This window comes from Microcoleus sp. MON2_D5, assembly GCF_036701905.1.
Classification (GTDB): domain Bacteria; phylum Cyanobacteriota; class Cyanobacteriia; order Cyanobacteriales; family Microcoleaceae; genus Microcoleus.
On record NZ_JAUBRM010000024.1, the window covers coordinates 1 to 57,671 of the forward strand.

Sequence of the window (57,671 nt, forward strand, 5' to 3'; positions counted from 1 at the left end):
AGAGGTACTGGAATAATAATGAATCCTCCTGTATTTATTGTTTTAAGCACTGCCTAGCCCTTAACTGAACCGTATTGCAGCAGTAACAGCACGAGTAGCAGTAGCGACTACAGCAGTAGCAGTAGCGACTACAGCAGTAGCGACTACAGCAGTAGCAGTAGCGACTACAGCATTAGTGGGGGTGGCGGTGGGGATTGGTAATTCGGGGATGGAGCCAGAAAGCGAGTTTTTTTAACAGGAATTAGTCCCCCTCTGCGGGGACTTCGTTTGTGGAGTTGCGGTTTCAACCGCCCCACTCGCCAGGGGGTAGCTAACTAAAATACTCTTCAACAATTTTCAAAATCCGCGAGGATGCCAAACCGTCACCAAAGGGATTAATTGCCATTGCCATTGCGTTGTATGCTTCGGAATTGCTGAGCAATTCTGCCGCTGCTGTGAAAATTGTATCAGAATTAGTACCCACAAGTTTAGCAGTACCTGCGGAAATTGCCTCGGGTCTTTCTGTGGTTTCTCGTAATACTAAAACTGGTTTACCCAAACTAGGTGCTTCCTCTTGCAAGCCGCCGGAATCTGTGAGAATTAAATGACATCTCTGAATCGCTCCTACTAATTCTGCGTAATCTAAAGGTTCAGTTAAAAATACTCGTGAGTGGTCGCCCAAAAGAGCTTGCAAAGGTTCTCTGACTGTGGGATTTCGGTGTAGAGGTAAGAGCAAGGCTGTATCGGGAAATTTATCTAAGATTTGAAGAAATGCGTGAGCAATTCCTTGTAAGGGTTCGCCCCAATTTTCGCGGCGGTGAACTGTTGCTAAGATAGTGCGATATTTGCTCCAATCTAAGTTAGGAATGTTGCATTCTGGTTCGCGTTGGGCGACAGAAAGCAAAGCATCGATTACTGTGTTGCCTGTACGGTGAATTTCTCCCAAAACGCCCGATCGCCCTAAATTCTCTTGGGCCAGCGCTGTAGGGGCAAAATGCAGCCGTGTGAGCTGGGATATCAACCGTCGGTTAGCCTCTTCGGGGTAAGGATTGAACACGTCGTCTGTCCGCAACCCGGCTTCTACGTGACCTACGGGTATTTTCTGGTAAAATGCAGCCAACGTAGCGGCAAACGCTGTCGTTGTATCGCCCTGAACTAAGACGATTTCGGGCTGCAATTCTTTAAACAAGGCTTCCAAACCCTGCAAACTCCGGGATGTAATATCTGTCAAGGTTTGCTGGTGCTGCATAATTGCTAAATCCCGATCGGCTTTTAGATCGAACATTCGCATCACTTGCTCGACCATTTCTCGGTGCTGGCCGGTTAAAATTACTTGGGTGTCAAAGGTTGGCGAACTTTTGAACAGTTGAATTACTGGCGCTAGTTTAATCGCTTCTGGGCGAGTTCCTAAGACGATGCAAACGCGGTGAGTAGCTTCGGGCATGGTAAAATTAGGTGTAAGTTTATTCATATTGCCGTTAGGTAGGGACGATTTTCCAGATTGTCGGTTTTAGGCAATTCTTGTTGGTGGAACCCGCCCCTTACAGGATTATTGACATTAGTGCAGGAAGTTAGTTTATACTGACATCTTGCACCATTCTCGCTTAACAGGCTTTCGGGCCTGTTCCACAACACATGAATTTTCTTGTGGGGAATAGGGGTTGTCTCCTAGCCCGCCCAGAAATAATTATTGAGAATGGTGCAAAATATGAGTTTATACCAACTTACTTAATATTAAAACCAGCCCGTACATTTTTAATTGTTAATTGCTCATGCCCTATCGTTACATTCTATTTTATAAACCCTACGACGTTTTAACTCAATTCACTGACAACTCCAGCGAAACTAAACGCAGCACTCTCAAAGACTATATTCCTATTCCCAACATTTATGCCGTAGGAAGGCTCGATCGCGATAGTGAAGGTTTGTTACTGTTAACCGATGACGGACAAATGCAACACCGCCTCAGTGACCCGAAATTCGCTCATCCCCGCACTTACTGGGTGCAAGTTGAACGAATTCCCGATGCAAGTGCGATCTCCGCTTTGCAGACAGGTGTCACAATTCAAGATTATCGGACTCGATCGGCAAAAGTGCAATTATTGTTAGAAGAACCCCCTTTGCCTCCCCGGGAACCGCCGATTAGATTTCGCAAAAACGTGCCCACAGCTTGGCTGGAAATGACTCTCACAGAAGGCCGCAACCGCCAAGTGCGCCGGATGACCGCAGCAGTAGGGTTTCCGACGCTGCGGCTAGTCAGGTGTGCGATCGGGCCTTTGCGTCTGGAAGGTCTCAAACCCGGTGAATGGCGGGAACTAACTCAAGCTGATTTTAGATTTTAGATTTTAGATTTTAGATTGGAGAATTACAGTCAACAGTCAACCGTCAACAGTTAACCGTCAACAATCAACAGTTAACTACTTTCGAGGCGGCAAAATAAAACTCTCGTTTCCATCCTTATCTTTTTGCACCTGAGCTCCCAACTTGACAAGAGCTTGTTTCGCCCTTTGACGCACCAACTTATCAGTTGTTTGAGCATAAACCGTACTCCAAGTAGTAAACCGCACCGGCACGCTATCGGGATCTCGGCGCAAATACTCAGCAGTTGCTCGAAACAGCGGTGCCAATTTCTGTCCTTCCGGGGTTTTTTCCACCCAATCAGCGGCCATTTCGTGAGAGTGAATTGACTCGGGAATATCCCCCAACAGCAGCAACTCATCAATACCTTTAGTTCGCCACACTATCCATGATTGGGAATGAATTTGCGGCGAAACGGCAAGGGCCCTAGTACCACGCTCTATAAAGTTAACAGCAGTTTCAGGCTTTCCTTGATAAAAAGAAATAGCTGTGGAAAGAAACAGGTAGATGTCAGCCCACCGCGGGTCGCGCTGCGTAACTATGTCAAAATAATCTTGGCTGAGATTGTAGCCCGTCACCTCTCGCGCTTCGTCGTCGCCAAAATACTGCAAAAATTTGAGAAATGTCCAATCTGCAATTAAATTGTCAAACCCAAAACTAGGGATAGTTTTGAGCATTCTCAGCCGCAGGGCTTCTTGCTGTGCGGCTTGCTTGAAACTGGCAGCAGACATTGCAGAGAGTGGCTTTTGCCCCTGAACGCGAACTGGGGACATTCCGCCCAACTGCCCGCTCGACTGCATGGTAACGACCCCCGCCAGCGCTGCTAGACCGATAGCTCCATTAACGAGCAGGCTCAACCACTTACGCGAAAATTGTTCGATTTTAGCTTCCACGGCACTTTTAAATCCAAGTTTTAAATTAAGTTTATTGAAAGAGAGTAATAATTGGTTGGCGATCGACTAAAAATCTCGTTAAACTGTCCAAAGGGATGGTGGAGCCTCCACACAATAGTTTAAGTAGTAGTTTGAGATTTTTTAGCAATATAAAATCTCAAATCAAAAATCTAAAATCGAATTGAGCCAAATTCAATGAATCAAGCCCGCAGACGCTTTTCTAAATTACAGGCAGCCCTGTTCAGTGGGGCGATGGCAACAACCGCTTCGATATCTTTGCTCGTTCCCGGCCTGAGTCAATCAGTCCGCGCTGAGCTTCAAGATAGCCCCAAAGCTGTCTTAGACGAAGCTTGGCAAATTGTCAACCGAGAGTATGTTGATGGCAGCTTTAACAAGACTGACTGGCAATTGACCCGCCAAGAACTGTTGAGCAAAAACTATACCTCTCGCGAAGCAGCCTACACCGCTCTCCGTAAAGCGCTAGAGAAATTAAACGACCAGTACACGCGCTTCATGGACCCGAAGCAGTACGAAGCGCTGACGAATCAAACCTCTGGGGAACTGACAGGGGTGGGGATGAGGCTGGAAGAAGACGAGAAAACGAAAGCGATTAGGGTAGTCGAGCCGATGGAAAATTCCCCGGCCCTGAAGGCAGGGATTCTAGCGGGCGATACGATTTTGGTGATTGACGGCAAAACTACCAAAGGCATGACTGTCTCGGATGCGGCTCAGGTAATTCGGGGCGACGAAGGTACGAAAGTCACGCTGCGGATTGCTCGTGAGGGCAAAAGCGAATTTGACATCACTCTGACTAGGGCGAGAATTGAGGTAGCCGCGGTTCGCTACAGCCTCAAGAATGAAGGCGGTAAGAATGTGGGTTACATCCGTTTGCAAGAGTTTAGCTCCCACGCGGGCGAACAAATGGAGGCGGCGATTAAAAAGCTCTCGGCTCAGAAAGCTGACGCTTTTGTTTTGGATTTGCGGGGGAATCCCGGCGGTTTGCTGCGAGTGAGCATTGATATCGCTCGGATGTGGATGGATACAGGGGCGATCGTCCGCACAGTCGATCGCGCGGGCGATTCTCAGGAAATGAAGGCAAATCGCACTGCGCTCACTGACAAGCCTTTGGTGGTGCTCGTGGACGATAACTCGGCTAGCGCCAGCGAGATTTTGGCCGGTGCTCTGAAGGACAACAAGCGCGCAACTGTGATGGGCGGCCAAACTTTTGGCAAAGCTTTGGTGCAGTCGGTGCATTCTTTGGCTGACGGTTCGGGATTGGCGGTGACGATCGCTCACTACTATACTCCCAACGGTACGGATATCAGCCAGAAGGGGGTGACTCCCGATGTTAAAGTCGAAGTCACCGACGAACAAAAGCTGAAATTAGCTAACAAACCGATGTTGGTTGCGACTAAGGACGATCCTTGCTACGCGCAGGCGATCGCACTTTTGAAAACTACCGCTTCCTCTGCCCGTCCCGTTGCCGCTAATGAGGCTCTTGTTCCTAAAAAGTAAGTAGTTGAAACCGTAATTTATTAACCATAAGGATGAAGATGAAGCCCGCGCCAGCGGGTTTTGTTTTTATGCTTATGGTTATGGGTTATTAAGTAAATTTAGGTGATTTAATGTAAGATGCAGATGGTTGAAAAGCTTGCTCTCTGAGCATTATTCCTTCTTCCTTCTACTTAAGTTATTGGTGAATTTATCTCCTGATTAAAGCACATTAGTGGGATGGGATTTTTTTAACCGCAGATGTCAGCAGATGAACACAGATGGACGCTGATGGGATTTCTGAGGTGTTTTAGCTCTGACTTAATTAGTCATTCATGCGCCGGATAAACTCTAAAGGCAAACCGTCTGTATCGGCAATAAAAGCTACTTCGTAAACATTTTGCCCGATCGCCTGTTGAGTCGGTTCTAATAAAACTTTCAAAGCTTGAAACTGGTTGGGTTGGTCTTTAGCAGCTTCTTCAAACCGTTCTTTCAGAGACTGCAACCAACTAGGTAAGTCAGTTGTCGCTTCAGTTAAATCGAAAGATAAATGATAATATCCAACATAATGCTCGTCTCCGAAAGCATCCGGTGCGGGTTTTGGTTCCGGGATTTGGATTAGTTCGATGCGTCCGTTGAGACCTTCCATCCAACAGGCTAGGGTGTAACCTGTGGTAAAGCGATCGCTCACAGTAAATCCCAACTGTTCGTAAAAGGCGATCGCCCGGTGTATGTTAGCAGTGCGAATCGAGGCGTGGTGCATTCGATTTTAGATTTTAGATTTTAGATTTTAGATTTTAGACGGGAAGCAGGAATTCCGGCTTGGGACTTTAGATTTTAGAGGGTAAATTCGGAATTCGGAATTAAAAACGGTCACATCTTTAGCGCGAAAGCAATAGAACCTTCTTCCCTCTTCCTGACATCCGTTACATCCGTTACATCCGTCGAGCGAATCCGTTGCCGAACTTCCCTCTTCCCTCTTCCTTCTTCCTTGACTTATTCAAACAACCGAAAATAGGGATATCTAATCGGAACTCCCGGCTCTTTTTCCAAATCAAAATTAATCACTTCCCAGCAAGGGTCCTCTTGAGGCTCGGGGCTAAAATCCACAGGCAAACCGTACAGTCTCGGCCGGGGCGATTCCGCTTGGCCACGCCAAGGCGTGCTGCGTTCCAAATAAGCGCTGATTAAGTCCCGATAGCGTTGAGCAACGATCACGCGAGTTGCTCGGTAGCCTTGAGTATAAAGTCGATCGAGCGCTTCGTGAATTTCAAACCGAATTCCGTCCGGGTGGGTGTGCTGGCGATACCATTCATTCTCCCAGCGGCGCCAGTGCCGCCCAGACTGAAGGTGTACCAGTTCCCCCGTTTTTGGATCTGCCTCAAATGCCCCGTGACGCGGACACAAATAGGTATCCGTTAGCGTTAGAGCCGGAATTGTTTGGCGACAGTGGGGACACTGAATTTCCGGGCCAAACATCGGGTATTGCAAGGCAACTTCAATCATTTATTTGCGTCCCAGCATATTTTCTCTGCAAAAGTGCCAAATACTATTTATTATATCCCGTATCAACAACCAGCTAATCTGCTAGAAGTATAACGATCGCAAATGAGCAATCTCAACGAACCTCTGCCTGCACTTCCTTCCTATTGGCCCAAGCCTGATCTGTCCCAAGCGGCTTTTGTCGCTGAAGGCGCTGTTGTCATCGGCAGGGTAGAGGTGGCTGCAGGCGCTAGTATCTGGTACGGGGCGGTGGTGCGGGCGGATATAGAGCGAATTGCGATCGGCTCAAGTACCAATATCCAAGATGGAGCAATTCTGCACGGCGATCCCGGGAAACCGACTGTTTTGGAAGATTTCGTGACCGTCGGACACCGAGCCGTGATTCACTCAGCTTACATTGAACGGGGCTGCCTGATCGGGATTGGGGCGATCGTCCTCGATGGAGTCAGGGTAGGAACAGGCTCTATCGTCGGTGCAGGGGCTGTTGTCACCAAGGACGTTCCGCCTCACACGCTAGTTGCGGGAGTGCCTGCCAAGCGAATGCGGGATGTCTCGGAGGAAGAAGCAGCGGAGTTGGTGGAACACGCTAAGCGTTACGAAAAGTTGGCTCTGGTTCACGCGGGGAAAGGTTCTGATTTGGGATTTGGTGAGTTGATAGAATAAGATTTTCAGCAAAAAACTATTAGTTTCCAATGGCTTACACCGCGCCAAAAATCCTAACTTTTGAAACATTCCTCGATCGATATTGTGACAACTTCCGCTACGAACTCGCTGACGGAGAATTAGTTGACCTGGAACCAACAGGCCCGCACGAAACCGTCAGCGGTAAACTAGCAACTCAAATTGGCATCGCCATCGCAGCCGAAAAACTACCCTGGTTCATTCCCCGCACTTGTTTGATCCGTCCATTTTCAGATGCAGCTACTGCCCGCCGTCCTGATATTGTCGTATTAGATGAAACTGCTATTGTCAGCGAACCTCTTTGGGAAAGAGAACCTGTGATTACGCTGGGGCGATATGTTAAATTGGTGGTAGAAGTAGTCAGCACTAATTGGGAAACAGATTACGCCCGAAAAGTTGAAGAATATGCTATTTTAGGAATTCCCGAATATTGGATAGTTGATTATCGCGGATTGGGGGGCGTGGCTTTTATCGGTAAACCAAAACAACCTACTATCACCTTTTGCCAACTGATTGACCAAGATTACACCCAGCAGCAATTTCGCCTCGGTCAACCGATTATTTCTCCTCTGTTAAAAAGCTTGCAACTTCGCTTAGATGATATTCTTCCCCGTTAGGCGATCGCGGAACCGATTTGAGATTTTAGATTGGAGAATTGATGAATCCGGGAACGCTGAACCCAATTGCTTTAACTCAACAATCAACAGTCAACAATAGTCGGAAATATCGGGATTCGTTAGCGCGATAAAAGTTTAAACTTAAATAAAAAAAATTGTCAAGTCTCGATCGAGCGCTAAGATTAATCACATGAATAACGATCGCACATCCAATCCAAACATCCCCCCACACACCTGGAAACGTCCCATCGGCCTCGGTTGGGAGAATCCCTATACAGTCCGCTACGCCAGCAATCTCGACGACGGCCCCTGGCACGGAATGCCTCTGGGCGGGTTCGGTGCCGGCTGCATCGGGCGATCGCCCCGCGGCGACTTCAACCTCTGGCACATTGACGGCGGCGAACACATTTTTCGCAGTTTGCCCGCTTGTCAGTTCAGCGTTTTTGAAGAAACTCAAGGCAAGAAACAAGCTTTTGCACTGTCCACTGAACCGCCTACCGATGGCAGTTTATCTAGTTGGAAATGGTATCCTTGCGAAGGAAGAAGGAAGAAGGAAGAAGGAAGAAGGGAAGAAGAAGAAAGAACCGGGGAAGAGTCTAATTCTTCGGGGAGTTATCATGCTTTGTATCCGCGCAGTTGGTTTGTTTATGAAAATGTGTTTGAGGCTAAATTAAGCTGCGAGCAATTTTCGCCAATTTTGCCGAACAATTATCAGGAAAGCAGTTACCCAGTTGCCATGTTTGAATGGGTGGCGCACAATCCTACAGATGCGCCGATCACTCTCAGCATCATGCTGAGTTGGGAGAATATTGTCGGTTGGTTTACTAATGCCAATAAGTCGCCGGAAGTCAAGGTGCGAGATGATGGTAGTCCATTTTATGACTATCAACCCAGGTGGGGAGAAAGTGCCGGAAATTTGAATTTGTTGGTGGAAGATTTTCACCGCATCGGTTGTGTGATGACGCGGTTGACTGCTGAGGACGAACCGCAAGAGGGGGATGGACAATGGGCGATCGCAACTATTACTAATCCGGCGGTAGAAGTATTCTATCAAACTCGCTGGAACCCGGCGGGCAATGGCGAGGATATTTGGCGCAACTTTTCTGCTGAAGGTTTCTTGTTGGATGACAAAGACGAGACAGCAGCAGCAGCCGGAGAACATTTGGCTTGTGCGATCGCAGTTCGCTTTACTCTTCGACCGGGAAAAACGCGCAAAATCCCCTTTATTATAGCTTGGGATTTGCCCGTTACTGAGTTTGCATCGGGAGTTTGGTACTACCGCCGCTATACGGATTTCTTCGGCCGCAACGGCAAAAATGCTTGGCCGATTATTCGCACTGCAATGAAGCATTCCGATACTTGGCGCGAAAATATCGAAGCTTGGCAAAAACCTATTTTAGAACGGACAGATTTGTCAAATAGTTTTAAAATGGCGCTGTTTAACGAGTTATACGCCCTGACAGACGGCGGTACTCTTTGGAGTGCGGCTGACGAACGCGATCCGAAGGGTCAATTTGCGGTTTTGGAGTGCATTGATTACCGCTGGTACGAAAGTTTGGACGTGCGGCTTTACGGTTCTTTTGCTTTGTTGATGCTGTGGCCGGATTTGGAAAAGTCGGTGGTTTTAGCGTTTGCTAGGGCAATTTCTGCCGGAGACGATACGCCGAGAATTATTGGCTGGAATCAAGCTTCGGCTATTAGAAAAGCTGTCGGGGCGACGCCCCACGATTTGGGTGCTCCTAACGAACATCCTTGGGAGAAAACGAATTATACTAGCTATCAAGATTGCAATTTGTGGAAGGATTTGCCTTGCGATTTTGTGTTGCAGGTTTATCGTGACTTTTTGTTGACTGGCGGCACAGATTGCGAGTTTTTGAAAGAGTGTTGGCCGGCAATTGTTGAGGCTTTAGCTTATCTGAAAACTTTTGATGAGGATGGGGACGGAATTCCTGAGAATTCTGGAGCACCGGATCAGACGTTTGATGACTGGCAAATGCGGGGGATAAGTGCGTATTGCGGCGGTTTGTGGTTGGCGGCGCTGGAGGCTGCGATCGCGATCGGCGAAATCTTGGAAGATGCAGCACCGGAGATAATTCCTAACCCTCAAGCAAAGATTGCATTATATCACAGTTGGCTGCTACAAGCAAGACCGAGCTATCAAGAAAAACTGTGGAACGGTCAATATTACCGTTTGGACAGCGAGAGTAATTCCGAAGTAGTGATGGCTGACCAACTGTGCGGTCAATTTTACGCGAAACTGTTAGGATTGCCGGATATTGTGCCTCCAGAATGTGCAGTCAGTGCTTTAGAAACTGTGTACGATTCTTGCTTTTTGAAGTTCAACGAGGGCGAGTTCGGTGCGGCGAATGGGGTGATGCTGAACGGTTCGCCGGAAAATCCGAATGCGACTCATCCTTTGGAAGTTTGGACAGGTATTAATTTTGGGTTGGCGGCTTTTTTGGTACAGATGGGGATGGAGGATAAAGCGTTTAAATTGACGGATGCGGTGGTGAAGCAGATTTATGAAAATGGGTTGCAGTTTCGGACGCCGGAAGCGATTACGGCGGGGGGAACTTTTCGGGCGAGTCACTATTTGCGGGCGATGGCGATTTGGGCAATTTACGGGGTGTTGACGAATTTTAAATAGGGAAAAAGGTATATTAGCTGGTGCCTTCCACTAAACTTTAAAAAGTTTAATCCTTCAACCCACTTTTTAGCAAGGAAAACGGTTAATTTACCTATCAATAAAATTGACCGTAAAAATTTTTCGCGTTCGAGGAAGACATTAATGTTTCATGCTCAAACTTTAGCTATGCTAACATTTGAGCATGAAACAGCCCTGGGATGCGAGGGAGAACGAACTCGGCTATAAACGAGAGAGACAAAGGGTTTGAGGCGATTGTTGACACCAATGCAGTCCGCACCTTACCCGTATATAATTTGGAGTGATAGCCAATTTCACCCTATAATAGAAAAATGTCAAATCCTTTACTTTCCCTCAACTACGAACCCGCCATTGAATCTCTCGGTGGCGACTATTTTGATGAAGTCGCTGCGGCCGATTTTCCGCAACACATTCTCCGCTTCCGCAATGACGAATTATTGCGGAAATTGGGTTTAGATCCCGCACAAGTAACCGACCAACATTTTATCGAAGCGTTCGGCGAATTTCACTGTGTCCGTCCCTTTCTCGCACTCCGCTATCACGGCTATCAATTCAACGCATATAACCCCAATTTAGGTGACGGTAGAGGCTTCTTATACGGTCAAGTTCGCGGGACTGACGGCAGACTTTACGACTTCGGCACTAAAGGTTCCGGCCGCACTCCCTACTCGCGGGGCGGTGACGGTAGACTCACTCTCAAAGGGGGAATTCGCGAAGTTTTAGCAGCCGAAGCTTTGCACCGGTTGGGAGTGCGGACATCTCGCTGTTTTAGTTTAGTTGAAACGGGTGAGGCTTTGTGGCGGGGCGACGAACCATCTCCGACGCGATCGTCTGTAATGGTGCGTTTCAGTCATTCTCACATTCGGTTTGGAACTTTTGAAAGGTTGCACTATATCCGCCGCCCGGATTTAATTAAAAAACTTTTAGATTTTGTTATTGAATATTACTATCCTGAACTGCATTTAGAAGCAAGCAATGCTGGTTTTTCGCCACAGGAAAAGTATGCGCTATTTTATGCAGATTTAGTCCAGCGAGTAGCCGAATTAGTCGCTCAGTGGATGGCAGCAGGATTTTGCCACGCAGTGCTAAATACTGATAATATGTCGATTACCGGAGAAAGTTTCGATTACGGGCCTTTCGCTTTTATCCCCACTTATAAGCCGCAATTTACAGCAGCTTATTTTGACTATTCGGGTCTTTATTGTTACGGCAATCAACCGTTTATTTGTAGGGATAATTTAGAGAAGCTCCAGGAACCGCTAGCAGCGGCGATTCCTCAAGCTGATATGGATGCGGCTTTGGCAAAGTTTGGCGATTATTATAATGCAGCTTATCGGCAGTTGATGCTCAATAGATTGGGATTTGAGGATTTGCCCGAAGCTGAGGGAGATGAGTTGTTGAAGGTGACAATTAAAATGCTGGCGGAGTCTCAAGTTGAGTATCACGATTTCTTTTTTCAACTGCGAAGACAGTTCGATCGCACTTGGCGAGATGATGCTAGTCTAATTTTTCCTGAGGCGGAACCGGCCGACTTGATAGCACCTTGGCGACAGTTTTATTATCACGTTTTGCAAAGTTTGTCTGCGGATGATATGGACAAAATGGCGGACAGGTTGCGGAAGCACAATCCCGAACAATCCCTGTTGAGACCCACGATTGAGGCTGTTTGGGAGGCCATAGCTATTGATGATAATTGGGAACCGTTTTATGAGTTGGTGAAGAGACTTCAAAACTCTTAAAGGGAATTGGGCCTGGGGCATTGTTGACTGTTGACTGTTGACTGTTGACTGTTGACTGTTGACTGTTGACTGTTAACTGTTAACTGTTGACTGTTGACTAACAACAAACAACTAACAACTGACAACTGACAACTGACAACTGACTACTTGAGCTTTTCAATCTCAAATTGTGCATCTTTGTAACCGCCAGTAAGTCCTTGATCGAGAAACATTTTGCCGGCTTTTTCTAAATCGCTAATCGCTCCTGCTTTGTCTCCCAAGGAGCGGCGAACCATGCCTCTACCGTAGTAAGCAGCAGCATAATTTGGATTGATCCGAATAGCTTGAACGTAATCGGCGATCGCACTATTGTAATTATTTAATTCCTGATAAATCTTAGCCCGATTGGCGTAAGCTTCAGCATTGTTGGGATTGAAACCGATTGCTGCTGTAAAATCTGCGATCGCCCCCTGGGCGTCACCTCCTGCGCTGCGAGCTAAAGCACGATTGTTAAAAGCATTATGATCATTCGGGTTCACTTTCAGCGCTTGAGTGCAATCGGCAATTGCTTTGGGATAATCCTTCAAATTTAAATAAGCAATGCAGCGATTGTTGTAAGGAACCCCATCCTCATCGCTCAGCAAAATAGCCTGAGTGCAATCGTCAATTGCCGCTTGATGCGCTCCCAAATTCAACTGCGTGCTGCAACGATTAGCGTAAGCATCTGCACTCTTGGGAGCGATCGCAATTACCTGAGAATAATCCGCCATAGCTCCCTGATAATCTCCTAAGTGAAAGCGAGCTCTCCCCCGACTGTAGAAAGCATCAACATTCTGAGCATCGATTTTAATTGCTTCAGTATAATCTCCAATCGCTCCTTGCAAATCTGCGCTCCCAGCACGAGCCAACCCTCGCGAATGATAAGCTTTAACAAGGTTCGGCTGCAACCGAATTACTGCGTTAAAATCCTGAATAGCCGCCTTGTAATCTTGCAGTTCTAAATAAGCAATTCCTCTTTCATAATATGTATCAGCATCATTGGGCTGGAGATTCAAAACCTGAGTGTAATCCTCAATTGCCCCGCGCTTGTCGTTAAAATCCTTACGGGCTAGCCCGCGGTTAAAATAAGCCTGAACATATTTAGGATTGAGTGCGATCGCCTGAGAATAATCTGCAATTGCTTCTTGATACTTTTTTAAATCATAATTAAGATTACCGCGCTGGTAAAAACTCTCAGCATTTTTAGGATTCAATTGAATTGACTTATTAAAAGCCTGCAAAGCTGCTTCCGCATCTTGATTGCGAGACTTTTCTACTCCCAGTTCGTAATATTCCTTAGCTTTAATCGGATTCGGCCGACTCGCATAACTAAACAGAAATATCATAAATATCACCGCCCCGAATCCCGCCAAAATCAGCCACCAAAACCGACTTCCCCGTGACGAAAAACTATCAGAAGACATTAACAGGGGAGAAATACTTTTCTTTTGAGCCATATTTCCCTGCTCTGGGCGGTGTCTCAACTTCCTGAGAGCTGCCAACACTTCGTCCGCAGATTGATAGCGTTTGCCAAATTGGTGGCAGACCATTTTGTCAATTATATTTGCTAGTCCAACAGAACATTGAGTTCGGTTTCGCCAAACAATTTCCCCCGTGTGAGAAGGACTCGGATTTTGCAATTTTGGCAAATCCGTACCGGGCAAACCCGTGATAGCTTGCACTGCCATCATGCCGACTGCATAGAGGTCGCTGCTAAATTGGGGGTTGCCTTGAAATTGTTCGATCGGCATATAAGCCGGAGTTCCGGTAGCAATGGTGCGCGGAAATTCTGTATCGTACTCGCTGACGTGATTGGCAACTTCTTTAACCGAACCGAAGTCAATTAAAACTAATTTGCCGTCTGGTTTGCGGCGAATTAAGTTGGAGGGATTAACATCGCGGTGAATCACTCCCTGAGAGTGTACGAAGGCGAGAACTTGTAAAACTTCTTCCAAAAGATCTAGCACTCGTTCTTCCCGCCAAGGTTGACCGGCCACAATTTCCCTATTTAGCGCGTGTCCGGGCACAAACTCTTCGACGAGGTAGAATTGATTTGCTTCTTCAAAATAAGCGAGTAAAAATGGAATTTGATCGTGTTTTCCCAGCTTTTCTAATATTTCAGCTTCTTGTTTAAATAAGCGGTAAGCTGTTTTAAGAACTGTGGAAGTATTGCTGGGAGGGCGCAGTTGTTTGACTACACATTGAGGGTGGCCAGGACGGCGAGTATCGACAGCTAAATAAGTTTGTCCGAAAGCACCCGAGCTGAGAATTTGCACTACGCGATAACGCCTGTCTAAAAGTTGACCAACCATGTTCATATCGGAAATAGGGAATTGGTAACGGGGAGGTGGTAATTGGGAGTTGGTAACGGGGAGTTGGTAACGGGGAGTTGGTAACGGGGAGTTGGTAATCTGGCCTTCTTCCTTCTTCCTTCTTCCTTCTTCCTTCTTCCTTTTTTCTTCTTTTTTTAACATCTGACTAACGACTAATAGCTTATTTAGGATCGTTTATTTGTGCTTGTGCATTTTGGAAACCATCGGCTCTTCCTTGTTCTAGAAAGAGGGTTGCAGCTTTCTGAAAATCCTCGATCGCCCCAGCACGGTCTTTGAGTTGGCGGCGGACGAGGCCTCGGCTGTAAAAAGCGCTAGCATTATTGGGGTTGAGCCGCAGCGAGTGAGCGAAATCCTCAACCGCTAAAGGGTAATTTTTTAGTTCTGAGTAAATAGTACCGCGATTGCTGTAAGCTACTGCATCGCTGGGATTGAGTCGAATTGCTTGAGTAAAATCTTCCACAGCGCCCTGCTTGTCTCCCGAAGCCGATCGAGCTAATCCTCGATTGCTGTATGCTTTGGGATTGTTGGCGTTGAGTCCGATGGTCAAACTGCAATCTTCGCTCGCCTTTTGAAATTGTTTTAAATTCAGATAAGCAATGCAGCGGTTGTTGTAAGCTGCTTCATCTTTTGGAGCGAGGCGAATGCCTTCGGTGCAATCTGCAATCGCTTTGTCGTAGGTGGCCAAATTCAAGTAAGCGCTGCAGCGATTAGTATAAGCATCACCGAGATCGGGTTGCAATTCGATCGCCTTAGTATAATCTTCCATCGCTCCTTGATAATCTGCCAGATTAAACCTCGCTCGACCGCGACTGTAGTATACGCCAGCTTGTTTGGGGCTAATTTGAATCGCTTGAGTAAAATCTGCCATTGCTCCCGTTTTGTCGCCTGCAGCCGATCGAGCTAAACCCCGATTGCTGTAAGCTGTAGCATCGTTGGGACTCAGCCGAATTGCTTGAGTGTAGTCTTCAATTGCCGTGCGGTAGTCGGCCAAATCGTAGTAGGCTAAACCCCGCTTAGAGTATGCCTCACCGTCGCTGGGATTGAGTCGCACTACTTGGGTGAAATCTTCCACGGCCCCCCGCTTGTCCCCGATGTCGAGGCGGGCCATACCTCGATTGTAGAGAGCTTTGGTGTGGCTGGGATTGACTTTAATTGCTTGCGTATAATCCTGTATTGCTTGCTCGGTTGCGCCCACGTCGTAGCGAGCGTTTGCCCGCGTGTAGTAAGTTTCCGCATCGCCGGCATTCAGGGCGATGGCTTGAGTATAATCGGCGATCGCGCCTGTTGTGTCACCTTGCTGCGCCTTGGTAACGCCGCGGGCTAACAATTCTTTTGCCCTCCCCGGACTTTGACTCTGCCACAAATAAATTATCAGTGCCGTCAAGATTAAAGCTGCCGCTGTTGTAGCCAACAGCAGCAGTTTGGTTGGGCTTTGTCTTCGCGGTTGACTCATAGCGTCCGTGATGATTGTGGCTGGCGGCGGCTCAACCTCCAATTTTACGGCGATTTGTTTGAGGTCTGCTAAAACTTCGGCGGCCTCCTGATACCGTTCCTCGCAGTCAGGGCGCACCATTCGATCGATAATATCTGCTAGGGCTGCCGAACAAGTTGCCCGGTTTCGCCAGGGAATTTGGCTTTTGTTGTTTTTTAAGGCACTCAGTTCCTTGGGTGAGAGTCCCGTCACGGCAAGCTGAGCGATCGTACCTAGAGCGTAAATGTCGCTATTGTACCGGGGGTTGCCACTCAATTGCTCGATCGGCACGTATAACTCCTGGGCCGCCAAATCCTGTTTTTTTGCCTCATGGCGTTTAACAGAGTTCGGGGAAGTTTGCGACAACAAATGACAGTTAGCAAGTTCCGGGTTAATTTCTTTGTCTAAGCTAAAGTCTACCAATACAAATTTGCCGTCTGACTCGCGCCGGATCGCTCTGTCTGGTTGAATTCTGCGGTGAATGAAACCTTTCTCGTGTATGAACACCAAAATTTCTAATATTTCTGATAGCAGACCAATTACTTGGTCTTCATTCCACGGTTGACCGGGTATTAGTTCTTGACTTAAAGGTGATCCGGCAATAAATTCTTCAATTAAGTATAAACTTTGATTTTCCTCAAAATACGCCAATAATTCGGGAATTTTGTCGTGTTTTCCCAATTTTTCAATTATTTCTGCGTTTCTTTGAAATATAACTTTGACTAATTCTGGGGTTTGCGAACTTGTGCCGGGTAGCCGCATTTCTCTAACCGTGCATTGCGGATACCCGGGACGGTGAGTATCTGCTGCTAGATAAGTTTTTCCCACCTCACTTGAGTCTGTGACTTTAATGATGCGGTAACGTCTGTCTAGAAGTTGACCAATCATGCTTTGCCCTCTACCCTATTAATGTTCCATTATCGCATGAAATTAGGATAGCCAAAATATTTGGCTGAGTAATTTAAGTTCGAGCGAGTCGTGACTCCCACCCAAAAACGGATAGTTGCTTTCCCACAGGAGTCGTTAGCCTCCCAAAATTTTAGACCCGAGTTGAAGCTCCCCGATTCATCTGTGGAGTTAATCTAAAATCTAAAATCTAAAATCTAAAATCCACTGACTGAGGAAACGGGCGATGGGATTGGCTCGCCAAGTCCAGCGCTGTGGCCACGCTCTTCTAATATCTTAGAAAAAAAATGCTGAAATTGTTTATCCTCTCAATGAAAACAGTATAATTTAACAACCGGGGCGGAGGTGACTCAAATGAACGTACAACTGGTTGAATCCCTAATTCAAGTTCTCTTGTCTCTCGAAGCCGGCGAGCAATTAGCGATTGTAGGAAAAAGATTAAACAATCTCCCTTGCCCTTTGACTCAGAAACTCGTGCAGCTTGCCCAAAAGGGCGGAAATTTAAATTTTTTGAATGACGCAGCAGAATTTTATATACTCGAATACCGAGAAGCAATTGCCTGATACTCAAAAACAGGAGATTGAGAGAACTTTTAAATGTGTGAACAATAAAAATGTCTGAATCACTAACAAAAGGAGGAACGATCGCAGCGATCGCCACTGCCATAGTTCCCCAACAAGGCAGCGTCGGCATTGTGCGAGTTTCCGGTTCCGCAGCCTTAAAAATTGCCGAAACTCTGTTTTGCGCCCCAGGACGGCAAATGTGGGAGTCTCACCGCATTCTTTACGGCCACATCCGCCGCCCCAAAACTCAAGAATTAGTCGATGAAGCTTTGCTGCTAATCATGAAAGCACCGCGTTCTTTTACTCGCGAAGATGTGGTGGAATTTCACTGTCACGGCGGCATTATGGCGGTGCAGCAAGTCTTGCAGTTGTGTTTGGAAAATGGGGCGAGATTGGCGCAGCCGGGAGAGTTTTCGCTGCGGGCTTTTTTGAACGGGAGGCTGGATTTAACTCAAGCTGAAAGTGTTGCAGATTTGGTGGGAGCAAAATCGCCCGCTGCTGCACAAAGTGCTTTGGCTGGTTTGCAAGGAAAATTAGCGCAGCCAATTCGCAAATTGAGAACAACTTGTTTGGACGTGCTGGCAGAAATTGAGGCGAGAATTGATTTTGAGGAAGATTTGCCGCCTTTAGATGAAGCTAAAACTTCTTTGGAAATAAATCATGTTTTGGAGGAATTGTCAACAATTTTGGCAACCGCAGATCGTGGAGAATTGTTGAGAACTGGTTTAAAAGTAGCGATTGTTGGGCGACCGAATGTGGGAAAATCGAGTTTGTTGAATGCGTGGAGTAAGAGCGATCGGGCGATCGTCACGGATTTGCCCGGTACGACGCGGGATGTGGTAGAATCGCAGCTAGTTGTGGGCGGAATTCCGGTGCAGGTGCTCGATACTGCGGGAATTCGAGAAACCGAAGACAAGGTAGAAAAAATTGGTGTTGAGCGATCGCGCGCAGCAGCAAAACAAGCCGATTTAGTGTTGTTGACAATTGACGCGGAATCTGGTTGGACAGAGGGCGATTCGGAAATTTACGAACAAGTAAAGCACCGCCAGCTAATTATAATTATCAACAAAATCGACCTAGTAAACACCATCCCTGAACTACCTTTTTCCTCTGAAACTCACCGTATAGTTACCGCAGCCGCCGCCCTCGATCGAGGCATAGAAGACTTAGAAACAGCAATTTTAGATGCCGTCAGCGGGGGAAATTTGCAAGCAGCCAACTCAGATTTAGCAATCAACCAGCGGCAAGCAGCCGCCTTAACCAAAGCTAAAATTTCTCTAGAACAATGCACGGATACTATTAGCAACAAATTGCCTTTAGATTTCTGGACAATAGATTTGCGCGGGGCAATTCAAGCATTGGGGGAAGTTACGGGCGAAGAAGTGACAGAATCAGTGCTCGACAGAATATTTAGCAGGTTTTGCATTGGTAAATAGTCATAGAAAAAGAGTAAATTAAATAGGTAAGCTGTCTGGCATTTAAGTTGTATTTTTAGGGCGGGCGGGACGCCCACCCTACAATAATTTCACTCTTTGTGGAACAGGCATCTTGCCTGTTCTTGAGAATGGTGTAAGATGTTAATTTCATCAAACTTGACTGTAAAATTTAGATGCGCCTGGGCTTAGTGAAGCAATACTACTGACAAATAACAACTAAGTCATTCTTACGATCGAGGTCTTCCCAGACTTGTAATATAAAGCACAGCCTCACCCGCAGGAATACCGAGAACGTCATTGACGCGATCGTCAAAAAAGCCCGCGATACCGCTGACACCCAAACGCAGTTGCATAGCAGCTAAATTCAACCGCTGGCCCAAATGACCCGCGTCCATGTGCAAATAGCGGTAAACTCGATCGCCATATTTTGCTACAGCCCTGTTCAAATCCGCCGTGTGAAATAACAGCGCCCCCGCATCTCTGCCCAAGTCTTGCCCCAAGCACAAAAAATGCAACTCCCTGCGGAAATTTTTAAACCGAATTTGCCGCAATTCTTGAGCTTTCGGAGCGTAATAGTAACAGCCTTCTTCTAACCCATTCACTCCCGAAACAGCAATAAAAGTCTCGATCAAACTTAGATCGAAATAGTCTGGAGAACCGTCTAATCCTTGGTCGATATAGTGCTGGGGCTGGTAAGTAAAATCGAGCATAGCTAGCAGTTCGCCCAAGCTCAAAGAAGCACCTGTATAAGCACGGGTAGAACGCCTTTTGAGCATAGTGTTTTCTAACGTTTCCAGGTTCACTCCCCAAGGAATCGAAGGAGTGACCGTCGAAACTTTAGTACAAAAGGGAAAGTTGTATTTATCCTCTAGTACCCCTTCACTTTCATCAAGTTTCCAGCCGTCTGCTCCGGTAGGGTCTGAGTCTAAATGCGTGGCTTTGTGGAGGTATTTTAACAGTTGACCTTCGGAAATTTTCGGGTAATCTGTCGTGGTGTTTCCGGGCAAAGCGGTTTTAAATTTAGGCAAGTTTTGGTCAATATCTAGCAAGTCGGCTAAAGCAAGTACACAAATCGCTCCTTCTTGCTCCGAGTCGATGTACAGTAATTCATTGACAGCTTCGTCGGCGAATCCTCCAATCAGGTGAGGTCGGTAATCGTTGACGGCGCAAGCTAACTCGATATTGCTCAATAAATGGCCGGTGTCTAGAAAAATTCGCCGATAAGCTCGGTCTTCGTAACGCCAAGAAGAACGGAAAAAAACAGTGGTAATGGCGATCGCCAATTGGGTATTTTCTAGCGCTGGCGACTGGAAACAAGCGGCTTGCAATGATGGCCAAACTTGACTGTCCCAAAAATGAACAAGTGAATGAGTTCTGCACTGATAGTTGTAGAGTCCGGCCGGCAACTGGGCAGTGCCGCGGGAGATTAAATAAACCTCTGCTGGGTAGAGTCCACCCGCCGACGGTGCAGATCGCAAATACAGGTAGCTGTCGTCTACCGTCTGCACTTTCGCCGTCAACCCGTAGCTGCACAGCAACAAGCTAGATAACCGATGCCACCAAGCGGCATCGGGATCGGCATCGGCATCCTCCGAGGGGTCTTTTAGATAAGGCTTGAGGTCAAAATACGCTCCAATTTTATATTCTTTGAAAGGCACAGGTTGCTCTGTCCAATCGAGCTGTTTGCTTTTGGCGGCAATGGTTTCAGGGTCGTATTTTGTCCGTTCGTGGTAGTGCTGAGCTATGGAGAGAGGAAGTTCTGGCATATTTCAGTAGAGGATTCGCTTTGGTTTCTCGATCGATCTTGACATTACTAAGCGTTTACTGGTCGAGCAAGGCAGAAATTTACAAATATAAAAAAAATCTTAGAAAAAATGAGATCGTTGTTACACAAGCTTAACATAAAACAATGCCTAAGTATAAATACACAAATTAATACCCATTAATTACTGTTATGGATTGGCTGCAATAGCTGTCCTCATAAATGGATGAAAATGCAAAAGCTAAGCGCTGAGGAATTGCTCGCTCAGTATGCTGAGGGCAAGCGAAACTTTAACGCCGTTGACTTAAGTGAAGATAACTTGTTTCAAGCCGATTTGGCAGAAATAAATCTTTCTGGTAGCGTTCTGAGGCGAGCTTATTTGCCCTACGGAAATTTGACTGAAGCCAATCTTTATAAAACGGATTTGCAAGATGCTGAGTTGGGCGACATTCAACTTTATCATGCCAACTTGTCGGAAGCAAATTTATCCAGAGCAAATTTATCCAGAGCAAATTTGCGCCACGCCAATTTACAAGGTGCCAATTTGCAGAAAGCGAATTTGCAAGGTGCGGATTTGTACAATGCAGATTTGAGGAATGCGGATTTGAGATATGCGGATTTGAGCCGAGCTAATTTGGAGAAAGCAAAGTTAACCAAAGCTCAATTAGCGGGCTGCAACTTATTCCGATCGCGCTTGGTTGATTTGTCGGAAGCTGAGTGCGATCGCACTACTATCGGGCCCGAAGGATATTGAGGATTTGCAGCGCTGCGGGCGATCGGCTTAAAAGGTCGATCGCCCTTTTTTACATTTCTTAACATCTATCGACACAGCGGAAAATGTGAGTTACAGTTGTAAAAAACTTATCGCTCCGCAACATTGACAATAAATAACACACTTTGCCACCGGCAAACCGGGTAAAATTTATGAATTCTCCCGACAAAAAAGCAAGAGAACTCCGGCACAAAGAACAAGAGCTGCGGAAGCGCGAACAAGAAATTCGGCTCCGCGAACTAGAATCAGAAATCGACCGCTCAGTGCCAGAACATCGGACGAGCAAGTACGAAGAACCAGACAGCCAAGCTAAGGGCAAACTCAAACAGTGGCGCCGAAAAATTATAGCAGCCGCTCAATTTACAGGCCTTGTCATTGCTGTTGTCGTTGCAGTTCGCATAGCATCTTGGCTGGCAACTGCGCTGATAGTTGGAGGAATTGCTTTGATTGCTTACAAAATGTTTATTGAAGAAGACAAAAGTTGAAAAGCTCAAGCACAAAACTATCAGGAAACACCCATGAACCTTAAAGTAGAAACTAGCAACTTTCTCAACGATTTAGAGCGAGTAGCCGCAGTCCGCCGAGAAATTGCCGATCGCCTCAGCAACATCGCCACAGCCATTAACCAATCAGAATTAGCAGGAGGAGAAGCATCGGGAAAACTCGGTTTAGAAACAGACAACGCTGACATTGATGTCGCCAGTAAAAACTTGCGCCAAGGAGTCTTTCGCCTGCTAGTGCTAGGCGACATGAAACGCGGAAAAAGCACTTTTCTCAATGCCTTAATCGGCGAAAACTTACTGCCCAGCGATGTAAATCCCTGTACAGCTTTGCTGACGATTTTGCGGTACGGTTACGAAAAAAATGTTACCGTTTATTTCAATGACGGCAAAAGCCCCAAACAGCTCGATTTTAAAAGTTTCAAACAGAACTACACAATTGACCCCGCTGAGGCCAAACGTTTAGAAGAAGAAAAGAAACCAGCATTTCCCGATATCGACTGCGCCGTAGTAGAATATCCCTTACCTTTGCTGGAAAAAGGCATAGAAATAGTAGACAGTCCCGGACTGAACGATACAGAAGCCCGCAACGAATTATCTCTCGGTTACATCAACAACTGTCACGCTATTTTGTTTGTGCTCAGGGCAACTCAGCCTTGCACAATGGGTGAAAGACGCTATCTAGAAAATTACATCAAAAATCGCGGATTGAGCGTTTTCTTTCTGATCAATGCTTGGGATCAGGTGCGGGAAAGTTTGATTGACCCGGACGATCCTGAAGAATTGGCAGAAGCAGAAGGGAAACTGCGGCGGGTTTTTCAAGCTAATTTAGGTGAATATTGTTTAACAGAAGGACACGATATTTACGACGAGCGAGTGTTTGCAATTACCTCACTTAAAGCGCTCAGGTTGCGGCTCAAAAACCCGGAGGCGGATTTGACAGGAACTGGTTTTCCGGAGTTTATGGCGGCACTCAATACGTTTTTGACGCAGGAAAGGGCGATTTCGGAATTGCGTCCGGCGAGGACTTTGGCGCGTCAAATTTCTGCTCGCGTCCGCGAAGCTGTTGGACGCCGATTACCATTACTAGATCGCGATGTCAATGAGTTGAAGGAAAAGATTAATTCGGTTGAGCCCGAGTTTAAAAAACTGACTCAGATTCGCGATGAATTTCAACAAGAAATCATCGGCGTTAGAGATAGTAAATCGCGGGCGATCGCAGATTCTTTCCGCGCCTACGTTCTTAACTTAGAAAATACCTTTGAAACAGATTTTTTGCGGTATCAACCGGATCTGAATTTTCTGGATTTCTTCAGCCAAGGCAAGCGAGAAGCCTTTGAAGCATCGCTCAAACGAGCATTAGAGCAGTACATCAACGACAAATTAGCAGCTTGGACTCTCACAGCAGAACAAGAGATGAATTCAGCCTTTTCACAGCTATCGAAAAGTGCGGCAAATTACGGAGCCTCTTACACGAAAGTGACTGAAAAAATCACCGAAAAACTGACTGGGCAAAAAATACCAGCAGCAGTCAGCAACTCAACCGAAGATAACTCGCCCGCTTGGGCAAAATGGGCGATGGGATTGTTCTCGTTAACGACCGGAAATCTGGCGGGCGTAGCAATGGCAGGAGCGGGTTTTGATTGGAAAAATATCCTGCTTAATTTAATCACTGTGTTGAGCGTCAGTACGATTTTTGCTAGTTTGACGGGGGTTGTTTTGGGACCGCTGTCATTGGCTTTATTGGGAATCGGTGTTGGGGTTTTGCAAGCAGACGGAGCTCGCAAACAGTTGGTAAAAGCGGCGAAAAAAGAGCTGGTGAAATATCTGCCGCAGGTGGCTCAAGAGCAGTGGCAGCCGATTCACGATGCTGTGAAAGAGTGTTTTGATGTTTACGGGCGGGAAGTGGGCGATCGCATGAATGCGGATATTAATTCTCGGAAAGCTGAGTTAGATAATTTGCTGGAACAAAAGGAATCTCGCGAGATTAATTGTCAGGCTGAATCTGAGCGGTTGAAAAAGTTGGAGGCTGATGTTTCTGCCGAGTCGCAGAGTATTGAATCCCTATATCAAGGTTTCCTAGCATCCGCTAAATGAAATAAAACAGCAATATGCAACAACCCGAAATTTATCAAAACCTGACCGACTATCTCAAATCAGCACTCGGTATTCTCGAACTTGACAAAAACTCCCAACTGTATCGAGATACCACCTCAATCTGCGACTATCTGGCCAAACCAACTTTTCAAATTGCTGTCTTTGGCCCGTTTAATTACGGCAAGTCAACTTTGCTCAATGCTTTGCTGGGAAATCGTGCTTTGCCGATCGACCTAGTACCCACTACAGGTGCTGCCATTTATGTCAACTACGGCGAGGAATTGCGCGCAAAAATTACCCTGAAAGACGGCACGGAAGTTAGCGAACCGGGGACTGATGTTTTGAAACGCTACGCCATCCTTGACGACGCCAGACAAATGCGGGATGATGTGGCGGCCGTGAATGTTTACTGTCCCCATCCATTCCTGAAAACGGGTGTGGAATTGCTGGATTTGCCGGGAACCAATGACCGGGAAGAACAGGATAATTTAGTCAGGGATAAATTGCTAACGGCTGATTTAGTTGTGCAGGTTTTAGATGCTCGCAAATTGATGACTTTAGGGGAACGGGAGAACTTGAGAGATTGGTTGAGCGATCGCAACATCAACACTGTCGTCTTTGTTGCGAATTTTCTCAATCTACTCGAACCAGACGACCAAAAACAAGTTTACAATCGCTTGTTGTTTGTTGCCGAAAGTTTTCGCTCGAACTTGCCGACCAATATCAGCAATATCTACCGCGTCGATGCTTTGCCCGCTTTGAGGGCGAGGTTGAAAGGAGATGTGGCTGCCGCCCAAACTACAGGAATTGCCACGTTTGAATCGGCTTTGCAAAGTATTGTGGCAGCTCAACAGGAACAACTAGCAGTTAAGTTGCCCAGAATTGAAGCTATAGCTACTAACATTTGCCAATCTCTCCGAGCCAAAGCTGAAACTGTCGCTGCAGAAATAGCCGCAGCTCAAAAAAAGCACAAAGACAAAATTGAAATTAAACAAAAAGCTGAAAAACTGATATCAAAAGGGTTTTTAGCCAGCGTTTCTGACTTCGAGAGTTGGCTTTACCAGCCCACACTTTTGCAGCGGTATCAATCGGAAATGGCGCTGTCGCTTCAGGAAGGAAGTTTTGATGCGTGGAAGCTAAAATTTCAGCGAGAGGCGTTACATCAGCAGCAAACTATCGCAGAATGGGTAAATAAAGCTTGCGAATTCTTTGAGAAAGAACAGCCGATCGCACTTTTGATTTCCTTTCCTCCATCCCCGCAAGTCACCTTACCCGAACCGCCGCCACCTCCAGCTCAAAAGTCGAACGAGGGCGAAGTGGCTCCCGTGGCGATCGCCACTGGCTTAGGTTGGCTGTTAGGCGGGCCTGTAGGAGCCGCAGTAGTCGGCGGTGCTAGCTATATTTTGAATAAAAGAACTGGGTATGAAAAGCCGGCTGAATCGTCAGAAGCTTATCTAAATCAAGTAAAGGAAATTTGCAGTGAGGCTGCTAAAAACTATCTCGCTCGCTTCAGCAGCGATACTTTTTCCATGCTGCAACACTACAAGGAAATTGCCGGAAAAGTTATCTGTTTTCAAGACAGCCAAGAGCCGCTACAGACAAATATTCAGCAATACCAGATCCAGTTAATCAATAATTTGTTAGAAAATATCGAATCCTACCTTCAAATGACCAAATCTGTAATTAACGGCAAATGATCCGACCCGACATTGCGGCCAGTACGAATCTTTAAAACACCAATTTCTTTGCTGACTAGAAAGTGATCGATCGGAATATAAGCCAGCGGCATAAAAGTCGGCCAAGTCGGTAAAATGCCAAAGCCCGATCGCGCATTTCGCAAATTTCCGGTTTTTACCATATTTTTGTAGAACGGCGACCACATTGTGGTATTGAAATCCCCAACCACAATCAGCGGATTTTTTACTTGGGCTGCATACTCGCCGATGCCTGCTAGCTGTTTATTGCGATCGATAAAATTCTGCTGTTTTATCGGTACAGTCGGATGAACAAGAATCAGAGAAATGATTTTACCTTGAAATTTCACATCTGCAAACAAGCTTTTTCTTTGCTTTGAAAAGGCTTTAACAGAAGTATTTTCTAAAGGCAGCTTGCTGTATATTGCACTGCCAAATCTCTCAGATTCTTGCAGGTTGGAAGAGTAAGGAAAAATCTCGCTTAAGACGGCTAACTCTTTCGCCCAAACTGTGCTAACTTCTACAAAAACCGCGATATCAGGTTGTTCTGTTTTAACCAGCGATATCACCTCAGAATAGCGTCGGTTATTCGTTAAAACATTTGAATGCAAAATCCGCAAGTTTTGTCCGGGAGTCTCTCCTGCAAAGGCTGGCGCTGGGAAATACCAAGGAACAATTTCCGCCAAGTTAAGGATAATACAAAATGCGCTCACCAGCAACCATATTTTTTTTGAGCGCACGAGAGCGAAGAAGATAAAAATTGGTAACCCAGCCAACAGATATTGTAGTTTAAAATGAGAACTTAACTCAAAAAATAGGTTAAATTCTCCCAAGTAACCTGTTATTGACAAGAGTGCATTTACAATTGCTGCAAGCATAAACCATTTTAAAATTACGTGCTTCAAGCTAATAATTTGGTTATTGCTGTGCAGTAACGCCCATTTCAGCTTAATTTTAAGGTCGTTGGTAATAGGCAATTTATCAACTTCTCTTACCAGTTCTTCTGGCTGTTCCAACTCTCGCCGCTTTTGATAAAATCTCACCAGCAAGCTATCTACCACAAAATAACTAAAATAATTGGCAACAAATCCTACAAACACCAACACACCTAAACCGATTAGCATACCAAAGGAACCGCCGATTTTCCTCAAAGCCGACCAAGTGGCTGCGTCACCTGTTTTACCTGTCGCTACTCTCGCTATTAATAGCATTAAAGTAGGCAATCCGAGCGTGATTATGTTTCTGATGATAGAGTCCATTGTTTATCTTCTCTGCTAAGCTTTTTAAAATGGGGATGTGGGTCTAAATCTCATAAATTTCTAACGGTAAGTTGTCGGGATCTCTGAAAAATGTAAATCGTTTTTCGGTAATCTCGTCAAGGCGAATATTTTCTACTTCTACTTGTTGAGATTTTAAGTAAGCAACTGATGCTTCTATGTCCTCAACTGCAAAAGCTAAATGTCTCAAACCGCACGCTTCAGGACTGTTAACTCTTTCAGGAGGGTGGGGAAATGAAAAAAGCTCAATGGTGTCGCCGTTTCCGACTCCCAAATCTAGTTTGTAAGAATTCCTCTCGGTTCGGAAAGTTTCTTTGATGATGGAACATCCCAATACTTCTACATAAAATTTTTTCGAGGTTTCGTAATCCGAGCAAATAATCGCCACATGATGTATTGCTTTTATTTTCATCTGAATAAAGTTAGTTAGTTTTGTTTTTCTGAGATGTTGCACTATTTTAAATAAGCTTTTTATGAACAGGCAAGATGCCTGTTCCACAAAAAAATTTACTCTTTGTGGAACAGGCATCTTGCCTGTTCTTGAGAATCGTGCAAGATGTGAGGTTTTTTCAAATGCACAGCACGCTATTGACAATTATATTTGACGATCGCAGACTCGGCGAGACACCCTGGGAAATTCAGGGCGATCGCCCTTTATTTTCCCGCGCCCAAATCTTAATCGAAAAATTTCTGTAAAAAAAGTACCCTACTTTGATAAAATGAGAGTTTTGCAGTCAATCACCCAATTTGCATCTCAGGAGACAAGGATTATGGCCCGTATGTATTACGACACCGACGCGAACCTAGACCTCTTAGCCAACAAAACGATTGCTATCATCGGCTACGGTTCCCAAGGACACGCCCACGCCCTCAACCTCAAAGACAGTGGCATGAATGTCGTTGTCGGTTTGTATCCCGGTAGCAAATCTGCTGCCAAAGCAACCGACGCCGGTTTAACAGTGCACCCCGTAGACAAAGCAGCCGCCGCCGCTGACTTCATCATGATTTTATTGCCCGATGAAGTTCAAAAAACTATTTACACAGAACAAATTGAACCGAACCTTTCAGAAGGAAATGTTTTAGCATTTGCTCACGGTTTTAACATTCACTTCGGCCAAGTTGTTCCCCCTGCCAATGTAGACGTAGTAATGGTTGCCCCCAAAGGCCCCGGACACTTGGTGCGGCGGACTTACGAACAAGGGGAAGGCGTTCCCAGTTTGTTTGCAGTATATCAAGATGCTTCCGGTCAAGCGCGCGATCGGGCAATGGCCTATGCTAAAGGTATCGGCGGCACCAGAGCCGGCATTCTGGAAACCACTTTCCGCGAAGAAACAGAAACGGATCTTTTTGGCGAACAAGTAGTTTTGTGCGGCGGTTTGAGCGCATTAATTAAAGCTGGATTTGAAACTTTAGTTAACGCCGGATACCAACCGGAATTAGCTTATTTTGAATGTTTGCACGAAGTTAAACTTATCGTTGACTTAGTAGTAGAAGGAGGCCTCGCCAAAATGCGCGACAGCATCTCCAATACCGCAGAATACGGCGATTTAACTCGCGGCCCCCGCATCGTCACGGATCAAACCCGCGCCGAAATGCGTAAAATTCTCAGCGAAATTCAATCCGGCCAATTTGCCCGCGAATTCGTTCTCGAAAACCAAGCCGGCAAACCGGGCTTTACCTCCATGCGCCGTCAGGAAGCAGAACATCCTATTGAAGAAGTTGGTAAAGATTTGCGAGCTATGTTTAGCTGGTTGAAAAAGCAGGCCTAATCAATTTGAGATTTGAGATTTTAGATTGGAGGATCAATCTAAAACAGGAGTTACGCAGAACCTAATTATGTAGGGTGTGCACTGCACACCTTACCGTTTCGAGGAAAATCTCAAATCTCAAGTTAAATAGATTACAGATTAGAGAGTGGATAAAAAATCTCTAATCTAAAATCCAAAATCTAAAATCGTACTGTTGGGTTTCGCTTCGCTTAACCCAACCTACAAGAACATGGCTAGGTATTGTTAGATAAACCCAGTTTCTCGCTGGTAGCTCAAAACTATCGACTGGGACTAGGGGTTTTTTCCAAGTTCTCAATCTCCTTATCCCTTTGCTTGTTTGAATCTTTCGGCTTCACCCACGAAGGCCACAACCCGACGAAGAACTTTCGGCTTGCCACGCTAGTATCTCTTACAGGTTTGGGGAGAAAAGTTAAAGTGTCACCGTAAAGGGTAAACAGGGCTACAAACAGAAGCAATAGCGGGATAAGATTTTTTTTAGGCATCGCAGTTTGGGAGTAGAGTTTGTGAAAGCGCTTTGTTATATTTTGCCCTTGCACGGACAAAATATATCAGAAACAGCTTAAGAAGAAAATACAGCCGTGGGGGGTAAGGGGCTTCGCCTACAACAGGAAAGCCGGCTAGTCGCAATATGATGCCCCCTCGAACTACCACTACAAAGACCTTTATTATAGGTGTTCGAGCTGACATCAGATTATTAGCTAATAACTAATAGTGGTAAGGTTCGGACTGCGAACCCTACATAATTATTTTCTGGGTGGAGAACTCAAAAAAATACTATGGTTTTTTGGCGCTTACCTACTTAACGACTAATGACTAATCACTACTTATTCCCTTGAATAAAAGTTTGCACTACTGTATGAATTTCGGGGGAAATTTCTGTTACTAGCCGCACCGGGATTGCCGATGTAGAAGCAAATTGCGCGTATTCTGGCGTTAGAAAGACTGCATATTTGTCAGCTTCAGCAGTCAGTTGAGCAACGGTAGCCAAACTTACAGCTTTAATATAATTGCGTATGCTAACAGCTTGATCGCCGACAACTTCATCGCCGGTAATTACTGTGCTCGGTCTACGAACTTGGTGTAAAGTTGTACTGGGATCTTTGACGCTTAAGTGGGTTCCTCCTACAAAACCGACTAGCCATTTAGGAGATGGAATTTTCGGAAATCCGGCAATTTGTTCGGCTAACGCGGGAGTTGTTTTGTCTGCAGAAGATGCTACTATTAAGGTAGGAATTTGAATTGCACTTAAACCAGTTTCTCCAAATAGTAATGATGCGATCGGATTCATGGCGATCGCCCTTTTAATCCTCGCATCCCGCAATTGATACCGTTCTTCGGGCAATCCGGCCGCCGCGCACTGAATGCCTTCACCCAAGCTGAACCCAATCAAATCTCCCTGACACCGCTGTTTGAGTCCGCTCAATTGCAGTTCGGCGCCGGCCAAGGACAAGGCTGTAGCGCCGCCGAAGGAATAGCCAATTATTACGGCTTGGTCGATCGCGATTTTCCCCTGCAAATTATCATCAGTGTGGTTCAATTTTGTCAGTTCGTCGAGTACAAAACTGATGTCTTTGGGGCGATCTAAAAACTCTTGAGGGGCTAGCAAGGGACACTTACCCGCCATCGCAGCATTGGTATTCGTCTCGTTGCTGCCCGGATGTTCTAAAGCTGCTACTACATAGCCGTGAGACGCCAAATGCTCGGCTAAGTAGCGCAAATCCGTGCGGACGGAACCCAACCCGTGAGAAAAGACGATCGTCGGTTTGTCGGCTGTCGCAGCTTCCGACCAGTACACATCAACCGGAATAGGTCGATTGCGGGCGCTATCGTTCAAATCTAGCGCCCGTACCTGCACCGAGTTAGGGCCGGGCTGGGTTGGATCGAAAGGCAGGTTAAACGCGGGTTTAACCGGTGCTAACTGAGGTGCGATCGCCTCCATAAAGCGCTGAGTTTGCCAAAAACTTGCGTTCATATTTCCCAAAACTGCGAAAGCTCGATCGAGATCCACCACGACCCGCGAGCTCGGATAAGATTCAATGAAACTCAATACCGATAAGCCTTCCGGCGCGTTTGCTCCCAGCAGCAGAGCCGATCGCAGCGCTTCCACACCCCCACCGTCGCGCCTGGGTATCACTGTAGTCAAATCCGTCAGGATGCCGGTGCCGATGCCCGTATTTAGCAAGTTGCTCAGGCCGACTACATTTAGGGGAATTTTCGCTTGCAGCGCCCGAAAGATTTTACTGCGCTGTTCGTCAGACAGGAGATTGGCATAAGCTTGCAGTCTGGCGGGGACTTTTCCTGTTTCTGCGAGTTCGCGCAAATCCGCAACCGATATTGACGATTCTAAAATACCTTTGCGGACAACAACCGTTTCTGCAGCTTTTACAGGAGATGTCGTGTCGCTGAAAGGATTAATCGAAATCGAACCCAAAACACTCGCTACTGAAGAAAACCATCTGAAATTTGGTCTGATGCTCATTTTTACCTTATTGAACTAGAGAGGATAGATCACCATATTCTCAAAATTCTCCCAGATACCGAGAAATTGTCCTAGATGCCGAGAAATTGTCTCCATCGGGGCGCGATCGTCAAGGCCTCTACGCATATTTACTTGCCGATCGCACATTCCGTACCTAAGTGCACTTCTTGTGCGGGTGCTAATGATGATCAGTTGAGGGATTTTTTAATCGACCTCCCAAAAAATACAAACTTCGCGAGTGAAAAGAGCGATATAGCAATCCTAAATCATTTGTGAATTTCTTACTCCCTCCCCTTGGTAAGGGGAGGGTTGGGGTGGGGTAAAAAATTTACGACTCCTGCAAGGATTGCTATATGCTCTTAACTGTAAGGTTTTCTTTGTTGGGTAAATCCTATACTCCTGGAACTTCACAATTATCCACATTGAATAATCTTCATAATTTGAGTCTAAAAAGTGAGGGGGAATTTAAGTATGCAACATTCGTAAATATTGACCACAAATGCCAGAAGTGCTTCATTGATTAGGGGAAGTGATTGTGGAGCCAATTAAATATGGAAGTAAAAGCGAGCTGCGAGAAATTATTAAGTAAAATTGGCCACCAAAGAAAGATAGCCATTTATATCACTTCCGGTGGCACTCATATATCATAGCAACGGAGGGCACAGCAGTGCTGTGCCCCAGCCCAAAATAATCATGAGCGGTCGCGACAGATGTACCTATCGCCCGATTAATTTTTCGTAAACAGCACGGCGCGTGTCCTGACTCGGGGTAATATTAATTCTGATGCTACCCGATTTGATATTACTTAAAGCACTAAGCCAAATTGCGGTAAGTAGATAGGGTCTATCGATTAGCTATCAAAGTGTTGCCTAAAAACTATGTACAGCGATCTAGTGTATTTCCGAACCGCGCAAAGGTGCGGAAATTTTCCTCGCAATTCCGTTGGATTAGAATTAAATATATGACTTACACAATTGTCATAAATAGGGAGGTTAAATTTTAGGTATGTAGTTGCGCTTGTGCGATCTTAGCTTAGGAAAGAGCGAGTCTAGCCCAACTACATACCTTTGTTTAATTTGCCACTTGGCTTGAGTCCTAAAACATTAACCGCAGATGAATGCAGATTCATAACATCATCGGCGGTGAAAATCTTCCTCAAGATACAGGAAAATAAACAACCAGCATCGAAATATTTTGGTGAGTCCGGGCTAGCGCTTCTGGTTCTTTGAGAGTTCCCGGTTTTTCCCACAATTTCTGTTGCTGAGAAAGTGTTGTTAAAATCAGCAAATCGTGTTCTAACAAATTCTGCGAAACTAACTTGATAAAATTTCCCTGCACCCGATTTACTGGTATCTCAGAAAGAATTTCCACCTCCGCCGCACTTTTGTTGCTTTTTTCCCGTTGTGTCGCCACCAACAACACTTGCAAACTCGCCTTAAGTTCCTCTGCCAAACTCTTAGCAATATCCACGGTTTCCTGAAATCCAAACCGAGTCAACTCGCTGTCAGTTACCGCCAAAATAACTCTGGCTGTATTCTGGAGAGGATCGGGAAATCGAGCAATCAATACGGGTACGGGCGATCGCCTTACTACATTGTCAATGATGCTGCCAAAAAAATTGTCGCGAGTCGTGGAAAATCCCTTCCAACCGCACACTATTAAACTAGCCTCGCGTTCGGTTGCACTCCGCAGGATTCCGCGATCGATCGCATCATCTATCCTCGCGATCGGTTCAACCGCACAAGCAGCCGCATGGGCCACAGTTTCCGCAGCCGTCAAAAGTTGAGTTTGTTGCATTTTTTCTGCCGGAGAAATTGCTTCCCCGCGATCGGACAAAATATGCAGCGGCAGCAAAGTTCCCTGATATCTTTTTGCTAAGATCAAAGCCAAACGCAGCAAATTATCTTCCGTATTCGGATTAGCAACAGGCACTAAAACTCGCTCTCCCCATGAATGCTTTCCCGAAGTAGCAGTCGGCAAACTCGACCCCGGGTGCTGCATTTCTTGACCCCACCGAGATACAATCCAAGGAGAAGCGACACAAGTTACTAAAATCATGGCAATGATGCCGTTCACCGTTACGCGATCGACCAATTTAATTTCAAAAGCAACCGTAATCGCAGCCAAAGTAGAAGCAGCTTGAGCACCAGAAAGACCGAACATTACCATAATGTTCGGAAACTCAAAACCGAATAATTTCCCCGGTATCCAAGCTGCCAAAAACTTACTCACCACCTCGGCTAAAATCATCACCGCCGCCACCAACAAAGACTGCGGCTGCTTCACCAAAATTAGCGGGTCAATTAACATCCCCACAGAAATCAGAAAAAACGGTACAAAGAGCGTATTGCCAATAAACTCAATCCGATTCATCAGCGGACTCATTTTGGGAATAATTTGAGTAATGGCAATTCCCGATAAAAACGCCCCAATAATTGCCTCAATCTCAATTAGTTCTGCTGCGTAAGAAACTAAAAATAGGGTAGCCAATACAAATATAAATTCGGCATTTTCGTCGTGTCCGAATTTCTTAAAAAACCAGCGACCGATTTTGGGGACTCCCCACAAAGTAGCAAAAGTGTAGATAGCAAGAGAGGGAATGAGAACCAGCCAAAAATCGAGAGTGAGATTTCCTTTGTAAGCTTTGACAACAATCGCCAGCACCAACAGTCCCAACACATTGGTAATTAACGTCCCCCCCAAAGTCGCCGTAATAGTCTGAGTTCGCATCAATCCCAATTTTGTGAGAATTGGCAGCGCTAAAAGCGTGTGCGTAGCGAAACAAGAAGCAATTAAAATTGAAGCCAGCCAGCTATATCCCAACAGCAGCATCGCTCCCGTCCCCAATATCATCGGTAACGAAAAAGTAGCCAGCCCAAATATGACAGCTTTGTCCGCATTGAGTTTGAGGTCGTCGAGGCTAGTTTCCAGTCCCGCTAGGAACATCAAAAACAGCAATCCTACTGTACCTAACAAAACAATAGTAGCGTCCCGTTGCAGCAAATTGAGACCGTTTGGTCCGACAATTACGCCAGCAATAATTAAACCGACTATTCCCGGTAGCCGCAAGCGCTCAAATAACAGGGGCGCGATTAGCATGATTGCTAAAAGAAGCAGAAAAACGGGAACGGGAGCGGTAATCGGCCCGGAAGTAAACATAAAAATTTTTCCCTAAATATTGGCAGCGAACTGCTACCATATTTAAAATAAAACAATCAAAATCTATATCAATCTAAAGAGGTATTATCAAACTTTTACAGCGTAATTATTAATAAGTAGGGCTGGGCGGGAGAAACTCGGTTTCTTGGTAAAACATGGGTTTGATTACGAGAAATTTATGAAAAAAGCCGGGTTTCTTGTTCCCGGCGCACAAGTCGTGATTTGGAATCAATACCTATAAACAAGGGAAACGTGCTTTTATCCCTTGCTCTTGTCTATTTAAAATCTAAAACCGGGAAAGGTTTCGCCGCTTCCATCTGCGCCGCTAAAGCAATTAAAGTTGCTTCCGCCGCCGGCCGCCCGATAATTTGAATTCCCACCGGCAAACCGTTGTCATCTAAAATGGCAGGAAGTGCGATCGCAGGCAAACCGCTAGCATTAAAGGGCGGACAAGGAGCAATCCAATTAATGATCCGCTGCAAAGTTTCTTCAAAAATCAAATCCGCCCACTCCCCAACCCGGATGGGGGAGTGCATATAAGTCGGCAAAACTAACACATCAAATTTTTCAAAGAATCCCACAATCCGCCGTGAAATCACCTGCATTTGATTCACCGCCCGCAAATATTCCCCAGCCGAAATAGTTCTTTCTAACAGCCAGCGATTCATCGGTTCCAAAGCAGAACCTGGAATGCCGCTTGCCGCCGCCCCAGACTGCCAAATTGCGATAAACGGCTCGATTAAACCCGTAAAATCTGGGCATCCAGGTTCGACATCATGTCCCAAATCTGTCAATAATTTTACTGTTTCGAGTACCGCTTGCTGACAGGTAGCCGAAGCCTCGCCGACAGGGGAAATAGTCGTAGAAAAGGCAATTCGCAGTTTGCCCAACTTTTGACGGGAAGCCTCTAAAAACGTCGGATTTGAATCTGGTAGCCAGTACGGATCGCCTGTTGTGTAGCCTGACATTACATCCAAAAGTGCGGCGGCGTCAGCTACAGTTCGCGCCAGGGGGCCGTTGACAGAAATGCCGCTGAGGTAATCTCCGACAGGTGCCCAGGAAACTCGCCCCCGCGATGGTTTAATGCCCACTAAACCGCAGCAGGAAGCTGGGCCTCGGATCGAACCGCCACCGTCTGAACCTTGGGCGATCGCACACAAACCGGCTGCTACAGCCGCCGCTGAGCCTCCGCTGGAACCTCCCGGCGTATAGTCTAAATTCCAGGGATTGCGCGCGGGCGGGAAACCTTCTGGTTCGGTGTAAGGTAATGAGCCAATTTGAGAGGTGGCTGTTTTGCCCAGAATGTTAAATCCCGCTGCTTTGATCCGCCATACTACTGACTCGTCGTAGGCAGAGATGTTACCCAGCAAAGCCTGAGTGCCGTATGTACACGGAACGCCCGTAACTGGTGTCAAGTCTTTAATGGCGATCGGCACTCCGAAAAAAGGTGGCAATTCCTGTGGCTTGTTTAACCCAGCTAGTTTTTCGGTTTGAGATTTAGCTAGGGCGATCGCCCGCTCTGCCGTTACAGTAAAATAACTGCCCAGCTCAGGGTTTAATCGATCGATCCGTTCCAAGTAGAGATTGACAATTTCTAAAGGCGACACTTCCAGCGTGCGGATCGACTCCGCCAACTCCAGAGCTGGAGTAAAAGCCCGATCGACAGAATTCATCGGTTTAAGTCCTTAATATTTGGCTAATGTATCAATTTATACTGCTTGCTTGCGGAAAACTCTTTTCTTTAAACAACATTCTCCAAAAATGTGGAAAATCCATATTTGGTCGTAGATAGAGGTGAGCGCATCCTCCTATTGGCAGAATATTTCCTTTGTATTGCACCAGTAGAAACTGATCTTGCGATAGACTGAGGAGAACAGTTAAGCTTTTGTGCAAGAGCCGCACAATGGCGATCGGCATTGTCCAACTCCCACAAATCATCTGTTCGAGTCAGCCTTCTCACCAACTTAAGGTAGCGCATATGACACAGCAGCATCCGCCAGCTCCTCGCCCGCCCGTACCCGGAGCTCCCCCCCTGCCAGGAATACCCCGCCCTCCAGCTCCAGGGATGCCCCCCAGAGCAGCAGGAATGCCGCCCGCACCGCCGCCCGCACCAGCACCAGCACCAGCACCGCCGCCGCAATCCTTCGCCACACCTAAAAGCCCGAGCTTTAGCAGCGGCGGATCTCCGACTTTGAAAGAGCTAGTCCTCCGAGCCAAAGATGAAGGAGTATCCGACCTTCACCTCGGCGTAAACGAAGTGCCCCGCTTCCGCACGCGGGGCGAAATTGCCGACATCGGCTATCCACCAACAGATTTAGATACGTTTTTTGGCTGGTTGCGCGAGTGCATGAGCGATGAAGAAATTGAAATTTTCCAAAAAACCCTAGACTTTGACGGCGCTTTCGACTTCGGGTTCGTGCGGATTCGGATCAGTTGCATGGACTCCTTAGCCGGGCCGGCCATGGTGCTGCGGCTAATTCCTGCCAAAATAATGACACTGGAGGAATTGAAGCTGCCGGAGGTCTTTAAGAAAATATCCGGCTACCACAAAGGGCTGATTTTGGTGACGGGTCCGACAGGTTCGGGTAAGTCTACCACCTTGGCTGCGATGATCGACTACATCAATAAGAATAAAGCCTACAATATCATCACGATCGAAGACCCGGTAGAATTCGTACACGAAAGCAAAAAATCCTTGATCAAGCACCGGGAAGTCGGCAGGCACACCCTGAAGTTTATGAGCGCTCTCAAAGGCGCTCTGCGGCAAGACCCGGACATGATGCTAGTAGGAGAAATTCGGGACAGAGAGACGGTGGAAATCGCCCTCAAAGCCTCTCAGACCGGTCACTTAGTTGCAGGAACCCTGCACACCAACAGTGCGATTAAAACTCTGAACCGGATTCTGGATATGTTCGGGCCCGAAGAACAGGAGGCCATACGGGTTTCACTTTCCGAATCCCTAGTGGCAATTATTGCTCAACTGCTGTGCAAAACCACAGACGGGAAGCGGGCTGCTTTCCACGACGTTTTGATCAATACCGACGTGGTTAAGGAATACATTCTGAAGGGCCAGAATGAGGAAATTAATCAAATCATGATCAAAGATACTTATGAAGGCATGACGACGATGAATAAGTCGCTCTACGGCCTTTATCAAGAAGGTCGGATTACTGAAGAACTTTGTGTAGAGAACTCGCCGTACCCGAACGAAATGGCTCAGATGCTCCGAGGTCGAGTCTAAAGGTCGAGTGTTAACAGTTAACTGTTAACAGTTAACTGTTAACTGTTAACTGCTATTGGTGTACTGAATTGAAAGTCGATCGCCCGATTTTGCCAGAAATTTTCAAAGGCATTGCGCTGTTTACACCAGGGGGAGACTTAATCTATTGCATAGACCCCCACAAGCAAACTCGGTGGCATTTGCAGTTGTGCGTAGCTCTACAGGAGATCCTCGGTTTGTCGGAACCGCCGCATTTTCTGATACCTTGCTACACGGCAACCGTTGACTCGTGGCTAGATCCAGGCGATCGGCAGGTGCGGGTTGCTGCCGAGGCTTACCCCCCCGTGCTGCGACATCAAACCCTGCTGAACGCCATTTTTGGGACTGGCGACTTAGTGTGGCATCCCCGGAGCGAAGAAATGTGCGAACCGATGGCAATCGCTACTTATCACGAAGAATTCCCCGAACTTTGGGAAAATCACGACTTAGTTGTACAGTATGCCAGCCCCGAAGCTCGATCGGACTGGAGCAGTTCGATCGTAACTCCATTGGGCTTTCCGCCATCGCAGCAGGCTCGGCTTCCCAAACCAACAGCACTCACCCCACCGCCACAAACTCAAGGGTACGTTTTGCGTCTGTTTGTTTCCGGCAGCAACCCCAGCACCGAACGCACCCTCGAAACTTTACACCAGTTTTTAGAGCAATGCCTCGATCGTCCCTACACTTTAAAAGTAATTGATGTTTTGAAACATCCAGACCAAGCTGAGGCAGATCAGATTTCAGCAACTCCTACTTTGATTAAAATCTGGCCGAAACCCGTGCGACGAATTGTCGGCGAATTGAACGATGATGAAAAAATAGTGCGGCTGCTGAGCTATTCGGAATTTTAGATTGGGGCGAGGATTTTTGCGATTATTTAATACGGGCGATCGCGGTTTTAGTAGCGATGGAATTAACAACATTTAGTAATTCCGTCCTGGACGCAAAAAGTGGTTGGGCGTTCTACTTTATCGGTTAGGTGTTCTTGGGCCGTACATCCTAAATATAGAGGTTCTGCATCCAGGAGTGAATTGCGGGTGAGGCACTGCACTCACCGGGAATAATTAGGGTAACTTACGTGGCTTGAAAATTGTGGTAAGGTGCGCCGAAGAGCACCCTACTTTACCACAATCAATCTGGCAATCAGGAGAATTGAAAACCGTGCCTGATGTCAAAAAGGTCGATCGGCTTACTCAGGCAAACAAACCTCGGGAGCGCACAAACTGGGGAAATCCAAAGTTGTGACTTCCAGCGTATCCAACTCAATTCTCCGAATTACATGATTGTTCGTATCAGCAACAAACAAGTGAGGCCCGATCGCACTCAACCCTGAAGGTTCAAAAAATCGAGCCTTAAGACCTTTAGCATCAACCAAACCTGCTGTACCATCTCCAATCATTGTTCTGCACGTACCGCCCCGGTGGTCGATCCGCTTAATTTTGTGATTGTAAGTATCAGCCACCCAGAGGTAATTTTGAGCGTATTCAACACCCAAACAGTGCTGCAACCTGACCTCATCACCGCGACCATCTTTATCCCCAAAACCAAACAATTCACCGCTACCGCAAACAGTGCGAACCTTCGGGTCTTCATCTATACCCACAGCACGAATCGAACTAATTTCGCTGTCGGCAACAAACAACTCCGATCGATCCGTAGCGAGGCCGCTGGGCTGAGAAAAAGCAGATTCTGCAAGATTCCCGTCCACACAGGATTCTCGGCCAATACCCGCATAAGTGCCGATCGTGCCAGTGTCTAACTGCATTTCCCAAATTTGGTGGGAACCCGCCATTGCAATAAAAAGTCTATTTCCAACTCTTTCTAAATCCCAAGGCGAATTCAATTGCGTTTCTAAACCCTTGCCGCTGCGGGGTGAAATTTCGTGACTTTGTTCGCCCGTACCAGCAATAGTTTCTACCCGTTGAGTCGTAAAATCAATCTTTCTGAGAGCATGATTTTCCGTATCAGCAACATATAGAATTTGAGTTTCTGCATCAAAAGCCATACCTTGAGGTGCAAAAAACTCAGCCTCTTCAAAGTCCCCATCAGTTAAACCCGGTTTGCCACTACCGATGACGTGCAGCACCTCACCTTCGAGGGTGCTGACAACAATCCTATTGTGGCCGGAATCGGCAATAAATAAGCAAGAACCGACTAAGTTTTGTATGACTGAATTAGCAGGCCCGGGCAATACAGTTTCATCTACAGATTCATTTTCCTGGCTCATTTCGCCCAAAAGCGCGACCTGTTGGTGAAGATGTTTTGCCTCCGTTGCAGCGATCGCAAATGCCAGCACTTTACCGGGAAAAGCCAGCGGTGTGGATACCGGTTTGCGCTGTTTTTCTAAGCTAAAAGTGAGTTGTTTAAATTTGAGTGCATTTTTATCTTTGTATTCAGCAATTAACTTGCCAACTAATTCGTCAAGTGCTTCTCTATTGCCTTCACCGGAAACAAACCCAACGACATAACTTTCAGGATCGATCACCATTAAAGTCGGCCAAGCGCGAACCGCGTAGCTTTGCCAAACTTTCATGCCGCTGTCTACGATTACGGGATGTTCGATATCGTAGCGGAGGATAGCTTGGCGGATGTTTTCTACTTCTTTTTCGTTTTCAAATTTAGCCGAGTGAACGCCGATAACCGTGAGGGAATCTTTATATTTTTGTTCGAGGTATTTTAAGTCTGGGAGGACGTGCAAGCAGTTGATGCAGCAGTACGTCCAGAAGTCGAGGAGGACGACCCGGCCTTTTAGAGATTCAATGGATAAAGGTTTGTCGGTGTTTAACCAGGGGTAGTTTCCGGGGAATTCTGGTGCTCTGACGCGAGGCATGGCATCTCCTGGGTAGGATGTGAATGATTTTTTTACTTCTTTAATTTAGCGGGAAGTTTCGCGGCATGGGGAAAAAGCTGGTTAAACCTGGGCTTTTGGACACAGCCAAGATGCCATCGCCACCAGAGGCGAGTGAGTTCAGTGCTCATATTGCCACATTGAATACTTTAGTCTGTAGAACTTTTGTATTCAAAACCTTACTATTTTTCTCTATGCAGCCTAGCAAACTAGATCAAACTTTAGGACTAGAAATACAACGTCGTCGCATAGAGAAACGTTGGTCACAAGAATATCTGGCAGAAGTCACAGGTCTGCACAGAACCTATATCAGCCAGCTTGAGCGAGGGCTGAAAAGTCCATCTGTTAGAGTTCTTAGTCACATTACAAATGCTCTGGACATAACAATGGGTGAATTTTTACGAATTGTAGAGGAACTCTTGAGTGCTGACGGAAAACGAGATTGAAAGATTGAGGCAAGCCATTATTGCTACCATTGCATCTCCAGTTATAGGCTCGATAGAGGATTATACTTGGGAAGCTATTTTTCATTATGTCAAGCATATTCCTTTATCAGATCCAGCATTAGGATGTAGCAAACTCCTCTATGATGCTGTTGACACCACGACTGCAAGTGGTTGGTCACTCAAATCTCTTCAACTGAATACTCTTACTCTTGTAAATACATTTTTGTTTGTCATTCAGAGAGCAGATGTTATCAAAAAGGCTGCCAAACTTGGTTTTCCTGGTTTGACGGAACAATCCTCACCTGCTGAACTCGGAGCAGCTATTGTTCAGCATTGGAACGAGAAAATTATATCGAGTCAAGCAGCACAGAGCATTACCAATAGCTATGAAGGCATACTGCTGAAAACCATTAGAGGATATGAATATATTTACTGTGAATTCCCTCTTAATCCACTTGACCCAAATGCTTTTTCTTGGGCTTGGACAGTGGATAGAGTTACTGGAAGATCGGGAGCAGGCCTACAAGGCAATGTTGCAGGTAAGCTAGAGTTAGTTTGGTACAAGAATCAAAAGCAACTTTTTAGAGCTAGAACCATTCCTCCAGAAGCAGTTCACATCAGGGTTAAGCGAACTCGTATTACACTTGATCGATATGTGCAAACTGTTCTCTCAGCTTTGCAAGATCAACTCAGTACACCGTCTTTTGACAGTGAACTTGGAGAATAGATGCAGCTATTGCTTTACCTAGAAGTGGGGGTACTGATTCTCCTATTTGAGAAGCCATATCAGTGTATGTTCCCAGAAAGTGAAAGTTATCTGGGTAAGAGTGCAATCTTGCAGCTTCACGGATTGTAATTGTCCGATTTTGGGTTGGATGAAAAAACCTGCCAGAGCCGGGATGGAAAACCCACCTTGTGATAGTTCTTGCTGGTTTATCCCAATAAAGCCTTCCATAGGCACCGCTATAGTGCTTTTTAGGAGCTAATTCCGGTGGCAAGTCTCTAGCATCTTGCCCTTCACTAAGAAGACGCACTCTTGACATTTGAATGGGACTCAAAGCACGAGCAACGTGATTGAAAAGTTTCGTACTTCCATTACGTATCATTGCTTGGTACGCAGTTTGGGGTGGAAAAGGATAAACTTCAGCATTATATTGGTCTCCTGCGTTCAATGACGGCAAATCTCCAATCGCATCTCTAACTGTGACGACTGAAGAAATGTTTGATTCTAGGAGACTAAGTTGGTAAGAAGATTTAGTAGCTCTGTAATCGCTTCTAATCTCGCCAGCGTGTGTAGGTTCAGGGAATTGAAGTGGTTTATCTAAACTAGCCAGGAAAAAAGCCCTTGATCTGGTCTGCGGTACTCCATAATGCGCGGAGTTTAGTGAGCCAAAAGTGACTTTATAACCTTGCGACTCAAGTTGCTGTGTAATTTCATTCTTAACTACACCATCATAAGCTTTCAAGATTTCAGGTACGTTCTCCATAACAACGTAAAGGGGTCTAAATTCCTGTACGAATTCTAAAAATGTCCGATATAACTGATTGCGAGAGTCGCTGAGGTAGCGATAGTCAGCAGGAATATTTCTTGAAAATCCTTGGCACGGGGGGCCGCCTATCAACGCTGTTAGTTCCTCTCTCTGCAAACCCAAACATAATCGCAGATCCAAAGGATTGACCTCACGTATATCCTGATGAACAATTTTGGTGTTTGGGTAATTATGCTTATAAGTCGTTAGAGCTTTCGCATCCACCTCGATCGCACATAAAGATTCAAAACCAGCCAGGTAAAATCCTGTAGTCAAGCCACCCGCACCAGAAAATAAGTCAATAGTCTTATATGTCATCATCGAATACTATAGTATTAGGAAGCTCTTGTCAACCAACTTCAGCAATTGGCATCTCTTGCTTCTGCTAAATTTTATGCTTGCTTTTCCCTGCAATTATTTTCCAAAATAACCCATACACCGTTAATTTTATTCTGGTCGATCGCACTTGCAATCGACTTCACCCACACAAAATCTAACAGCAACCGCCGCCGTTATAATGCCAAGTCGAATCCGTAATTAACACCTTATCCGGCATTAATCCCCCCAACTTCCCAGCAGTTTTATCGCACACCGCCGCCGGAACTCCTCGCTGCAAAACGTGACCCGCCCCATCATCAAACAGCTCTTCAGACCCCGCATAAATAGCAGTCTTGCCAGTAAAAATGCAAGCTCCATCATCCGGTACAGGCACTTTGAAAGACACCGAATCCAGGCTTTCTAACAGCAAATCTGCATCCAATTGATAATTGTGTTTGTCCAGCAATCGGTAAGGCCTTCTCGCCCGAACTTCCACTTGCCCAAAACCAACATCTACAAGGTGTTGAACGTATTCTTCGTATGTCAGAGCACCCGACAAACACAGGGCGCGCAAGCGATCGTCTTCTTTCAAATGCTGCGGAATGGGTCGAGTTGCGATCGGATCGCTCATCAACAATCTGCCACCGGGTTTTAACACCCGATAAGTCTCTTTTAATGCTTTAGCTAAATCCGCAGGTTCAAAGATATTAAACAAGCAGTTTTGAGCGACAACATCTACAGAAGCATCCGGCACTGGCAACGCAAAAGCATCGCCTTCACGAATTTCTACAAAACTGGCATCAAACCAATCATTTTCTTGGGCCGCAATTTGCAAGTTTCGTGCAGCCGCATCTCGCATTGCTGGAACCGGATCGACGGCAATAACCGCTCCTTTGTGTCTAGAAAAATATGCAAATTGTAGTGCTTCCAAGCCGCCGCCGACGCCTACATAAAGCACGAAGGGATTGCCGACAAGTTCGGCGGCGTGAACGGTTGTGCCGCAGCCGTAATTCATTTCTTGCATTTGTTCGGGAATTTTTAATCCTGGCAATTGCAAGGGACTGCTTTGGACGCAGCAAAGCCCGATTTGGGGTGTTTCGGCAACATCACTGTAGAATTTGGCTGCTGTTTCGAGGTAGGTCATTTTTTAGTGTCCTTTAATGTTTAACCGCAGATAGAGCCAGGGCGGGGCCCCATGCCACGAAGAAGCCCCGAAAGATTTTGTTACGTGGCAAATTCGACTTTTTGTTCGGATTTGGGCGGATTTTCGGGTTCGGAAACAGTTGTTTTGGGATCTGCTAATTCGGTGGTTGGCTGGCTAGGAGTTTCAGCGGCAACTGGTGGCGTTGGCGGTACAAGATTGGGAGACTCTTCTGGTATCGCGGGAGCCACTACTTTTGGTACTGGAGCTTTTCCTGTTATTTCTGGCAGGGTTGGTGGCACTGAAGGATTAGCAGGTTGGGGCTCTTCACGCAAGAAGTTGCGGAACCGATTGTAGTATCCTTTATATTCCTGTTTTTTTGTTTGGGGAGATGCTGTTGGGGTCGGTTCTATTATTTTAACTGGTGCAACAACTTTGGGGGTTTCTAACTGGGGAGTTGCTGTCGGTGTCGGTTCTATTACTTGAACTGGTGCAACAACTTTCGGGGTTTCTAACTGGGGAGTTGCTGTCGGTGTCGGTTCTATTACCTGAACTGGTGCAACAACTTTCGGGGTTTCTAACTGGGGAGTTGCTGTCGGTGTCGGTTCTATTACTTGAATGGGAGCAACTTCGGGAGCGACTGTTGGCTCTAAGCTCGGTTGAGTAACAGGGGTTTCTGGAACCGCTGGTGAGGGTTGGACAACTGGTGTTTTTTCTAATGCAGGTGTCGGTGTCGGTTCGGGGGTTGGGGTTGGTTTGGGTTCGGGAGCTTGGTAGGTGCGATCGACTATACCGCGAGCTTGTGCTGCTGTTAGTTCGCGCCGCACTAATTTTGAAATAGTATCTTGACCGAGGGGTTGGTAATTTATGAGTCTGGCTGTATTATTAAAGGCGTTTTTGACAATTTTTCCTCGTTCGTCAATTAATTCTAGCTGTACCCAGTTTTTCCCTGGTGTGAATCCTTTAAGATATATAGGTTGCCACTGGTCGATCGCAAAGCTTTCGCCGTTCACTGTGGCTCGAATTTTCCAATCGAGTATTTCATCTTGGGAATTTTCTTGCGCCACTTCGTGCGGGGGGGCATTTGTCAAGTAAAAGTCGAGCAGGATGGGTTCTGCCCCGTAGCTGCCTTGGGGGCTGTTGTACGTTAATAGGGGCAATGTTCGATCGGGATTATTGTCGTCTGTTTTGGTAAAAACGTGAAAGGTGGTTTGAGCAGCGGCACCTTCGTTTTTAAAGCTTTCTTCCCAAGGGCGAGCGGCGAACACCTGCAGGGTATGGGTTCCGGGTTCTAAGTCGGAGAGCGTTAAAGGTTGGTTGATGTCGTAAACTGCTGCATAAGGTTGGTTGTCTAATAAAACTTGCAGATGGGGGCCCAAACCCAAGTTTGCATCTTTGAAAATGGGCAAGTCCTTCACTTGGAACTGAACAGACACATTTATATCCTGAAGCACTTGGTCAGGTTTTGGATTCAAAATACTAATTTGAGGCTGGTAGATTTCTAGAGCCTGACGCAGTTGTTGAATGGCTTCTGGGGGAGAAACCTCTGAGATTCTGTTTACTGGGGCGGTAGCTGAGTCGCTCTTGTTCCCTGATTTGGGCAATTCGGGATGACCCGCGCCACAACTTGCTAAACCCAAAATTAATATTGCTGCTGCGAACAATGCCAGCAGCCTGCCCGCAACCGTTCTGTGCCAATTGATCCCAATCACGCAACCATACTCCTAGAAGCCTTCTCATAGGGAACTATAGCCCAAAAATGAATTTAGTATTGGGGAATTGCCGCTCAGGAATTCCAAAGCCGCGTAGGAACCCGGATTGAGGCAGCAGCGGCCAACCCATCTTCTCGCACTCTTAATTCCCGCAGCCTTATTCCAAAACATATATCTACAAATGAGTATTCCTAAATTACTTTATCTTTGAGTTTTGTAAAGTTAATGGCAGTACCCCTTGACTTTTTCGAGGGACTGTGGAATTTACAGGCGTTATTACATCAATAATTGAGCCTTTTTTAAGTATTGTTAACAAGCGATTAATACTCCTCTAGCAAGCTTATAATTCATAAAACTCCCTCAAAAGGAGCAGCCGTATCAAGTCTGAATCAAGGACGCGATCGGCGACTCATCTGGAGAGAAGAGTTGGCAGTACCCAGTCACATTGTTAGCGACACTGGGAAACTGGCTTCTTCAAAGAAGCAAAATGCTTGGGGAGACGATGCACCTGCGTCTAGCTCTGCAAAGAGTAAAGTGTAGTGCAGTGTCGGCTTTTTCGAGAATCCCCCGCCCAATCAAGCGCGGGGAGTGTCCGGTACATTATTCAGTTCTCGTTCCTTGTCTTACCGAGAGGAGAGTCTTCATGACCATTAGTCCTCCAGAGCGAGAGGTAAAAGCTAGGGTAGTAGTCGATAAGAATCCGGTTCCAACTTCTTTCGAGAAGTGGTCAAAACCCGGTCATTTCGATCGCACTCTAGCTAAGGGGCCAAAAACCACCACTTGGATTTGGAACCTCCACGCTAACGCTCACGACTTTGACAGTCATACAAGTGACTTAGAAGACGTTTCGCGCAAAATCTTTAGCGCTCACTTCGGCCACTTGGCAGTAATCTTCGTGTGGATCAGTGGCGCATATTTCCACGGCGCTAAATTTTCCAATTACGAAGCTTGGCTGACAAATCCTACAGCCATCAAGCCCAGCGCTCAAGTGGTCTGGCCGATTTTTGGTCAAGAAATTTTAAATGCAGATGTAGGCGGCGGCTTTCACGGAATTCAGATCACCTCTGGTCTATTCCAGTGGTGGCGCGCCAACGGCATCACTAACTCATACCAGCTATATTGCACTGCGATCGGCGCCCTGGTAATGGCAGCTCTGATGCTATTTGCCGGTTGGTTCCACTATCACGTCCGCGCTCCGAAACTGGAATGGTTCCAGAACGTGGAATCGATGATGAACCACCACTTGGCTGTGTTGTTGGGCTGCGGCTGCTTGGGCTACGCGGGACAGCAAATTCACGTGTCGCTGCCAATCAACGCTTGCATGGACGCGATCGATGCAGGTTCACCGCTGACAGTCGGCGGCAAGCTGATCAAAACAGTTGCCGACATCCCCCTGCCGCACGAGTGGATTTTGACACCGGGCTTGATGGCTGACATCTACCCGAGTTTCGCTAAAGGTTTAACCCCCTTCTTCACCCTCAACTGGGGCGCATACACAGACTTCCTGACCTTCAAAGGCGGTCTGAACCCGACCACAGGCGGTTTGTGGCTGACTGATACAACACACCACCACTTAGCTTTGGCAGTGCTGTTCATCGTCGCTGGTCATATGTACCGGACGAACTGGGGCATCGGCCACAGCATGAAAGAAATCCTAGAGAACCACAAAGGCCCCTTCACTGGTGAAGGTCACAAAGGTCTCTACGAAATCCTGACAAATTCTTGGCACGCGCAACTGGCGATTAACTTGGCACTGATGGGCTCTCTGAGCATCATCGTGGCTCACCACATGTACGCGATGCCTCCGTATCCGTACATCGCGACCGACTACCCGACTCAGTTGTCCATCTTCACCCACCACATGTGGATCGGCGGATTCCTGATCGTTGGAGGAGCCGCTCACGGAGCAATCTTCATGGTGCGGGACTACGAACCGAGCGGCAACGTCAACAACCTGCTCGATCGCGTGATCCGTCATAGAGATGCGATCATTTCCCACCTGAACTGGGTTTGTATATTCTTGGGCTTCCACAGCTTCGGTCTGTACGTCCACAACGACACGATGCGGGCTTTCGGTCGTCCTCAAGATTTGTTCTCCGATACCGGGATTCAGTTGCGTCCGATATTTGCCCAGTGGGTGCAAAACATCCACGCCTTGGCTCCTGGCACAACAGCGCCTAATGCTACGGAAATCGTCAGCCACGCTTTTGGCGGCGGTGCAGTAGTAGTCGCCGGCAAAGTAGCGATGATGCCGATCGAGTTGGGTACGGCGGATTTCATGATCCACCACATCCACGCTTTCACAATTCACGTTACAGTCCTGATTCTCTTGAAGGGCGTGTTGTTTGCACGCAGTTCTCGCTTGATTCCTGACAAAGGCAACTTGGGTTTCCGGTTCCCTTGCGACGGCCCAGGCCGTGGCGGCACCTGCCAAGTTTCGGGTTGGGATCACGTGTTCCTCGGCCTGTTCTGGATGTACAACAGCATCTCGATCGTGATTTTCCACTTTAGCTGGAAAATGCAGTCGGACGTGTGGGGAACAGTAGCGCCAGACGGCACAATTTCTCACATTACCGGCGGCAACTTCGCACAAAGTTCGATCACGATTAACGGCTGGCTGCGGGACTTCCTCTGGGCGCAAGCTTCTCAGGTGATTCAGTCCTACGGTTCGGCACTGTCGGCCTACGGTCTGATGTTCCTAGCTGGACACTTCGTCTTCGCCTTCAGCTTGATGTTCCTGTTCAGCGGCCGCGGCTACTGGCAAGAACTGATTGAGTCCATTGTTTGGGCTCACAACAAGCTCAAGGTAGGTCCCTCCATTCAGCCTCGCGCTCTGAGCATTATTCAGGGTCGGGCTGTGGGTGTAGCTCACTACCTCCTAGGAGGAATTGTCACTACGTGGGCATTTTTCCTAGCGCGAATCATTTCGGTAGGGTAAACTACCCCTAGGTTTTGGATTCTCGATTTGGGAGGAATCTCAAATCGAGAATCCAAACTCAGAACCGAATCCCTTCAATTTTGTTCAGGATTCAGGATTAATCAAGGCTTATGGCAACGAAATTTCCAAAATTTAGCCAAGACCTTGCCCAAGACCCGACCACACGGCGGATCTGGTACGGGATTGCCACAGCACACGACTTTGAAAGCCACGATGGCATGACGGAAGAAAATCTTTACCAAAAGATTTTTGCTTCTCACTTCGGCCACATAGCAATCATTTTCTTGTGGACTTCGGGCAGCCTGTTCCACGTAGCATGGCAAGGTAACTTTGAACAGTGGATTAAAGACCCCCTAAACGTCCGCCCGATCGCTCACGCGATTTGGGACCCCCAATTCGGCGCTCCTGCAGTAGAAGCTTTCACTCAAGGCGGCGCTTCTAACCCAGTAGACATCTCTTACTCCGGTGTCTACCATTGGTGGTTCACTCAAGGGATTCGGACAAACGCTGACCTGTATCAAGGAGCTATCTTCTTGCTACTACTGGCGGCTGTCTTCCTGTTCGCAGGTTGGTTGCACCTCCAGCCCAAGTACCGCCCCAGCTTGTCTTGGTTTAAAAATGCTGAATCTCGCCTCAACCACCACTTGGCTGGTTTGTTCGGTGTCAGCTCTTTGGCTTGGACTGGTCACATGGTTCACGTTGCTATCCCCGAATCTCGCGGACAGCACGTAGGTTGGGAAAACTTCTTGTCTACCCCGCCTCACCCGGCAGGTTTGGCTCCGTTCTTCACTGGTAACTGGAGCGTATACGCCGAGAACCCAGATGCACCGAACCATGTCTTCGGTACTTCCGAAGGCGCTGGAACCGCAATTCTGACTTTCTTGGGTGGCTTCCACCCTCAAACAGAATCCCTGTGGCTGACAGACATCGCTCACCACCACTTGGCGATCGCAGTTCTGTTTATCGTTGCCGGTCATATGTACCGGACTAACTTCGGTATCGGTCACAGCATCAAAGAGATGTTGGATTCTAAGGCTGGTTTGGTCGGCGGCAAGAGTGAAGGGCAGTTCAACTTGCCTCACCAAGGCTTGTACGAAACCTACAACAACTCGCTGCACTTCCAACTGGGAATTCACCTCGCTGCTTTGGGCGTAATTACCTCCCTGGTAGCACAGCATATGTACGCGATGCCTCCCTACGCTTTCATGGCGAAGGACTTCACGACTCAGGCTGCGCTGTATACCCACCACCAGTACATTGCTGGATTCATCATGGTCGGCGCTTTCGCCCACGGAGCTATCTTCTTGGTGCGGGACTACGATCCTGAAGCAAATAAAGGTAACGTGCTCGATCGCGTGTTGCAGCACAAAGAAGCGATTATCTCTCACTTGAGCTGGGTGTCGCTGTTCTTGGGCTTCCACACTCTCGGTCTGTACGTTCACAATGACGTGGTAGTTGCTTTCGGAACTCCTGAAAAGCAAATCTTGATTGAACCTGTGTTCGCACAGTTCATCCAAGCTGCTCACGGAAAAGCTCTCTACGGCATGGACGTGCTGTTGTCTAACCCTGACAGCCTTGCTTCTACCGCTTGGCCGAACTATGCTAACGTGTGGCTCCCAGGCTGGTTAGACGGGATTAACAACGGTACTAATTCTCTGTTCTTGGCGATCGGACCTGGCGATTTCTTGGTTCACCACGCGATCGCACTAGGCTTGCACACCACCACCTTGATCTTGGTCAAGGGAGCTCTGGATGCACGCGGTACTAAGCTGATGCCGGACAAGAAAGACTTCGGTTATGCTTTCCCTTGCGACGGCCCCGGCCGTGGCGGTACTTGCGACATCTCTGCTTGGGACTCTTTCTTCCTGGCGATGTTCTGGATGCTGAACACCCTGGGTTGGGTAACGTTCTACTGGCACTGGAAGCACCTGGGCATCTGGCAAGGTAACGTGGCTCAGTTCAATGAGTCTTCTACCTACCTGATGGGCTGGTTCCGCGATTACCTCTGGCTGTATTCCGCTCAGTTGATCAACGGTTACAACCCGTATGGTACTAACAACTTGTCTGTCTGGTCTTGGATGTTCTTATTCGGACACCTTGTTTGGGCAACTGGTTTCATGTTCCTGATCTCTTGGAGAGGTTACTGGCAAGAGTTGATCGAGACTTTGGTTTGGGCTCACGAGCGCACTCCTTTGGCTAACTTGGTTCGCTGGAAAGACAAGCCTGTTGCTTTGTCGATCATCCAAGGTCGCGTTGTTGGTTTGGCTCACTTTACTGTGGGATACATCCTCACTTACGCCGCCTTTGTAATTGCCTCGACGGCCGGGAAATTCGGGTAACTCTGAACTCTGGTTTCTAGGTAATTAACTAAAATCCCCCGCCTTCTGGCGGGGGATTTTTTTAGGTATTTTGGTTAACTGAAGCTGTTAATTAGGAATCTGAGGGCGATCGCGCTGTCCTCTAAACCTCATTTTGGGTAATAATAGAGAAAAGCCTGAGTCTTCAACATGGTTCAACTGTCTTCTGACTGGAATAATGAGGCTTATGTGTCTCTGCATCTGGTTCAGACAATGCTGGAAATGGCAGGTTTGCCTCGCAAGAGTAGTTATTCTCACTGGATTCCAGAGTTTAAGGTTAAAGTACCTAGGCTGACTGCAAATAGTCAGTTAGTTTGGACTCAAAAAGAAGTTGATTTCTTAGTAGAAGATTTGAGTAGGTATATTAACTTTCTGGTTGAAATTAAGACGGCTAAAACTAGACTTGATGCGGCAGCTCGCATTCAGTTACAAACGTATCTGAAATACTCTAATACAAAATTTGGGATACTGATTGACCCTTTTTCGGTGGAGGTTTACGAATATACACAAGGACTCCCGACTCTAAAGTGTAAGCACAATATAGAAAACCCAGAACAAGTTCAACCAGTAGCAAATTTCGTTAGAAATTTTTTGGATACAGTTAAAATGCGTACAATTGCAATTTACACAGCTAAGGGTGGAGTTGGCAAAACCACGTTAGTCGTTAACATCGCTTATGAATTAGCCAAAATAGGTAATAGAGTTTTAGTTGTTGACTTGGATGATCAAGCTAATGCTAGTTTATCTTTAGGAGTTAATAAAGCTGATGAGTTAGATAATGCTACCAATCTGAAAGAGTTTGTCCAAATTTTGGATTCCTTTAAAGATCGAAAAGAACTCATTAATTTTTTAGAAGACTATGATAAAGAGGGTTTTAGCTATAAGGAATATATTCAACCTTCATCTTTAAATAAAATTCTCAATGTTGCTAATAGTACAAAGGGAAGAATAGATGTTCTCCCAAGCAGTTACAAAACAACAGACAGTAGCATTTTAAAATTAGGTGTTTTTTGGCAGAAAAAACTTGACAATGCCCTTTGGAAATCAGGTTTGTCAAACGATTATGAGTATGTAATTATGGATACGCCACCTAGCTTGACTGCTGTTACTCAGAATGGTATCCTTGCTGCTCAGTATGTAATCATACCGTCACAGATGGAGTATCTCTCAGTATATGCAATTAGGATACCCATAAAAGATGCAAAAGAGATTCACGATAATACCGATGGTAGGAGAGGAAATATTTTAGGAATAATTCCTATGATGGTTGAAAATGTTAAGCTGCACACTACTATAAAAGCTTTAGTTTCTAAGGTATTTCGAGATATCCCTCTTCTTCCAGAGATAAAGCGAGCTACCGCTGTTGGTCAAGCTTCTCACGATCGCAAACCTCTTTCTTTATTTGCTGAGCATAATAGAACAGCGAGTAGTGTAGCAGCACAATTTTCAACTTTGACCAAACAAATAGTCAACCAAATAGATCACTTAGAAAGGAATAGCAGTAAGTAGCATGGTCAACTTTTACAAAAAAATTGAAAGCCAACCTTCTTTTGTAGTCTTAAATCAGATAGAAATTGCTCAAGAAAATTCAGGCACTTCAACCTCAATCATCAAAAAAGTTTCGCAATCTCTAACAGATTGGAACTTTAACCTGTCTCTGCCTATTGTTTGTCTCACCGATGAAGAAGATAAATACCATTTGTTAACAGGTTTACCAATCTATGAAGCAGGTAAAGCAGCCAATCTAGTCAGGATGTGGGTGTTTGTCATTGCAGCTAAACAACCAGAAGCAGAAAAGGCCATTGAACAAGCTGTTTTGCAGTCAAAGCTGAATGAAAGAGTTGTTGAGCCTCAAGACGTTACAGATTTCTTGGATTTTATTAACAATCCAAAATCTGACCTTACCTCAATCCCTGGCGTTAAAGATGGATACGCAAAGCTGATCCGCGATAAGCGTGTTTACAGTTCTCTGGAAGATATGCAGAAAAAACTAGGTGCTAAGCGCGGCTTAAATTGGCTAAGAGCATACAAGCAATCAAAAAGCTAAGCTCGCCAGTTCTTGAAGTTTTGAGAAGTGCGATCGCCCCGAACCTCACTTCACCAAAAGCGCGATCGCCCTCAACCCTTCAAATCTCACCATTCATCTGCATCTGATGCACCTTATCTGCCAACTCTTGCAAGCGCTTTTCGTCCAACTCGTCAATCGCCAGCATCCCGACATAGATGATTTCCTTCAGCGTTAGTCGGGTTGCGAGCGCCTTTTTCTGCACAAGTTCCTTAATTATGGGGCTCACCCCGATGGCGGTACTGGCTCTAGTCACAAAGGTAACGGGAGATTAACAACTTTGACTAAATCTTAGCACCTTTAAGCTGAGCTTTTAGCTGCGATGCAAAGTGCTTAAGCGCGTCTTGACAAGACGAAACTAAACGGTTTATAGTGGAAATGTGGAAAGGCCGATCGGCCTATTCCTCAATAATCTCCACCAAGTCCTCAATCATCACATCAAACGCCCGCGCTAACTTGTACAGGGCGGTAAAGTCAACCATTGATATTTCTGAACGACGAGCATAGCTGGTTATGGTGCTGTAGATCACGCCCGATCGCTCAGCCACCTCCTTGAATGTCCAGCCCCTCTCGGCCGCTAACTCTCGCACTTTTACTCTGACTAAACCCATGCTTGACAAATAATGCAGTTGCGTTTTAAGATAATTGCATCTGAAAAAGCGATCGCCCCCGGTCTAGACAACTAAAGGTCGATCGACTTATTCCTCCAAAACCTCAACCAAATCCTCAATCATCACATCAAAAGTCCGAGCTAACTTCCGCAGGCAAGTAAAGTCAACCATTGCCATTTCAGGACGACGAGCATAGCTTCTGACAGTACTATAAATTACCCCGGAACGATCGGATACTTCCTTAAGCGTCCAGCCCTTCTCCGCCGCTAGTTCCCGAATTTTTAGCCTGACTAAACCCATGCTTGACAGTTGATGCAATTTTAAGGTTGACTCACCATGATATCAGAAAATCAGTCAAAATCGTGGTCGATCGACTACTCCTCCAAAACCTCAACCAAATCCTCAATCATCACATCAAAAGTCCGAGCTAATTTTAGCAGCAAAGTAAAGTCAACCGTTGTCAGCCCTGGACAGCGAGCATAATGCTTGACCGTGTTGTATACCACCCCAGAACGTTCTGAAACTTCCTTGAATGTCCAGCCTTTCTCTGCTGCTAGTTCTCTGACTTTAATTCTTACTAAACCCATGCTTGACAATGGGTGCTATAACACCTTACAATAAATTTATCTAAAAAGCCGATCGCCCCCCGGCCTGGAAAACTAAAGGGCGATCGTTTTCAAAACTTAAATAGACAGTTACTAGCTGTCTGACTTAGTATGATAGCATCATCCCAGCTAAAATCAAGCACTTTCGCCTGCTCCAAAATAATTCACAAATCTCCCATCCTGCATCCGCTGGCGAGATTTGTCACAGAAGAAACAGTTGCACTCCTGTTCAATATCTCAGCAGACGAGATTTATCGCATCGAATGCTGTCGTTACATGGTGTACGTGCACGCCAAAGGCATCAGCCGGTTTGTCAGCTACGCTGATTTTCCCCCGATTGTCCGAGTAAATGCGATCGCGCCTCAAGATTTTGGCAGATGGTACAAACGCTGGAAAAGCAAGCAAGCACCAGCATTTTGGACGAAATTCTACACGTACAAGTTCAAAAAAGCTGTTTCAGTTGACAGCTTGCTGGAGTGGGGTCAATTGGTAGCTACAGTTAAATCGGTCATTTCTGGGGTGGCGCTGCAACAGCTACGAGATGTCTATGCCCAAGAAAAAGATTTGATGGAGAAATTTTAAAGTGCGATCGACTTAATCCTACTTGAACTTTCAATTAAATTTTAAAACACTTCATCCTCGATACCCAGCCACCATTCCCCCAGATTCATTAAATCTTTGTGAAGGTCAGTAAGTTCTGTCATATACTCTTCAGCAGAAATCTCCGATCGCCTTTCTTGCAATTTTTTCAGCCGCAGTTGCACCAACAGCCAAGGTTTGGAAATCCCGTCCTTTGCTTCGATATATTGGGCTAGCTCTTTGCTGTCCATAGTTATTGTTATTTGTTATTTGTTATTTGTTATCTGTTGGTAGGTGGACTGGTATTATACCAACGTTGAAATCCCTTTAAAAAAACCTCATTTTTTCCCGTCGCTTTTAACCGATATTTTGAACCCTTCTCCAGCACAGGCAAGATGCCTGTTCCACAAAACATCAGGTTGCTTGTGGGGTGGGCATCTTGGCCGCCGGAAAACATCCTTTACCTGTAATCCGAAGTCTGAATATTCTTGAGCTTCGCAGCATATTTCATGCCGTATTCCGGGCGACAGAAGCGATCGATTTGAGACTCAAAGAAAGCTCGATTTGCCTTCAAATGCTTTGGATTTGGGTCATCTAAAGGATACAAAAGAGCAGTCCGCAAAGCTTGAATCACCGCCGAAGTAACGCAGTACATCGATCGCTGAAAAGTCACCCCAATTTGATTGAGAATATCATCTTCGCCACGACAGCGCTGTTTGTAGAAATCCATCAAATACGGCGGCAAGAAATGCAGCATATCTTGTGCTAGCAAAGTCGGCGGAATCCCCGCCGTACCTACCGGGAATTTGTCTGCATACAAAACTCCGTAGTGGAAGTCTTTTTGATCGTCAGGAACTTCCTTAGCTTGAGCGTTGTAAGATTTGGTGCCTCGGAACGGCGAAGTGCGATAAAATACAGCTTCCACGTAAGGTAACGCGGCTTCATAAAGCCAAGTGAAACCTTTAGATTTCGGGATGATTTCGTAGGTTTCGCCGTCGATTTGAACGTGGTGGTAAATCGGACGACCGGCGATCGCAAATATGCCATTTACTAGGAAATCCATCGCCTGCGGGACTGTCGTAATTTTCCCTTCGTCGTACAAGTCGGAAACCTCAAAAAACACCGGCGCCATGACTTCCCAGAATAAACCGAGATTGCTGTAATAAGACATTTGGCGGCACTGTTCTAAAAACATTTCTGGAAATGCTTTGTGAAGTCCCAGCATGAACGGGTTTTTTTTGAAGTAAGCTTTAATTGCCCGATCGGCATTAGCCTTATATTCGTCACTGTCCAAATAAGGATCGAATTGATTGGTCGGCACGTACAAGCCCCGGTGCCAAAGCATTGACCTCATGCACTCTTCCGCAAATTCCATGTTAATGCGATCGTGCCACAAATGGTGAAACAGCCGCGGCATTTTACCAGTTTCACCCTTCTGCATGAACTCCAAAAGTTCCGGGTGAACACTTCCAGTCCCGCGCCAAATACGCAAATCTGCACCGTCGCCTGCATAGTGATTTTGCAAGTCTAAATACTCCTGCGGCAAGAAGTATTTAAAGAAAGGAAGCGGGTGTAAAAATACCCGTTCGGCGATGTAAAGCAAATCCCGCCAGTAGAAATCCATCGGCACTGCGTAAGCTTTCCAGATAGCGATGATTTGCATCAAATTTTCCGGCGTATCTGGAATCATCGCGCCGCCAGCTTCCAGCCTGTGAATTACTTCGGCAAATTGGTGTTTGGAAGGAGGTAGTTTAGTTGCTGGTTTATTAGGGGTTTGTACCATTGTTTCTTCCTTTGATTGAGTGAATCTAAATATTTTGAATTATTGCAAAAAGCTGCGATTCTTTAACTGGTTCCCAGGATATTCCTGGGAACCGATATCCAGGCCCGCGAGCCGTAAAATTGGAGGCAGAGCCTCGGGATCTGCGTTACCAGGCAGAGCCTGGTAACGAGTAGATTGTTAGTCTGCAGAGGCGGACTTCGTTTGTGTAGACGCGATTTGCATAGCCGACTGTTCTAGGGGATAGCTAATAGCTATTTGGGTATTTCTGACCGCCGGCAGAGTAGCAAAGATCGCATTTGTAGTTGATTCGCTCCACTTGAGCAGCCAAGCAGGTTGAATCCCCAACACAAAAATGATGCCCGCCAAAACCAGCGCCGGCATATTTTCACCAAACGTAACTGGAGGGTAGTAAGCCGTGGCATTGTCCAACTTCCCAAAACAGGTGCGGTTGAGCAGAATTACAAAGTAAACTGCTGTTAAACCCGAAGCTAAAATGCACAGTAAAGTTGGAATTGGAAAGATCGAGAAACTGCCTTGAAACACTAAAAATTCAGCAACAAAACCCACCAAACCCGGAATTCCGGCGCTTGCCATGCCGCCCAAAACTAACAGGGAACTGGCAGTGGGTAAACCCCGCATCGGGTTCATCAAACCATTGAGCACGTCCAAATCCCGCGTGCCAACTTTGGTTTCGATGATGCCTACCAAATAAAACAGCAAAGCTAAAATTAAACCGTGGCTTACCATTTGCCCGACAGCGCCGATTAATGCCAGCTTCGTACCCGCAGCGCAGGCAACGAGGATGTAGCCCATATGTCCGATCGAACTATAGGCTACCATGCGCTTGATGTCTTTTTGGGCGATCGCGCTCAAAGCACCGTACATCACGCTCACAGTCCCGATAATCGCTAAACTGGGAGCTATCATCGACCAAGTTTCGGGAAACATCTGCAAGCCAAACCGCACTAAACCGTAAGTTCCCAACTTCGCCAGAATTCCTCCCAGCAAAATTGCTGTTGCTGGCGAAGCTTCGACGTAAGCATCAGGCAGCCAAGTATGCAGCGGCACTAAAGGAATTTTAATTCCCAACCCAATTAGTACAATTGTTAGCAGGATCAATTGCGTGTTCAAGGGCAATTCTTGAGTGGTAATCGCAGTGTAATCGAAATTTAAAGACCCACTCAGCCAAGCCACACCCAAAAATGCTGCCAGCACTAAAAGTCCCGAAACTGCCGTGTAGATCAAAAACTTCATGGCAGCGTATTCCCGCTGCTTTCCGCCCCAAATCGCAATCAA

At 46.4% G+C, this 57,671-nt stretch carries 46 protein-coding genes (1 of these 46 running past the window's edge); 23 read left to right on the plus strand and 23 right to left on the minus strand.

The features are described from left to right. Nucleotides 1-310: 310 nt before the first annotated feature. Entirely contained in the window at nt 311-1,423 is a 1,113-nt protein-coding gene (gene wecB, locus QUA47_RS10910; protein ID WP_333430799.1) for a non-hydrolyzing UDP-N-acetylglucosamine 2-epimerase, read from the minus strand. A 328-nt stretch (nt 1,424-1,751) separates the two neighbouring features. Between wecB and QUA47_RS10915 the strand changes: the two genes are divergently transcribed. Next, complete coding sequence (locus QUA47_RS10915) at nt 1,752-2,321, plus strand: pseudouridine synthase (protein WP_333176673.1); 570 nt, start codon at nt 1,752-1,754, stop codon at nt 2,319-2,321. Nucleotides 2,322-2,396: 75 nt separating this feature from the next. Here QUA47_RS10915 and QUA47_RS10920 read toward each other — a convergent pair whose 3' ends face one another. After that, nucleotides 2,397-3,230, minus strand: coding sequence for a hypothetical protein (locus QUA47_RS10920; protein ID WP_333430755.1), 834 nt, complete (start codon nt 3,228-3,230; stop codon nt 2,397-2,399). Between the two features lie 195 nt (nt 3,231-3,425). Between QUA47_RS10920 and ctpB the strand changes: the two genes are divergently transcribed. Then, nucleotides 3,426-4,745 carry a carboxyl-terminal processing protease CtpB gene (ctpB, locus tag QUA47_RS10925; protein ID WP_333430756.1) on the plus strand — a complete coding sequence of 440 codons (1,320 nt, stop codon included), beginning with the start codon at nt 3,426-3,428 and terminating at the stop codon, nt 4,743-4,745. A 301-nt stretch (nt 4,746-5,046) separates the two neighbouring features. On the opposite strand, the gene QUA47_RS10930 is transcribed toward ctpB, so the two are convergent. Both QUA47_RS10930 and QUA47_RS10935 read right to left on the minus strand, forming a co-directional pair. Next, the gene (locus QUA47_RS10930; RefSeq protein ID WP_333140329.1) at nt 5,047-5,484 is read right to left on the minus strand and encodes a VOC family protein; all 438 of its coding nucleotides are present in this window, start codon (nt 5,482-5,484) and stop codon (nt 5,047-5,049) included. A 233-nt stretch (nt 5,485-5,717) separates the two neighbouring features. Continuing rightward, nucleotides 5,718-6,227: a TIGR02652 family protein gene (locus tag QUA47_RS10935; protein ID WP_242717500.1), complete on the minus strand. Its 510-nt coding sequence runs from the start codon at nt 6,225-6,227 to the stop codon at nt 5,718-5,720. Nucleotides 6,228-6,329: 102 nt separating this feature from the next. On the opposite strand from QUA47_RS10935, the gene QUA47_RS10940 reads away from it, so the two are divergent. The 4 genes from QUA47_RS10940 to QUA47_RS10955 all read left to right on the plus strand — a co-directional run bounded on the left by QUA47_RS10940 (nt 6,330) and on the right by QUA47_RS10955 (nt 11,926). After that, on the plus strand, nt 6,330-6,887 hold the full coding sequence (locus QUA47_RS10940; RefSeq protein WP_333430757.1) for a gamma carbonic anhydrase family protein: 558 nt from the start codon (nt 6,330-6,332) through the stop codon (nt 6,885-6,887). Between the two features lie 29 nt (nt 6,888-6,916). Further along, entirely contained in the window at nt 6,917-7,522 is a 606-nt protein-coding gene (locus QUA47_RS10945) for a Uma2 family endonuclease (RefSeq protein ID WP_333430758.1), read from the plus strand. A gap of 190 nt (nt 7,523-7,712) precedes the next feature. After that, on the plus strand, nt 7,713-10,169 hold the full coding sequence (locus QUA47_RS10950) for a GH116 family glycosyl hydrolase (RefSeq protein WP_333430759.1): 2,457 nt from the start codon (nt 7,713-7,715) through the stop codon (nt 10,167-10,169). Nucleotides 10,170-10,498: 329 nt separating this feature from the next. After that, the gene (locus QUA47_RS10955) at nt 10,499-11,926 is read left to right on the plus strand and encodes a protein adenylyltransferase SelO family protein (protein WP_333430760.1); all 1,428 of its coding nucleotides are present in this window, start codon (nt 10,499-10,501) and stop codon (nt 11,924-11,926) included. 143 nt (nt 11,927-12,069) lie between these two features. Here QUA47_RS10955 and QUA47_RS10960 read toward each other — a convergent pair whose 3' ends face one another. Both QUA47_RS10960 and QUA47_RS10965 read right to left on the minus strand, forming a co-directional pair. After that, nucleotides 12,070-14,256, minus strand: a complete 2,187-nt coding sequence (locus tag QUA47_RS10960; RefSeq protein WP_445302504.1) for a tetratricopeptide repeat protein — start codon at nt 14,254-14,256, stop codon at nt 12,070-12,072. 181 nt (nt 14,257-14,437) lie between these two features. Next, nucleotides 14,438-16,636: a tetratricopeptide repeat protein gene (locus QUA47_RS10965; protein ID WP_333430762.1), complete on the minus strand. Its 2,199-nt coding sequence runs from the start codon at nt 16,634-16,636 to the stop codon at nt 14,438-14,440. 372 nt (nt 16,637-17,008) lie between these two features. Between QUA47_RS10965 and QUA47_RS10970 the strand changes: the two genes are divergently transcribed. Continuing rightward, nucleotides 17,009-17,218 carry a hypothetical protein gene (locus QUA47_RS10970; protein ID WP_333430763.1) on the plus strand — a complete coding sequence of 70 codons (210 nt, stop codon included), beginning with the start codon at nt 17,009-17,011 and terminating at the stop codon, nt 17,216-17,218. 50 nt (nt 17,219-17,268) lie between these two features. Beyond that, nucleotides 17,269-18,654 (plus strand): tRNA uridine-5-carboxymethylaminomethyl(34) synthesis GTPase MnmE, encoded by a 1,386-nt coding sequence (mnmE, locus tag QUA47_RS10975; protein ID WP_333430764.1) that lies wholly within the window; start codon nt 17,269-17,271, stop codon nt 18,652-18,654. Between the two features lie 227 nt (nt 18,655-18,881). Here mnmE and QUA47_RS10980 read toward each other — a convergent pair whose 3' ends face one another. Then, nucleotides 18,882-20,420 carry a SagB/ThcOx family dehydrogenase gene (locus QUA47_RS10980; RefSeq protein WP_333430765.1) on the minus strand — a complete coding sequence of 513 codons (1,539 nt, stop codon included), beginning with the start codon at nt 20,418-20,420 and terminating at the stop codon, nt 18,882-18,884. Between the two features lie 228 nt (nt 20,421-20,648). On the opposite strand from QUA47_RS10980, the gene QUA47_RS10985 reads away from it, so the two are divergent. The 4 genes from QUA47_RS10985 (at nt 20,649) to QUA47_RS11000 (ending at nt 25,482) form a co-directional block, all read left to right on the plus strand. Further along, nucleotides 20,649-21,170 (plus strand): pentapeptide repeat-containing protein, encoded by a 522-nt coding sequence (locus QUA47_RS10985; protein ID WP_333288292.1) that lies wholly within the window; start codon nt 20,649-20,651, stop codon nt 21,168-21,170. Nucleotides 21,171-21,340: 170 nt separating this feature from the next. Next, the gene (locus tag QUA47_RS10990; protein WP_333430766.1) at nt 21,341-21,673 is read left to right on the plus strand and encodes a hypothetical protein; all 333 of its coding nucleotides are present in this window, start codon (nt 21,341-21,343) and stop codon (nt 21,671-21,673) included. Nucleotides 21,674-21,706: 33 nt separating this feature from the next. After that, the gene (locus QUA47_RS10995; protein ID WP_333430767.1) at nt 21,707-23,785 is read left to right on the plus strand and encodes a dynamin family protein; all 2,079 of its coding nucleotides are present in this window, start codon (nt 21,707-21,709) and stop codon (nt 23,783-23,785) included. Between the two features lie 14 nt (nt 23,786-23,799). Then, nucleotides 23,800-25,482 (plus strand): dynamin family protein, encoded by a 1,683-nt coding sequence (locus QUA47_RS11000; RefSeq protein WP_333430768.1) that lies wholly within the window; start codon nt 23,800-23,802, stop codon nt 25,480-25,482. On the opposite strand, the gene QUA47_RS11005 is transcribed toward QUA47_RS11000, so the two are convergent. Together QUA47_RS11005 and gloA2 are read right to left on the minus strand one after the other, a co-directional pair. Next, nucleotides 25,449-26,738: an endonuclease/exonuclease/phosphatase family protein gene (locus tag QUA47_RS11005; RefSeq protein WP_333430769.1), complete on the minus strand. Its 1,290-nt coding sequence runs from the start codon at nt 26,736-26,738 to the stop codon at nt 25,449-25,451. The genes QUA47_RS11000 and QUA47_RS11005 overlap by 34 nt on opposite strands. A 43-nt stretch (nt 26,739-26,781) precedes the next feature. Beyond that, nucleotides 26,782-27,168 (minus strand): SMU1112c/YaeR family gloxylase I-like metalloprotein, encoded by a 387-nt coding sequence (gloA2, locus tag QUA47_RS11010; RefSeq protein ID WP_333288301.1) that lies wholly within the window; start codon nt 27,166-27,168, stop codon nt 26,782-26,784. 74 nt (nt 27,169-27,242) lie between these two features. Here gloA2 and QUA47_RS11015 point away from each other — a divergent pair, with 74 nt between their 5' ends. Further along, complete coding sequence (locus QUA47_RS11015; RefSeq protein ID WP_333430770.1) at nt 27,243-27,452, plus strand: hypothetical protein; 210 nt, start codon at nt 27,243-27,245, stop codon at nt 27,450-27,452. 23 nt (nt 27,453-27,475) lie between these two features. Then, a complete protein-coding gene (ilvC, locus tag QUA47_RS11020; RefSeq protein WP_071587777.1) occupies nt 27,476-28,525 on the plus strand; it encodes a ketol-acid reductoisomerase in 1,050 nt (349 codons plus the stop codon). Between the two features lie 841 nt (nt 28,526-29,366). Here the strand turns inward: ilvC and QUA47_RS11025 are convergent. From QUA47_RS11025 to QUA47_RS11035, 3 genes are all read right to left on the minus strand, one after another. Beyond that, complete coding sequence (locus tag QUA47_RS11025; protein ID WP_333430771.1) at nt 29,367-31,025, minus strand: alpha/beta hydrolase; 1,659 nt, start codon at nt 31,023-31,025, stop codon at nt 29,367-29,369. A gap of 1,155 nt (nt 31,026-32,180) precedes the next feature. Beyond that, nucleotides 32,181-34,184: a cation:proton antiporter domain-containing protein gene (locus QUA47_RS11030; RefSeq protein WP_333430772.1), complete on the minus strand. Its 2,004-nt coding sequence runs from the start codon at nt 34,182-34,184 to the stop codon at nt 32,181-32,183. 275 nt (nt 34,185-34,459) lie between these two features. Beyond that, nucleotides 34,460-35,857, minus strand: a complete 1,398-nt coding sequence (locus tag QUA47_RS11035) for an amidase (protein WP_333430773.1) — start codon at nt 35,855-35,857, stop codon at nt 34,460-34,462. A 305-nt stretch (nt 35,858-36,162) separates the two neighbouring features. Between QUA47_RS11035 and QUA47_RS11040 the strand changes: the two genes are divergently transcribed. Both QUA47_RS11040 and QUA47_RS11045 read left to right on the plus strand, forming a co-directional pair. Then, nucleotides 36,163-37,425, plus strand: a complete 1,263-nt coding sequence (locus tag QUA47_RS11040) for a type IV pilus twitching motility protein PilT (protein ID WP_333288326.1) — start codon at nt 36,163-36,165, stop codon at nt 37,423-37,425. A gap of 68 nt (nt 37,426-37,493) precedes the next feature. Continuing rightward, on the plus strand, nt 37,494-38,294 hold the full coding sequence (locus QUA47_RS11045) for a circadian clock KaiB family protein (RefSeq protein WP_333430774.1): 801 nt from the start codon (nt 37,494-37,496) through the stop codon (nt 38,292-38,294). A 338-nt stretch (nt 38,295-38,632) separates the two neighbouring features. Here the strand turns inward: QUA47_RS11045 and QUA47_RS11050 are convergent, their stop codons facing one another. Beyond that, nucleotides 38,633-40,273: a thioredoxin-like domain-containing protein gene (locus QUA47_RS11050; RefSeq protein ID WP_333430775.1), complete on the minus strand. Its 1,641-nt coding sequence runs from the start codon at nt 40,271-40,273 to the stop codon at nt 38,633-38,635. Between the two features lie 65 nt (nt 40,274-40,338). Here QUA47_RS11050 and QUA47_RS11055 point away from each other — a divergent pair, with 65 nt between their 5' ends. After that, on the plus strand, nt 40,339-40,737 hold the full coding sequence (locus tag QUA47_RS11055; RefSeq protein WP_333430776.1) for a helix-turn-helix transcriptional regulator: 399 nt from the start codon (nt 40,339-40,341) through the stop codon (nt 40,735-40,737). Continuing rightward, nucleotides 40,715-41,464, plus strand: a complete 750-nt coding sequence (locus QUA47_RS11060; RefSeq protein WP_333430777.1) for a hypothetical protein — start codon at nt 40,715-40,717, stop codon at nt 41,462-41,464. Before QUA47_RS11055 ends, QUA47_RS11060 begins: the two co-directional genes overlap by 23 nt. On the opposite strand, the gene QUA47_RS11065 is transcribed toward QUA47_RS11060, so the two are convergent. From QUA47_RS11065 to QUA47_RS11075, 3 genes are all read right to left on the minus strand, one after another. Then, the gene (locus QUA47_RS11065) at nt 41,427-42,587 is read right to left on the minus strand and encodes a DNA cytosine methyltransferase (RefSeq protein WP_333430778.1); all 1,161 of its coding nucleotides are present in this window, start codon (nt 42,585-42,587) and stop codon (nt 41,427-41,429) included. The genes QUA47_RS11060 and QUA47_RS11065 overlap by 38 nt on opposite strands. A 172-nt stretch (nt 42,588-42,759) precedes the next feature. After that, a complete protein-coding gene (gene arsM / locus QUA47_RS11070; protein WP_333430779.1) occupies nt 42,760-43,728 on the minus strand; it encodes an arsenosugar biosynthesis arsenite methyltransferase ArsM in 969 nt (322 codons plus the stop codon). Between the two features lie 80 nt (nt 43,729-43,808). Beyond that, a complete protein-coding gene (locus tag QUA47_RS11075; RefSeq protein WP_333430780.1) occupies nt 43,809-45,437 on the minus strand; it encodes a hypothetical protein in 1,629 nt (542 codons plus the stop codon). A 643-nt stretch (nt 45,438-46,080) separates the two neighbouring features. On the opposite strand from QUA47_RS11075, the gene psaA reads away from it, so the two are divergent. The 4 genes from psaA (at nt 46,081) to QUA47_RS11095 (ending at nt 52,779) form a co-directional block, all read left to right on the plus strand. After that, on the plus strand, nt 46,081-48,375 hold the full coding sequence (psaA, locus tag QUA47_RS11080; RefSeq protein WP_333220614.1) for a photosystem I core protein PsaA: 2,295 nt from the start codon (nt 46,081-46,083) through the stop codon (nt 48,373-48,375). 110 nt (nt 48,376-48,485) lie between these two features. Beyond that, a complete protein-coding gene (gene psaB, locus QUA47_RS11085; RefSeq protein WP_190659912.1) occupies nt 48,486-50,714 on the plus strand; it encodes a photosystem I core protein PsaB in 2,229 nt (742 codons plus the stop codon). Nucleotides 50,715-50,882: 168 nt separating this feature from the next. Further along, a complete protein-coding gene (locus QUA47_RS11090; RefSeq protein WP_333430781.1) occupies nt 50,883-52,241 on the plus strand; it encodes an AAA family ATPase in 1,359 nt (452 codons plus the stop codon). A gap of 1 nt (nt 52,242) precedes the next feature. After that, the gene (locus QUA47_RS11095; RefSeq protein WP_333388940.1) at nt 52,243-52,779 is read left to right on the plus strand and encodes a hypothetical protein; all 537 of its coding nucleotides are present in this window, start codon (nt 52,243-52,245) and stop codon (nt 52,777-52,779) included. A gap of 79 nt (nt 52,780-52,858) precedes the next feature. On the opposite strand, the gene QUA47_RS11100 is transcribed toward QUA47_RS11095, so the two are convergent. The 4 genes from QUA47_RS11100 to QUA47_RS11115 form a co-directional block, all read right to left on the minus strand. After that, the gene (locus tag QUA47_RS11100; RefSeq protein WP_006631309.1) at nt 52,859-53,053 is read right to left on the minus strand and encodes a hypothetical protein; all 195 of its coding nucleotides are present in this window, start codon (nt 53,051-53,053) and stop codon (nt 52,859-52,861) included. A gap of 142 nt (nt 53,054-53,195) precedes the next feature. Continuing rightward, the gene (locus tag QUA47_RS11105) at nt 53,196-53,408 is read right to left on the minus strand and encodes a helix-turn-helix domain-containing protein (protein WP_006631308.1); all 213 of its coding nucleotides are present in this window, start codon (nt 53,406-53,408) and stop codon (nt 53,196-53,198) included. A gap of 87 nt (nt 53,409-53,495) precedes the next feature. Beyond that, the gene (locus QUA47_RS11110; protein ID WP_006631307.1) at nt 53,496-53,708 is read right to left on the minus strand and encodes a helix-turn-helix domain-containing protein; all 213 of its coding nucleotides are present in this window, start codon (nt 53,706-53,708) and stop codon (nt 53,496-53,498) included. Between the two features lie 74 nt (nt 53,709-53,782). Further along, nucleotides 53,783-53,995: a helix-turn-helix domain-containing protein gene (locus QUA47_RS11115; protein WP_006631306.1), complete on the minus strand. Its 213-nt coding sequence runs from the start codon at nt 53,993-53,995 to the stop codon at nt 53,783-53,785. Between the two features lie 129 nt (nt 53,996-54,124). Between QUA47_RS11115 and QUA47_RS11120 the strand changes: the two genes are divergently transcribed. Next, the gene (locus tag QUA47_RS11120) at nt 54,125-54,595 is read left to right on the plus strand and encodes a hypothetical protein (RefSeq protein ID WP_333430782.1); all 471 of its coding nucleotides are present in this window, start codon (nt 54,125-54,127) and stop codon (nt 54,593-54,595) included. Nucleotides 54,596-54,636: 41 nt separating this feature from the next. Here the strand turns inward: QUA47_RS11120 and QUA47_RS11125 are convergent, their stop codons facing one another. The 3 genes from QUA47_RS11125 to QUA47_RS11135 all read right to left on the minus strand — a co-directional run. Next, a complete protein-coding gene (locus tag QUA47_RS11125) occupies nt 54,637-54,843 on the minus strand; it encodes a hypothetical protein (RefSeq protein WP_333405958.1) in 207 nt (68 codons plus the stop codon). A 209-nt stretch (nt 54,844-55,052) separates the two neighbouring features. Continuing rightward, nucleotides 55,053-56,375 carry a CO2 hydration protein gene (locus QUA47_RS11130; RefSeq protein ID WP_333220430.1) on the minus strand — a complete coding sequence of 441 codons (1,323 nt, stop codon included), beginning with the start codon at nt 56,373-56,375 and terminating at the stop codon, nt 55,053-55,055. A gap of 177 nt (nt 56,376-56,552) precedes the next feature. After that, on the minus strand, nt 56,553-57,671 hold the 3' portion of the coding sequence (locus QUA47_RS11135; RefSeq protein ID WP_333430783.1) for an NADH-quinone oxidoreductase subunit M. Its footprint extends 435 nt past the window's final position; only the last 1,119 of its 1,554 coding nucleotides appear in the window; its start codon lies beyond the right edge, outside the window; the stop codon is at nt 56,553-56,555.

Coding starts and splice junctions, on each gene's coding strand:
- QUA47_RS10980 (WP_333430765.1), bottom strand. CDS start 20,420: ATGCCAGAACTTCCTCTCTCCATAGCTCAGCACTACCACGAACGGACA.
- ilvC (WP_071587777.1), top strand. CDS start 27,476: ATGAGAGTTTTGCAGTCAATCACCCAATTTGCATCTCAGGAGACAAGG.
- QUA47_RS10955 (WP_333430760.1), top strand. CDS start 10,499: ATGTCAAATCCTTTACTTTCCCTCAACTACGAACCCGCCATTGAATCT.
- QUA47_RS11065 (WP_333430778.1), bottom strand. CDS start 42,587: ATGATGACATATAAGACTATTGACTTATTTTCTGGTGCGGGTGGCTTG.
- QUA47_RS11055 (WP_333430776.1), top strand. CDS start 40,339: ATGGGGAAAAAGCTGGTTAAACCTGGGCTTTTGGACACAGCCAAGATG.
- QUA47_RS10985 (WP_333288292.1), top strand. CDS start 20,649: ATGCAAAAGCTAAGCGCTGAGGAATTGCTCGCTCAGTATGCTGAGGGC.
- QUA47_RS11015 (WP_333430770.1), top strand. CDS start 27,243: ATGCCTGTTCCACAAAAAAATTTACTCTTTGTGGAACAGGCATCTTGC.
- QUA47_RS11130 (WP_333220430.1), bottom strand. CDS start 56,375: ATGGTACAAACCCCTAATAAACCAGCAACTAAACTACCTCCTTCCAAA.
- QUA47_RS10950 (WP_333430759.1), top strand. CDS start 7,713: ATGAATAACGATCGCACATCCAATCCAAACATCCCCCCACACACCTGG.
- arsM (WP_333430779.1), bottom strand. CDS start 43,728: ATGACCTACCTCGAAACAGCAGCCAAATTCTACAGTGATGTTGCCGAA.
- mnmE (WP_333430764.1), top strand. CDS start 17,269: ATGTCTGAATCACTAACAAAAGGAGGAACGATCGCAGCGATCGCCACT.
- QUA47_RS11040 (WP_333288326.1), top strand. CDS start 36,163: ATGACACAGCAGCATCCGCCAGCTCCTCGCCCGCCCGTACCCGGAGCT.
- QUA47_RS10970 (WP_333430763.1), top strand. CDS start 17,009: ATGAACGTACAACTGGTTGAATCCCTAATTCAAGTTCTCTTGTCTCTC.
- psaA (WP_333220614.1), top strand. CDS start 46,081: ATGACCATTAGTCCTCCAGAGCGAGAGGTAAAAGCTAGGGTAGTAGTC.
- QUA47_RS11030 (WP_333430772.1), bottom strand. CDS start 34,184: ATGTTTACTTCCGGGCCGATTACCGCTCCCGTTCCCGTTTTTCTGCTT.
- QUA47_RS11105 (WP_006631308.1), bottom strand. CDS start 53,408: ATGGGTTTAGTCAGAGTAAAAGTGCGAGAGTTAGCGGCCGAGAGGGGC.
- psaB (WP_190659912.1), top strand. CDS start 48,486: ATGGCAACGAAATTTCCAAAATTTAGCCAAGACCTTGCCCAAGACCCG.
- QUA47_RS10930 (WP_333140329.1), bottom strand. CDS start 5,484: ATGCACCACGCCTCGATTCGCACTGCTAACATACACCGGGCGATCGCC.
- QUA47_RS10945 (WP_333430758.1), top strand. CDS start 6,917: ATGGCTTACACCGCGCCAAAAATCCTAACTTTTGAAACATTCCTCGAT.
- wecB (WP_333430799.1), bottom strand. CDS start 1,423: ATGCCCGAAGCTACTCACCGCGTTTGCATCGTCTTAGGAACTCGCCCA.
- QUA47_RS11000 (WP_333430768.1), top strand. CDS start 23,800: ATGCAACAACCCGAAATTTATCAAAACCTGACCGACTATCTCAAATCA.
- QUA47_RS10965 (WP_333430762.1), bottom strand. CDS start 16,636: ATGATTGGTCAACTTCTAGACAGACGTTACCGCATCATTAAAGTCACA.
- QUA47_RS11025 (WP_333430771.1), bottom strand. CDS start 31,025: ATGAGCATCAGACCAAATTTCAGATGGTTTTCTTCAGTAGCGAGTGTT.
- ctpB (WP_333430756.1), top strand. CDS start 3,426: ATGAATCAAGCCCGCAGACGCTTTTCTAAATTACAGGCAGCCCTGTTC.
- QUA47_RS11090 (WP_333430781.1), top strand. CDS start 50,883: ATGGTTCAACTGTCTTCTGACTGGAATAATGAGGCTTATGTGTCTCTG.
- QUA47_RS11005 (WP_333430769.1), bottom strand. CDS start 26,738: ATGGACTCTATCATCAGAAACATAATCACGCTCGGATTGCCTACTTTA.
- QUA47_RS10990 (WP_333430766.1), top strand. CDS start 21,341: ATGAATTCTCCCGACAAAAAAGCAAGAGAACTCCGGCACAAAGAACAA.
- QUA47_RS10935 (WP_242717500.1), bottom strand. CDS start 6,227: ATGATTGAAGTTGCCTTGCAATACCCGATGTTTGGCCCGGAAATTCAG.
- QUA47_RS10995 (WP_333430767.1), top strand. CDS start 21,707: ATGAACCTTAAAGTAGAAACTAGCAACTTTCTCAACGATTTAGAGCGA.
- gloA2 (WP_333288301.1), bottom strand. CDS start 27,168: ATGAAAATAAAAGCAATACATCATGTGGCGATTATTTGCTCGGATTAC.
- QUA47_RS10960 (WP_445302504.1), bottom strand. CDS start 14,256: ATGGTTGGTCAACTTTTAGACAGGCGTTATCGCGTAGTGCAAATTCTC.
- QUA47_RS11095 (WP_333388940.1), top strand. CDS start 52,243: ATGGTCAACTTTTACAAAAAAATTGAAAGCCAACCTTCTTTTGTAGTC.
- QUA47_RS11120 (WP_333430782.1), top strand. CDS start 54,125: ATGATAGCATCATCCCAGCTAAAATCAAGCACTTTCGCCTGCTCCAAA.
- QUA47_RS10915 (WP_333176673.1), top strand. CDS start 1,752: ATGCCCTATCGTTACATTCTATTTTATAAACCCTACGACGTTTTAACT.
- QUA47_RS11035 (WP_333430773.1), bottom strand. CDS start 35,857: ATGAATTCTGTCGATCGGGCTTTTACTCCAGCTCTGGAGTTGGCGGAG.
- QUA47_RS10940 (WP_333430757.1), top strand. CDS start 6,330: ATGAGCAATCTCAACGAACCTCTGCCTGCACTTCCTTCCTATTGGCCC.
- QUA47_RS11110 (WP_006631307.1), bottom strand. CDS start 53,708: ATGGGTTTAGTCAGGCTAAAAATTCGGGAACTAGCGGCGGAGAAGGGC.
- QUA47_RS11115 (WP_006631306.1), bottom strand. CDS start 53,995: ATGGGTTTAGTAAGAATTAAAGTCAGAGAACTAGCAGCAGAGAAAGGC.
- QUA47_RS11125 (WP_333405958.1), bottom strand. CDS start 54,843: ATGGACAGCAAAGAGCTAGCCCAATATATCGAAGCAAAGGACGGGATT.
- QUA47_RS11050 (WP_333430775.1), bottom strand. CDS start 40,273: ATGCCTCGCGTCAGAGCACCAGAATTCCCCGGAAACTACCCCTGGTTA.